General features: G+C 53.6%; 47 protein-coding genes and 2 pseudogenes (2 of these 49 running past the window's edge). 28 read left to right on the forward strand and 21 right to left on the reverse strand.

All coding sequences use genetic code 11. The annotated features are described in order from the left end of the window. From AAEY27_RS11230 to AAEY27_RS11240, 3 genes are all read right to left on the reverse strand, one after another. A protein-coding gene (locus AAEY27_RS11230; RefSeq protein WP_342320585.1) for a lysozyme inhibitor LprI family protein crosses the window boundary here: on the reverse strand, positions 1-218 show its 5' portion. The gene continues 202 nt to the left of window position 1, outside the view; 218 of the gene's 420 nt are visible here — the first part of the coding sequence; its start codon is at positions 216-218; its stop codon lies beyond the left edge, outside the window. 35 nt (positions 219-253) lie between these two features. Continuing rightward, a complete protein-coding gene (locus AAEY27_RS11235) occupies positions 254-1177 on the reverse strand; it encodes a peptidoglycan-binding protein (protein ID WP_342320586.1) in 924 nt (307 codons plus the stop codon). Positions 1178-1341: 164 nt separating this feature from the next. Continuing rightward, entirely contained in the window at positions 1342-2523 is a 1182-nt protein-coding gene (locus AAEY27_RS11240) for a benzoate/H(+) symporter BenE family transporter (protein ID WP_342320587.1), read from the reverse strand. A gap of 216 nt (positions 2524-2739) precedes the next feature. On the opposite strand from AAEY27_RS11240, the gene AAEY27_RS11245 reads away from it, so the two are divergent. The 5 genes from AAEY27_RS11245 (at position 2740) to AAEY27_RS11265 (ending at position 9786) form a co-directional block, all read left to right on the forward strand. Further along, on the forward strand, positions 2740-4779 hold the full coding sequence (locus tag AAEY27_RS11245; RefSeq protein WP_342320588.1) for a beta-galactosidase: 2040 nt from the start codon (positions 2740-2742) through the stop codon (positions 4777-4779). Next, complete coding sequence (locus AAEY27_RS11250; RefSeq protein WP_342320589.1) at positions 4776-6155, forward strand: MFS transporter; 1380 nt, start codon at positions 4776-4778, stop codon at positions 6153-6155. The genes AAEY27_RS11245 and AAEY27_RS11250 overlap by 4 nt, the downstream gene beginning before the upstream one ends. A 65-nt stretch (positions 6156-6220) precedes the next feature. Further along, positions 6221-7117, forward strand: a complete 897-nt coding sequence (gene araC / locus AAEY27_RS11255; RefSeq protein WP_342320590.1) for an arabinose operon transcriptional regulator AraC — start codon at positions 6221-6223, stop codon at positions 7115-7117. Between the two features lie 80 nt (positions 7118-7197). Continuing rightward, complete coding sequence (locus AAEY27_RS11260) at positions 7198-7776, forward strand: helix-turn-helix domain-containing protein (RefSeq protein ID WP_342320591.1); 579 nt, start codon at positions 7198-7200, stop codon at positions 7774-7776. A gap of 45 nt (positions 7777-7821) precedes the next feature. Beyond that, on the forward strand, positions 7822-9786 hold the full coding sequence (locus AAEY27_RS11265; protein WP_342320592.1) for a peptidase U32 family protein: 1965 nt from the start codon (positions 7822-7824) through the stop codon (positions 9784-9786). 32 nt (positions 9787-9818) lie between these two features. Here the strand turns inward: AAEY27_RS11265 and AAEY27_RS11270 are convergent, their stop codons facing one another. Together AAEY27_RS11270 and AAEY27_RS11275 are read right to left on the reverse strand one after the other, a co-directional pair. Further along, on the reverse strand, positions 9819-10031 hold the full coding sequence (locus tag AAEY27_RS11270) for a hypothetical protein (RefSeq protein WP_342320594.1): 213 nt from the start codon (positions 10029-10031) through the stop codon (positions 9819-9821). Between the two features lie 83 nt (positions 10032-10114). Beyond that, the gene (locus tag AAEY27_RS11275; RefSeq protein ID WP_342320595.1) at positions 10115-11143 is read right to left on the reverse strand and encodes a LysR family transcriptional regulator; all 1029 of its coding nucleotides are present in this window, start codon (positions 11141-11143) and stop codon (positions 10115-10117) included. A gap of 18 nt (positions 11144-11161) precedes the next feature. Between AAEY27_RS11275 and AAEY27_RS11280 the strand changes: the two genes are divergently transcribed. Further along, positions 11162-11842: a nitroreductase gene (locus tag AAEY27_RS11280; RefSeq protein WP_342320596.1), complete on the forward strand. Its 681-nt coding sequence runs from the start codon at positions 11162-11164 to the stop codon at positions 11840-11842. 104 nt (positions 11843-11946) lie between these two features. On the opposite strand, the gene AAEY27_RS11285 is transcribed toward AAEY27_RS11280, so the two are convergent. The 3 genes from AAEY27_RS11285 to AAEY27_RS11295 form a co-directional block, all read right to left on the reverse strand. Beyond that, positions 11947-13512: a methyl-accepting chemotaxis protein gene (locus tag AAEY27_RS11285; RefSeq protein ID WP_342320597.1), complete on the reverse strand. Its 1566-nt coding sequence runs from the start codon at positions 13510-13512 to the stop codon at positions 11947-11949. A 254-nt stretch (positions 13513-13766) separates the two neighbouring features. Continuing rightward, positions 13767-14924, reverse strand: coding sequence for an EAL and HDOD domain-containing protein (locus tag AAEY27_RS11290; protein ID WP_342320598.1), 1158 nt, complete (start codon positions 14922-14924; stop codon positions 13767-13769). A gap of 345 nt (positions 14925-15269) precedes the next feature. Continuing rightward, complete coding sequence (locus AAEY27_RS11295) at positions 15270-16001, reverse strand: metallophosphoesterase (protein ID WP_342320599.1); 732 nt, start codon at positions 15999-16001, stop codon at positions 15270-15272. A gap of 135 nt (positions 16002-16136) precedes the next feature. Between AAEY27_RS11295 and AAEY27_RS11300 the strand changes: the two genes are divergently transcribed. From AAEY27_RS11300 to AAEY27_RS11310, 3 genes are read left to right on the forward strand one after another with little or no spacing between them, the layout of a single operon-like run. Beyond that, entirely contained in the window at positions 16137-18254 is a 2118-nt protein-coding gene (locus AAEY27_RS11300; RefSeq protein WP_342320601.1) for a hypothetical protein, read from the forward strand. Then, positions 18223-20100, forward strand: coding sequence for a hypothetical protein (locus tag AAEY27_RS11305; protein ID WP_342320603.1), 1878 nt, complete (start codon positions 18223-18225; stop codon positions 20098-20100). The genes AAEY27_RS11300 and AAEY27_RS11305 overlap by 32 nt, the downstream gene beginning before the upstream one ends. Then, a complete protein-coding gene (locus AAEY27_RS11310) occupies positions 20097-20564 on the forward strand; it encodes a hypothetical protein (RefSeq protein ID WP_342320604.1) in 468 nt (155 codons plus the stop codon). Before AAEY27_RS11305 ends, AAEY27_RS11310 begins: the two co-directional genes overlap by 4 nt. On the opposite strand, the gene AAEY27_RS11315 is transcribed toward AAEY27_RS11310, so the two are convergent. Beyond that, a complete protein-coding gene (locus tag AAEY27_RS11315; protein WP_342320605.1) occupies positions 20536-21426 on the reverse strand; it encodes a LysR family transcriptional regulator in 891 nt (296 codons plus the stop codon). The genes AAEY27_RS11310 and AAEY27_RS11315 overlap by 29 nt on opposite strands. 102 nt (positions 21427-21528) lie before the next feature. Here AAEY27_RS11315 and AAEY27_RS11320 point away from each other — a divergent pair, with 102 nt between their 5' ends. After that, positions 21529-22353, forward strand: a complete 825-nt coding sequence (locus AAEY27_RS11320; protein ID WP_342325548.1) for an SDR family oxidoreductase — start codon at positions 21529-21531, stop codon at positions 22351-22353. On the opposite strand, the gene AAEY27_RS11325 is transcribed toward AAEY27_RS11320, so the two are convergent. Further along, positions 22350-23294, reverse strand: coding sequence for a zinc-dependent alcohol dehydrogenase family protein (locus AAEY27_RS11325; protein WP_342320607.1), 945 nt, complete (start codon positions 23292-23294; stop codon positions 22350-22352). The two genes, AAEY27_RS11320 and AAEY27_RS11325, sit on opposite strands and share 4 nt — an antisense overlap. Positions 23295-23340: 46 nt before the next feature. Here AAEY27_RS11325 and bla point away from each other — a divergent pair, with 46 nt between their 5' ends. The 6 genes from bla to AAEY27_RS11355 all read left to right on the forward strand — a co-directional run bounded on the left by bla (position 23341) and on the right by AAEY27_RS11355 (position 31835). Next, the gene (gene bla, locus AAEY27_RS11330; protein WP_342320608.1) at positions 23341-24210 is read left to right on the forward strand and encodes a class A beta-lactamase; all 870 of its coding nucleotides are present in this window, start codon (positions 23341-23343) and stop codon (positions 24208-24210) included. 84 nt (positions 24211-24294) lie between these two features. Beyond that, entirely contained in the window at positions 24295-26082 is a 1788-nt protein-coding gene (gene treZ, locus AAEY27_RS11335; RefSeq protein ID WP_342320609.1) for a malto-oligosyltrehalose trehalohydrolase, read from the forward strand. A 41-nt stretch (positions 26083-26123) separates the two neighbouring features. Then, positions 26124-28589, forward strand: coding sequence for a malto-oligosyltrehalose synthase (gene treY / locus AAEY27_RS11340; protein WP_342325550.1), 2466 nt, complete (start codon positions 26124-26126; stop codon positions 28587-28589). Positions 28590-28657: 68 nt separating this feature from the next. Next, positions 28658-30733, forward strand: coding sequence for a glycogen debranching protein GlgX (gene glgX / locus AAEY27_RS11345; protein ID WP_342320610.1), 2076 nt, complete (start codon positions 28658-28660; stop codon positions 30731-30733). A 129-nt stretch (positions 30734-30862) separates the two neighbouring features. Further along, positions 30863-31297: a hypothetical protein gene (locus AAEY27_RS11350; protein WP_342320611.1), complete on the forward strand. Its 435-nt coding sequence runs from the start codon at positions 30863-30865 to the stop codon at positions 31295-31297. Next, on the forward strand, positions 31275-31835 hold the full coding sequence (locus AAEY27_RS11355; protein ID WP_342320613.1) for an RNA polymerase sigma factor: 561 nt from the start codon (positions 31275-31277) through the stop codon (positions 31833-31835). Before AAEY27_RS11350 ends, AAEY27_RS11355 begins: the two co-directional genes overlap by 23 nt. A gap of 5 nt (positions 31836-31840) precedes the next feature. Here the strand turns inward: AAEY27_RS11355 and AAEY27_RS11360 are convergent, their stop codons facing one another. The 6 genes and pseudogenes from AAEY27_RS11360 to AAEY27_RS11385 all read right to left on the reverse strand — a co-directional run bounded on the left by AAEY27_RS11360 (position 31841) and on the right by AAEY27_RS11385 (position 38572). Next, positions 31841-33172: a glycoside hydrolase family 10 protein gene (locus AAEY27_RS11360; RefSeq protein ID WP_342320614.1), complete on the reverse strand. Its 1332-nt coding sequence runs from the start codon at positions 33170-33172 to the stop codon at positions 31841-31843. A 165-nt stretch (positions 33173-33337) separates the two neighbouring features. Further along, positions 33338-33754, reverse strand: a complete 417-nt coding sequence (locus AAEY27_RS11365; protein WP_342325552.1) for a DUF943 family protein — start codon at positions 33752-33754, stop codon at positions 33338-33340. Positions 33755-33812: 58 nt separating this feature from the next. Then, the gene (locus AAEY27_RS11370) at positions 33813-34724 is read right to left on the reverse strand and encodes a LysR family transcriptional regulator (RefSeq protein WP_342320615.1); all 912 of its coding nucleotides are present in this window, start codon (positions 34722-34724) and stop codon (positions 33813-33815) included. Between the two features lie 12 nt (positions 34725-34736). Then, positions 34737-35723 (reverse strand): MBL fold metallo-hydrolase, encoded by a 987-nt coding sequence (locus AAEY27_RS11375; RefSeq protein ID WP_342320616.1) that lies wholly within the window; start codon positions 35721-35723, stop codon positions 34737-34739. A gap of 306 nt (positions 35724-36029) precedes the next feature. Further along, positions 36030-36372, reverse strand: a pseudogene (locus tag AAEY27_RS11380) (helix-turn-helix domain-containing protein); the annotation flags it as partial. A 262-nt stretch (positions 36373-36634) separates the two neighbouring features. Next, complete coding sequence (locus AAEY27_RS11385) at positions 36635-38572, reverse strand: sigma 54-interacting transcriptional regulator (protein WP_342320618.1); 1938 nt, start codon at positions 38570-38572, stop codon at positions 36635-36637. Positions 38573-38810: 238 nt separating this feature from the next. On the opposite strand from AAEY27_RS11385, the gene AAEY27_RS11390 reads away from it, so the two are divergent. The 3 genes from AAEY27_RS11390 to AAEY27_RS11400 are packed head-to-tail and all read left to right on the forward strand — an operon-like array spanning position 38811 to position 42304. After that, positions 38811-40007: a CaiB/BaiF CoA transferase family protein gene (locus AAEY27_RS11390; protein ID WP_342320620.1), complete on the forward strand. Its 1197-nt coding sequence runs from the start codon at positions 38811-38813 to the stop codon at positions 40005-40007. An 11-nt stretch (positions 40008-40018) separates the two neighbouring features. Beyond that, a complete protein-coding gene (locus tag AAEY27_RS11395; RefSeq protein WP_342320621.1) occupies positions 40019-40936 on the forward strand; it encodes a hydroxymethylglutaryl-CoA lyase in 918 nt (305 codons plus the stop codon). Between the two features lie 21 nt (positions 40937-40957). Next, the gene (locus AAEY27_RS11400; RefSeq protein ID WP_342320622.1) at positions 40958-42304 is read left to right on the forward strand and encodes an MFS transporter; all 1347 of its coding nucleotides are present in this window, start codon (positions 40958-40960) and stop codon (positions 42302-42304) included. Positions 42305-42376: 72 nt separating this feature from the next. Here the strand turns inward: AAEY27_RS11400 and AAEY27_RS11405 are convergent, their stop codons facing one another. Together AAEY27_RS11405 and AAEY27_RS11410 are read right to left on the reverse strand one after the other, a co-directional pair. Continuing rightward, complete coding sequence (locus tag AAEY27_RS11405) at positions 42377-42922, reverse strand: NUDIX hydrolase (RefSeq protein WP_342320623.1); 546 nt, start codon at positions 42920-42922, stop codon at positions 42377-42379. A gap of 1 nt (position 42923) precedes the next feature. After that, positions 42924-43406, reverse strand: coding sequence for a GNAT family N-acetyltransferase (locus AAEY27_RS11410; protein WP_342320625.1), 483 nt, complete (start codon positions 43404-43406; stop codon positions 42924-42926). Between the two features lie 268 nt (positions 43407-43674). Here AAEY27_RS11410 and AAEY27_RS11415 point away from each other — a divergent pair, with 268 nt between their 5' ends. The 3 genes and pseudogenes from AAEY27_RS11415 to AAEY27_RS11425 all read left to right on the forward strand — a co-directional run bounded on the left by AAEY27_RS11415 (position 43675) and on the right by AAEY27_RS11425 (position 47083). Then, on the forward strand, positions 43675-45549 hold the full coding sequence (locus AAEY27_RS11415) for an amidohydrolase (RefSeq protein ID WP_342320627.1): 1875 nt from the start codon (positions 43675-43677) through the stop codon (positions 45547-45549). Positions 45550-45611: 62 nt separating this feature from the next. Further along, positions 45612-46175 (forward strand): annotated as a pseudogene (locus AAEY27_RS11420) (MFS transporter); the annotation flags it as partial. A gap of 86 nt (positions 46176-46261) precedes the next feature. Beyond that, positions 46262-47083 (forward strand): alpha/beta fold hydrolase, encoded by an 822-nt coding sequence (locus tag AAEY27_RS11425; RefSeq protein WP_342320628.1) that lies wholly within the window; start codon positions 46262-46264, stop codon positions 47081-47083. Positions 47084-47175: 92 nt separating this feature from the next. Here the strand turns inward: AAEY27_RS11425 and AAEY27_RS11430 are convergent, their stop codons facing one another. From AAEY27_RS11430 to AAEY27_RS11440, 3 genes are all read right to left on the reverse strand, one after another. Then, positions 47176-48729 (reverse strand): sensor domain-containing diguanylate cyclase, encoded by a 1554-nt coding sequence (locus AAEY27_RS11430; protein WP_342320629.1) that lies wholly within the window; start codon positions 48727-48729, stop codon positions 47176-47178. A gap of 159 nt (positions 48730-48888) precedes the next feature. Next, a complete protein-coding gene (locus tag AAEY27_RS11435; protein WP_342320630.1) occupies positions 48889-50109 on the reverse strand; it encodes a diguanylate phosphodiesterase in 1221 nt (406 codons plus the stop codon). Between the two features lie 104 nt (positions 50110-50213). Next, positions 50214-50861, reverse strand: a complete 648-nt coding sequence (locus tag AAEY27_RS11440; RefSeq protein WP_342320631.1) for a GntR family transcriptional regulator — start codon at positions 50859-50861, stop codon at positions 50214-50216. A 252-nt stretch (positions 50862-51113) separates the two neighbouring features. Here AAEY27_RS11440 and AAEY27_RS11445 point away from each other — a divergent pair, with 252 nt between their 5' ends. The 6 genes from AAEY27_RS11445 to AAEY27_RS11470 form a co-directional block, all read left to right on the forward strand. Next, a complete protein-coding gene (locus AAEY27_RS11445; RefSeq protein ID WP_342320632.1) occupies positions 51114-52472 on the forward strand; it encodes an MmgE/PrpD family protein in 1359 nt (452 codons plus the stop codon). 34 nt (positions 52473-52506) lie between these two features. Continuing rightward, entirely contained in the window at positions 52507-53832 is a 1326-nt protein-coding gene (locus tag AAEY27_RS11450; RefSeq protein WP_342320633.1) for an MmgE/PrpD family protein, read from the forward strand. A gap of 6 nt (positions 53833-53838) precedes the next feature. Then, entirely contained in the window at positions 53839-54600 is a 762-nt protein-coding gene (locus tag AAEY27_RS11455; RefSeq protein WP_342320635.1) for a sulfite exporter TauE/SafE family protein, read from the forward strand. 139 nt (positions 54601-54739) lie between these two features. After that, positions 54740-55789, forward strand: coding sequence for an amino acid ABC transporter substrate-binding protein (locus AAEY27_RS11460; RefSeq protein ID WP_342320636.1), 1050 nt, complete (start codon positions 54740-54742; stop codon positions 55787-55789). Between the two features lie 117 nt (positions 55790-55906). Beyond that, a complete protein-coding gene (locus tag AAEY27_RS11465; RefSeq protein ID WP_342320638.1) occupies positions 55907-57097 on the forward strand; it encodes an amino acid ABC transporter permease in 1191 nt (396 codons plus the stop codon). A gap of 9 nt (positions 57098-57106) precedes the next feature. Next, a protein-coding gene (locus AAEY27_RS11470) for an amino acid ABC transporter permease (protein ID WP_342320639.1) crosses the window boundary here: on the forward strand, positions 57107-57671 show its 5' portion. It continues 503 nt past the right edge of the window; 565 of the gene's 1068 nt are visible here — the first part of the coding sequence; the start codon lies at positions 57107-57109; the stop codon falls past the right edge of the window.

Consider the following 57671-nt stretch of genomic DNA (forward strand, 5'->3'; position numbering starts at 1 on the left):
GCCTTTTCTCCCATCCACCACTGGCTGAAATCGTAATTGGAAATCTCTTTTAGCTTATCCTGATAGATGGCATTTAATTCATGCTCTGTTCGCTTATTTACTGAACTCAAGCACTCGCTATTGTTGTCACCGTTTTTTTCTATACAGGCATTGATGTCCCTATTTTTAACGATGGATGAATTGGGTACGGCATAAGAATTCATAGCGGAAGCGGACATCACTACACCGATGACATATAGGAAAAAGCATCTAATCATTTACTCAGGCTCCTCACTCTTATTTCATTTCTACGTCTATCACCGCTTAAAATCGGATCGTTTTTAAGATATTGAATTATCTCAGTCCGAGTGCCACTGCTCGCCATTATTTTTACCATTTCAGGTGCGGTCTGGTTCCCCTGATAAATCGTATCAACAAAGACATCTCGTATTACTTTATCCACGTTGAACCACGGTAATGGATTAGGAACATGGCGAGAATTTCTTGAATATACGCCTTTGGCATAATTAAGCTTCTCTCTGTATACGATTTCAAAAAGCCTTATTTGCTGGCTATGAGATATTTCTCCGACAAGAGGACCGTAAACTTTAACAAACTGACCGGCTTGACGGCCTTTAAGGTGCGATGCCTTAGAGCAAATAACCGCTTTGTATTCTTCTAAACCCGCCTGCCTGAGCGTTGAGTAAATCTCGCCAGTGCTTCGACTTCCCATATCGTAGCCTCGCCCGAGAGTTACTCCTGATGAAAATTTGGGAGGCCAATGTAATATGCGAGAAAAATTCGGGTAACTTCGCTGCCTGAAAGGTTCCACAGCCGTGATGTAATCGACACCTTCTGAATCAAATGTGACCTGTCCCTCATTTACCGAAAGGGAACCTGATGTATTCCGGGGCCGCCATCCGGGGGAGTGCGCATTTACCAGAGCCTTCATAAATGAACTGTCTGCTGGATGAACAAGCCCCGTTGGTGCGAGAGTGAGCAAGCGCTGATACCAGATGATTGCCTGTTCGGTCTCGGGATCACATATACCGTTTAGTCCAACTGTTCTCCCGGTAGCAAGTCGGTACCCGGCGTTATTTATCATTTTCTGTATGGCTCTTACGTCCTCAGGATAATTCGCTCCACAACTGCCAACCGTTCCTTTGAGTTGGTGTATCCGGGCATGATGATGTGACATCTTTGACTCCTTTCTGTCCGTGTTTTTAATTCCATTTTCGTCTGTTTATGCACGCACTATTTCTTTCCTAATGAATAACGTTCTGATGCTCCCATCCATAACGCATGGTGCCCATAGCATTATGCTGGACACAATACATTACCTTCACGCCTGTTAGGGCATGGTTAAGTCTTAAAAATCGTTAATGCGGCGTAGCACACGCCGCCGACCACTAATCCCCAAAACGCCGAACCGACTCCAAGCAGCGTAACACCGCTGGCAGTGACCAAAAAAGTGACGATTGCTGCGTCGCGATCGATTTCGTTCACCAGCGCCTGGTGCAAACTGCCGCTGATGGTGCCCAATAGCGCCAGCCCTGCCAGAGTCTGGATCCAGCTTACCGGTAACGCCGCCAGCAACGCGGTGATTGAGCCGCCAAACAGACCCGCCAACAGATAAAAAACACCGGCCGCCGCCGCTGCCAACCAGCGTTTGTTGGCGTCCGGATGCGCATCCGGGCTTTGGCAAATGGCCGCCGTGATCGCCGCAATACAAATGGAATACACACCAAACGGTGAGAGCAGCAACGCCAACGCCCCGGTGAAGATCATCAGCGGCGAAACAGAAACGTGGTAACCCGCCGCCTGCATGGTGGCGAAACCCGGCGCGTTTTGCGACGCCATCGTGACCAGAAAGAAGGGAATACCGATGCTGATAAGGGACGTCCAGTGAAATTCCGGCGCGGTATAAACTGGCACGGCCAGCGCAAAACTGACGGTCTGCGTGGCAACCTCACCACTCAAAAAGGCGACAACGGCACCAACAATCAATGTCGCGACAATCGCATAGCGCGGTGCGGCCGCTTTGCTAATAAGCCAGGCCAACAACATGCTGCCGCAGAGGGCAAAATGCCCCTCGATATTGCTGAATGCCTGCAAACCAAAGCGCAATAAAATCCCTGCCAGCATCGCCGCCGCCAGCGTATGCGGAATAATCTTCATCAATCGCGCGAACCAACCGGTGACGCCGCACAGCACGATTAACGCATTGGCGAAGATAAAAATCCCCACCACTTCGTTAAGCGACACACCCTGCAAACTGGTCGCCAACAGCGCCGCGCCGGGTGTTGACCAGGCGGTGAGCACTGGCATGCGGTACCACACACTTAATGCCAGCGTGCTGATGCCCATGCCAAAACCGAGCGCGCTCATCCAGCCAGCAATTTGCGCGGCGCTGGCACCTGCCGCTGATGCGGCCTGCCAGATAATGGCGGCGGAACTGGCGTAACCGACCAGCACGGCAACAAACCCCGCGAGTACGCTGGTGAAAGGAAGCGGGGACGAAGTAGAGAGGGTGGCGAGGCGCATGAGCACTCCTTGTGCGTTATAGCATCCTGTCAAGTTAGCACTGTGCGCTATAGCGTACAAGATTACACCGCGCGATTTGTCTATGTTGTACCTGTAAAAATGTGACCGATACCCGCTCCTGAAAGCGATAGCAGATTTCTCAATGTTGGTAGCAGCTAATTTCATCCGGCGCGCTATTTTCTGCGTTATGTTTCCGGTAACAAACAGGAGAGCGTAATGAATAAATTATTTTTCGGTGCGGCCTATTATCGTGAATATTTGCCGGTTGAACGCCTGCAAGAAGATATCCAGTTAATGAAAGAGGCTGGAATTAATTATGTGCGGATCGCCGAAAGCACCTGGAGTACGTTCGAACCTCAAGAAGGAGAATTTGATTTCAGCTCGGTCACCACAGTGCTTGATGAAATGCACAAAAACGGTATCGCCGTGATTATCGGCACGCCAACCTATGCTTTACCGGCCTGGCTGGCAAAAAAATACCCGGATGTCATGGCAACCACCAGCAGCGGGAAAAATATTTACGGCCACCGGCAAAAAATGGACATCACCCACCCGGCGTTTTTATGGTATGCACAACGGATTATTCGCCAGTTATTACAGGCCACGGCAACGCATCCGGCCGTTATTGGTTTTCAAATTGACAATGAAACGAAATATTACGACACCTGCTCAGTCGGGGCGCAAATTGAGTTCGTCAAATACCTGAAAAAACAATTCAACAACGATACCGATGCAATGAATAACGCTTTCGGTCTGGATTACTGGAGTAACCGTATTGATGCCTGGGAAGATTTCCCGCCGATAGAAGGCACCATTAATGCCAGCCTCGGTTGTGCTTTTAAAGTATTTCAGCGTTCACTGGTTTCCCGTTTTCTTGGTTGGCAGGCTGACATCGTTAAAGAATATAAAAACGATGATCAGTTTATTACCCATAATTTTGATTTCGACTGGCGCAACTGGTCATACGGCATTCGCGCAGAAGTCGATCATTTTAAAACCTCACAGGTACTTGATATCACCGGCGTCGATGTTTATCACCCCGGCCAGTTTCACTTAACCGGCGCGGAAATCGCCTTTGCCGGTGATATTGCGCGGGTGACAAAAGACCAACCCTATTTTGTGCTGGAAACCCAAGCGCAGGCTTTTAAAGACTGGACGCCATTTCCGGGGCAACTGCGTTTGCAGGCCTGGAGCCACGTCGCCAGCGGCGCGGTGCTGATCGGTTACTGGCACTGGCACTCAATTCACAACTCGTATGAAACCTACTGGAAAGGCTTGCTCAGCCATGATCTGCAACCAAACCCGGTCTATTACGAAGCCTGTACGATTGGCGCGGAGTTCAACGAGCTCGCCGCTACTGTTACGCGCTTTTCGCGCCGCAGCCGGGTGGCTTTGGTGGTCAGTAATGAGTGCCTGACAGCAATTGATTGGCATCCGTGGAAAGGCCATCAATTTAATCGCGATACATTGCATCAATATAACGACGTGTTCCGCGAATATTATGACGCGCTATATAAGATGAATATTGAAGTGGATATTATCGCTATCGACGACGACCGATTATTCCGTTACGAAATGCTGATATTTCCGCTGTTATATACCGTTTCTGATGAACGACTTCAGCAAATCAATCACTATGTAGAAGAGGGCGGTCACGCGCTATTTTCATTTAAATCCGCTTTTGCTGATGAAAATATGAAAGTGCGCACCTGCGTACAACCGGGAATTATCAGCAAAGCCGTTGGTGCGCACTATCAATTATTCGTCGAACCGGATCAGACCCTTCTGCACTCGGATGTGCTCACGCTTTCGCCAGAAGAAAGCGAAGTCAGTGACTGGATGGAATTAATCACACCAGATGAGAACACCGACGTGCTGGCGCGCTATGCGCATCCTTATTGGCAGCAATACGCCGCAATTACTCATAATCATTATGGTCAAGGCACCGCAACCTATATTGGTTGTCATATTTCGACAGCAGCACTGGGGGAAGTTTATCGCCATGTTCTAAGTAACACGCTCTACCAGCACGAACCTTTACCGACTGAAAAATCCCCGGTTATTATCAAGCGAGGATTCGATGAGCATAACAACATAATTCTCTATTACTTTAATTACAGCAGTGAACCGCAATCCGTATTGTTTAATGCGCCAACAGGGCGACTGCTTTTTAGCGGCAATACCATTACGCAAAACGAGGCTATTACGCTGAAGGATTGGGATGTGCAGATTATTATCGTGGAGACGGCAAAATGAGTGCTTTAACGATTGAACAGCAGCAACAGGAGAGCAGCACGCCTGGGTTTCGTGAACGCTTTGCTTTTGGCCTGGGCGATTACGGAACCAATTTAACCTACACCATGATGGTGACGTTTCTTGCCTATTTTTATACCGATGTCGTGGGTATTTCTGCGGTGCTGGTTGGCTCGCTGATGTTTTTTGCCCGCGTTATTGACGGCGTAATTTGCGTGTTTGTCGGGATCCGCATTGATAAAACGGACTCTCGCCTCGGTAAAGCGCGCCCGTGGGTATTATGGACTGCGGTACCTTTTGGCCTGTCAGCCTTTTTAATGGCGACGGTGCCGGGCATTAGTGACACTGGCAAGATTATCTATGTTTGCGTGACCTATTTGCTGGCCAACATTTTTTTCACCGCCAACAATATTGCCTATGGATCGCTGCTGGCATTGATCACCCGCGATGCTTATCAGCGCGGTATTTTGAGCGTATTCCGTAAAGGCTTATCCACTTGCGGTTCGCTTACTGTTGGCGTATTTACCTTGCCGCTGGTGGCGACTTTCGGGAATACGCACACCTCGTGGGTTATCGTCTTTGGCATATTTGGCTTTTTCACCGCGCTGTGCCTGCTGTTGACCGGATCGTGGACGCGCGAGCGCATCAAACCGGTGAATAAGGATAATCGCAACAATATTCATGCTCGCGTGGTGGCATCATCGATGGTGAAAAACCGTTACTGGCTGATGATCTTCTTTTATCTGCTGGTTACCTTCACCAGTCTAACCGCGTTGTCGACGACCAGCGTGTATTATTCCCGCTATATTCTGCAAGACGTCTCGATGATGTCCTGGATAAGCGTGGCGCAATATACACCGGGTCTTATCACGCTATTAGTTATTCCTTATCTGATTAAACATCTCGGTAAGCGAAACTTGGCTCTGCTTGGCCTGACCATTTGCAGTATTGCCTATTTGATTCCATTGCTTGATAAAACCAACTCGCTGTATGTGATTCTGGCGACCGTGGTACGCAGTGTTGGTTTTTGCGGTATCGGCGCGACCATGTTCGCCTTTCTTGCGGACACCATTGATTACGGCGAATGGAAAACCGGGCTACGCATCGAAGGGATCCTATTCAGCGCAGGAACGCTTGGTCAGACGCTCGGTATGGGTCTTGGCACGGCCAGTGTAGGTTGGGTGCTGGGTGCTGCGGGGTTTGTTAGCGGCGGCAAAGTGGAGCAGCCGCAACATGTTATTGATATGATTGAGTTTATGTTCATTGTTTTCCCGTTTATCCTCGCGTTGCTGAACATGGTGATTATGTATTTTTATAAGCTGGACAAGTTTTACGACCGCGTGGCGGACGATCTTTCCAGCGGAAAATTCGCCAAATGAATAGGTTGCCGCAGCGCGCTGCGGCTTTTTGTTTTTCGCTGTGCTAGCGTGAAGGACGCTCAACAATGTGGCCGCAGACCCTCCCCATGAACGACGTCGACGATGAACTCCTGATTTATTCACCTTTAATGCGCAGCTTTACGTTTAACGCCTACCTGGTTGCGGGCTACACGCCAATTGTGAAAGGCAATAAGCTGGATTTTTTCATTAATCGCCAGCAGGGGATGAAAGGCTACATTCTGAATATCACCCTGCGCGGCGCAGGCGTTGTCTACCTGAATAATGAAAAGTTGATTTGCCGGGAAAACGATATTTTGCTCTTTCCGCCGGGCTGCCCGCATCACTATGGGCGGGAACCGCAAAATACCTGGTGGGATCATCTGTGGATCTATTTTATTCCCCGGCCTTACTGGATTGACTGGCTGAAATGGGATCGCAACTGGCATCAGATTGGCCTTACGCAATCTACCGATATGGTGTTTCTCACCGATCTTAAAAATAGTATCAAAGAGGTGATTCGCCTTAATTCTTCAGCGGACCGGCTGGACTCTATCCTCGCGATGAATAGCCTGGAAAAAGCGTTGCTCTACTGTTTTAAACAGCAACCGGTCAGCAACCGAACCTCTGTCGACCCGCGCATTAACGCGATTTGCCAATATCTGGACGAGAACCTGGCAGCCAAAATAACCATTAATGAATTAGCCGCAAAAGCGTTTCTTTCCGCTTCCAGGCTGGCGCATCTCTTTCGCCAGGAAACCGGTATGACCATTTGGGGCTGGCGGGAGAAACAGCGCATGAGCCGCGCGTCGATGCTATTACAGCACACGCAACTAACCATCTCGCAAATAGCGCAAATCGTCGGCTACGACGACGCGCTCTATTTTTCACGTTTATTCCACCAACAAAACCACGTGGGGCCACGCGAATACCGTAAGCGGTTTGAACAACTGCATTCGCTGTAGTTACGCTGTCTAAGTAGTTTCGCTCTCGAAAATAGAAGCGCTGCGGTATACTTCTCCGGTTTTATATTCCCGGAGGCGACATGAATATCGCAGATTATCTGGCAAAAACATTAAAACTTCTGCGTCAGGCGCGAGGCTGGAGCCTGTCGCGGCTGGCGGAGGAAACGGGCGTATCGAAAGCGATGCTCGGGCAGATAGAGCGCAACGAGTCCAGCCCGACGGTAGCGACGTTATGGAAAATCGCCACTGGCCTGAACGTACCGTTCTCTACTTTTATTGCTCCGCCGGAGAACGAAACCCCGCATGCCTACGATCCCGATAAGCAGGCAATGGTCATCACCCCGATTTTCCCGTGGGATGAAAAACTGCACTTCGATCTCTTCTCGATTACCCTGGCGCCGGGCGCGCTGAGCGAATCCACGCCGCATGAAAAAGGGGTGATTGAGCATGTAATAGTGATTAGCGGAGTGCTGGACATGTGCATTCAGGGGCAGTGGAAGACGTTAACCTCCGGGCAAGGCGTGCGCTTTGCGGGCGATGAGGCCCATGCGTATCGCAACAGTTCCGCGCAGACGGCGCTTTTCCATTCGCTCATCCATTACTCAACAGAAAAAGCCGCCAGCGCGCCTGCGGCAGGTGGTGAAAAACCCCCGTTGTGACTACAATAGCCGCCATTTTGCACATAAATGGATAACGACGATTGTATGCGCCTGCACCCCCATCATCTTGAACTGTTAAGCCCGGCTCGCGACACCGCCATCGCCCGTGAGGCAATCCTTCACGGCGCGGACGCGGTCTATATTGGTGGGCCTGGCTTTGGCGCACGCCATAACGCGGGTAACAGCCTGCGTGATATCGCCGAGCTGGTGCCGTTTGCCCATCGTTACGGCGCCAAAATATTTATCACCTTAAATACCATTCTTCATGATGATGAGTTGGAACCAGCGCAACGCCTGATTGGCGATCTTTATCAGGCTGGCGTTGATGCGCTGATTGTCCAGGACATGGGCGTGCTCGAGCTGGATATCCCGCCGATCGAGCTGCACGCCAGCACCCAGTGCGACATCCGCACCGTCGAAAAAGCCAAATTCCTTTCTGATGTCGGTTTCAGCCAAATCGTGCTGGCGCGCGAGCTGAATCTTGACCAGATCCGCGCTATTCATGGCGCAACCGACGCCACTATCGAGTTCTTTATTCACGGCGCGCTGTGCGTGGCGTATTCCGGGCAGTGCAACATTTCCCATGCGCAAACCGGGCGTAGCGCCAACCGTGGCGACTGCTCACAGGCGTGCCGTTTGCCGTACACCTTAAAAGATGATCAGGGCCGCGTAGTGGCCTATGAAAAACACCTGCTGTCGATGAAAGATAACGATCAGACTGCCAACCTGGCGGCATTGATTGACGCGGGTGTGCGCTCCTTCAAAATTGAAGGGCGCTACAAAGATATGAGTTACGTGAAGAACATCACCGCCCATTATCGCCAAATGCTCGACGCGATTATCGAGGATCGCCCGGAACTGGCGCGCGCTTCGGCAGGGCGTACCGAACACTTCTTTATTCCGTCGACGGACAAAACCTTCCATCGCGGCAGCACCGATTACTTCGTTAACGCGCGCAAAATCGATATCGGTGCTTTCGATTCCCCGAAATTTATCGGTTTGCCGGTTGGCGAAGTGTTGAAAGTTGCCAAAGATCATCTGGATGTTGAAGTGACCGAACCGCTGGCGAACGGCGATGGCCTTAACGTGTTGGTGAAGCGCGAAGTGGTCGGTTTTCGCGTTAACATTGCGGAAAAAATGGGTGAAAACCGTTATCGCGTCTTCCCGAATGAGATGCCGAAAGCGCTGAAAACCCTGCGCCCGCACCACGCGCTGAACCGTAATCTCGATCACAACTGGCAACAGGCGCTGCTGAAAACATCCAGCGAACGTCGTATTGGCGTGGATATCGAACTGGGCGGCTGGCAGGAACAACTGGTATTGACGCTGACCAGCGAAGACGGCGTAAGCGTCACGCACACGCTGGATGGTCAGTTTGATGAAGCCAATAACGCCGAAAAAGCGCTGGAAAACCTGAAGGATGGCCTCGCGAAACTGGGGCAAACCCGTTATTACGCACAAAAGGTCGATGTGAATTTGCCTGGCGCGTTATTCGTGCCGAACAGCCTACTTAACCAGTTGCGCCGTGAAACAGTAGACATGCTGGAAGAAGCGCGGTTAGCCAATTATCAACGCGGCAGCCGTAAACCGGTGGCGACACCCGCGCCAGTCTACCCGGAAACGCATTTGTCATTCCTCGCCAACGTGTATAACCATAAAGCGCGTGAATTCTATCAGCGCTACGGCGTGCAGTTGATCGACGCAGCGTTTGAAGCGCACGAAGAGAAGGGCGATGTGCCGGTGATGATCACCAAACATTGCCTGCGCTTCGCCTTTAATCTCTGTCCGAAACAGGCGAAAGGCAATATCAAAAGCTGGCGCGCCACGCCAATGCAGTTGGTTCACGGCGACGAAGTACTGACGCTGCGCTTTGACTGCCGCCCGTGCGAGATGCATGTGGTAGGGAAAATTAAGCATCACATCCTGAAAATGCCGCTGCCGGGAAGCGGTGTAGTGGCGTCAATCAGCCCGGATGATTTGCTGAAAACTTTACCGAAAAACAAACAGTAAAAAGGGGTGGCATCGTGCCACCCCTTTTTTGTTTAACGATGATCGTCCGGCAACGGCGGTTTTTTATCATCATGCTTATGGTGTTTGTGTTTCGGCGGCGGCACATCGCGCGGCGGCTTTTTATCTTTCTTGTGATGCTGGCTGGTGGGGTATTTTTCCGCTGGGACTGGCGGATGATCGTCAGCAAACACCATGGAAGAGAAGCTCACCGCCAAAATAGCAAACATCAGTGCACTCTTTTTCATATCACGTCCTTCCTCGCTCTATTGCGTGGCGACGATTTGACGATAAAAAAGTGGAGATAATATGGAGCGCTCGGCGTTCGGGATTAATCCTGGCGGACAGGGCGAATATAGCGCCAATAGGGCGGTGAGCCGAAACTCTCCAGCAGGAAATCAATGACCGTTCGCGTGTTCAGCGATGGGTATTTTCCGCCAGGATAAAGCAAATAAAGCGATTGCTCAGCCGGAGCGTAACTCGCTGAGAAATCCGGCATCAACTCGACCAACTCGCCGCGATTGAGCATTTCGCCCACTTGCCAGTCCGGAAATAGCAAAATGCCCGCGTCGTTACGCGCCGCCTGCAATAGCAAATCTGCATTATCAGAGAGAATTTTGGCCTGCGGCGAGAACTGAAAAGCGTTCTCGCTTCGCTGAAAACGCCAGCGTTGTAACCCTGTTTTTCCCCGATAGGCCAGCAATTTGTGAGCCTGCAAATCTTCCGGCGTCAATGGCCTTCCGTAACGGTGAACGTAAGCAGGTGTCGCCACCAAATGGCACGTTTGCCGGGCAATCAACCGCCCGTGAAGTTCGGAATCTTTCAGCGAGGCAATACGTAACAGCAGATCCGTGCCATCAGCAAAGGGATCGATGTAATCGTCATTCAGGTTGAGTTCAATATACAAAGCCGGGTAACGCTCGCTCAGTTCGCTGATGCGCGGTCCAATATGGCGCAGCCCGAAAGAGGTTGGGGCGTTAATGCGAATGCGACCACCGGGTTCGCCTCGTCTTTCACCGACGAGTGATTGTGCATCGCTAAGTTGCTGGAGCATGGTGCGAAATGTTTCTGCATAGACATGGCCAGCGTCGGTAGCAATCACCGCGCGGGTATTGCGGTACAACAACTGCGTTTCCAGCGCCTGTTCCAGTTGTTGCACAACGCGGGATAACGACGACGCGGCCAACCCTTCATTACGGGCAACTTCGGAAAGATTGCCTTCACGCACGATCGCAAGAAAGAGGTGCATCGAGCGGGTGCTTATCTGGTTGAGGTTTTTCATCTGTGCATAATCCGCAATGGTCCATGCCGGATTGTAGTGTTTTTGCGAACGAAGTACATCGTTAAGATACGCGAACATTCAACACTGGAGAGCATTATGAGCACACCTGTTTTGGCATTCGATGAAACCGTTCGTCAGCGTTCTTCCGTTCGCGCCTTTTTGCCGACGCCGTTAACAGACGCGCAGATCCAGGCGGTTTTGCAGGATGCGCAATATTCTCCGTCCAACTGCAACACGCAGCCATGGCACGTTCACATCGTATCGGGGGAAACGAAAACCCGTCTGTCACAACTGATGACCGATAACGATCTGGCGGGCAAACAAAAACCGGATTTTACCTTCTCTTATGATGATTTTTATGGCGACTATTTTGATCGCAGCCAGGAACAAGCCCGCCTGTACTACCAGGCGCTGGGCGTTGCCCGCGAGGATAAAAACAGCCGTAGAGATCACTACGTGCGCAATTATCACTTCTTCGATGCGCCGCATGCGGCCTTTTTATTTATGCCGTCGTTCGGGGATAACATCCGCGTGGCTTCCGACATGGGCATGTACGGGCAAAGCTTTTTGCTGTCGCTGACGGCGCGCGGTTTTGCGGGGATCCCGCAGACATTACTCGGTTTTCATGCAGATTTGGTGCGTGAAGCGCTGGGTGTGCCTGAGGAGTATCGCCTGTTATTCGGCATCTCCTTTGGTTATGCCGATACGTCGAAAGTGGCCGCCAATGTCCGTATGCCGCGCATTCCTGTGGAAAGCAGCGTGGTGATGCACGATTAGGTGATTTTGAATCGCCGGATGGCGGCCTACGTTTTAAGGTTGTATGTAGGCCGAATAAGCGCAAGCGCCATCCGGCAATAACGCAAGATGGCGGGTGAAGCGGATTAATGCGCCAACTGGAAGAAACGTACGGAATCGCGCAGCATTTCGCTTTGTTCGGTCATCGACTGCGCGGCAACCGCAGCTTGTTCCACCAACGTCGCATTCTGCTGGGTGACCTGGTCCATTTGATCGATTGCGACACTAATCTCTTTAATGCCCTGGTGCTGCTCAGTCGAGGCGGCGGAGATTTCGGCAACAATATCGGTCACTTTGTTTACCGACGTCACAATCTCTTCCATTGCGCGGCTGGCGGTGTCCGCATAACGCGAACCATCGGTGATCTTATTGACCGTGCCTTCAATCAGTTGCTTGATCTCTTTCGCCGCATCGGCGCTTTTCTGCGCCAGGTTACGCACTTCACCGGCTACAACGGCAAAACCTTTCCCTTGTTCGCCGGCACGCGCGGCTTCAACAGCGGCGTTGAGCGCCAGGATATTGGTCTGGAAGGCAATCCCTTCGATAACTGAAATGATGTCGACAATTTTCTGCGAGCTGTCGGAGATTTCATGCATTCGCTTCAGCATGTCATGCACCTCTTTACCGCCTTTCACCGCCGTTTGCGACGTCTGGCGCGCCAGGTCGCTCGCTTTACGGGCGTTCTCGGCGTTGCTCTTCACGTTCTCAGTAATTTGCTGCATGTTCGACGACGTTTGCACCAGCGAAGCCGCTTGTTCTTCGGTGCGCTGCGACAGATCGTTATTACCTTCCGAGATTTCGCTGGCGGCATGAGAGATGGATTCACTGCCATCGATAATGCCTTTGATGATTTCCGCCAGTTGGCTGTTCATAAACTTAATGGTGGCCAACAAGCTCTGGCTGTCACCGTCGCGTAAATCAACCGCGGTGCCCAACTTACCGGACGCGACCGCTTGCATGATCGACACAGCATAAGCCGGTTCACCACCCAGTTGACGCGCCAGGTTGCGCGAAATGAAGAGGGCGATAACGCCGGTCGCGATCAGCGCCAGCAGCAATAAACCGCTCAACATATACAGCGCCTGACGATAGCCTGCCTGCGTTTCTTCACCGGTTTTATCACCAATGGCCACTTCCATATCCACCAGTGTCGCCAGATCTTTCATCAACTGTGTGCGGTATTTTGCCGACACCGCGCCACTGATTTTCGACGCTTCGTCCGCGTCACCGCGATTCATCGCCTCAATCACTTTGGCGTTCACATCAATAAAGTTTTTGAAGTTATCGACCACTGTCGCAAACAGCGCCTGCATCTCTTGTGGTTCATTGGCAGAGATCTTCGCGTATTGCTGTTGAGCGTTCAGGAACGTTTGCTGGTTTTGCAGTAATTCACCGCGATGTTGATCCAAAGAGGCCGCGGTGGTGGAAGAAATATACTGCACCTGTTGTAAACGCATTTCGGCTAATACGCCGCGCATTTCAAGGGTGTAGCGAATACCGGGCATGCGGTTTTCACGGAGTTTATCAATATGCTGATTGCTGGCGTTAAGTTGATAGATAGAGACAATGCCAAGCAGCAACATCATGACTATCAAAATGGAAAAGCCGACGAGCAGTTTGGTCAATACGGTGGCGTGCGCTATTTTTTTCATAATCCTGAAGCTGTCATAAGAACGGTAATAGTAATAACGGCAATCGCTGGGGAAGATTGAGTTTAAAATATGATCTCAATCACATATCGCACTGATTTTTGTGCAGAAGCACTAAACCGATAATGAATTTCGATTAAGTGAACGAGTGGCCTTAAGGCATGTTAATTAATTGCGTTTTTATTATTGAAATAATGTTTCAATAACAAGGTGGCTTCTATTATTTATTCTCCGTGCACTTATCGGTACACAGAAAATTAATGCGGCACACTCAGCGGCAATTCATCCGCCCATTTCGTGGCCTGATTCATCAATTCCGCAACGGAAGAATTCGGCAGCCCAATTTCATGAGCCACATCGCTGGCTTCTTCCCACATCCGCCGCTCATACAGACGGGCAAGATGCACATAGGGATAAAGCTCGCCACTGTCTTTCTCCAGCGCAGTTGCTACCGCTGGCGACACGGAGATCTGCGCCATCAGTTCTTCCAGCGGCAACTCAAGAATCACATCAAGCAGGGAGAACAAACCAACCATAAAGGCGTCGTTAGTGGCATGTTTCCCCGCCGTGCGCTCCGCGACCAGCTCGCAGAACTTGGCACGGATCAGGCTCAAATAATAGATTTCGGTATTGGTGACATGCTCAAACGAGGTCAGACAGGCGACCAGCACAAAACGGCGCATTTCATTAATGCCGAGGTAAACAACAATGTCCCGTAACGATTGATTGCGAAAACCACTGACGCCGCGCGTGTTATATAAAATGTTCTGCGCATAACGCATGATTTTAAAAGAGAGCGTCACATCGCGTTTTAACAGCTCTTCAATTTTGTTTAAATTCGGTGATTCAACGTTCACTTCCTGCATTAGTTTCAGGGCAAATGCGCGGTTTTGTACCAGCTTATTGCGTTTGGTGACCACCGGTTTGTTGAAAAAATACCCCTGGAACAGATGGAAACCTAATTTTTTAAATGACTCGAATTCATCGTAGGTTTCAACTTTCTCGGCCAAAAAAACTGTGTGGCGTAATGCGTCACGGTTGGCACGAATATAGTGTTCAATCTCTTCACGCGGGCTTTTTCTGATGTCGAATTTGATCACATCGATATAAGGCATAAACGCATCCCACTCGCTGCCGGGAGAAAAATCATCCAGCGCGATACGAAATCCTTGCGTATGCATGCGTTTGACCGTTTCCAGCAATTGACGGTCTGGCTGCGCATCTTCAAGAATTTCGATCACCACGCGGTTTTTCGGCAGGGTTTCCGCCAGGCCTTCGACCAGCAACTGGTAAGGAAAGTTGACATACACGGTGCTATGGTCATTTTTGCGACCGACAGGCGCGCTGAGAAACTGCTCTTCGATTAATTGGGTGGTGGCAAGCTCCGCAGAGACATCCGGAAAGCGGTTATCCATGCTGTTCCGAAAAAGAAGTTCGTAACCGACGGTGTTCAATTGATTATCAAAAATTGCCTGTCTGGCCACAAAAGAATACATTCGCCACCTCGCGCACCGAGTACTTTTGTATAAGTTTTCCAAATATATAAGCTAACGTGACACGCTGGCTAGCGTAAGCGTGTGACTGTCGTTAAAAAATTCGCTTTTATTGTTAAAAATATAGGACAGCAAAGCGGGAGATGTACAAGTAGCGAAGCCGTGGCCGGCGCAGAGTTTCGCCGGATGGCGGCTGAATGGCTACGGGTCTGTCGGCCAGATAAGGCGCCGCCGCCATCAGGCGTTTTGCTGGTTGGCGCTGTGACATCAACACACGCTAATAAAATGGCTGACCCGTTCTGTGGGGCGGATTTCATGCACCATCAACGACAGCGGATCGGTCACTGGCGGAACGTGTGTTTCATTGAGCATTAACGGGTTTGCCGGGCAAATGGAGCCACAAATGTAGGCCGGGATCCCGGCGAATGTTGCGGACATGGCGCGATGCACGTGGCCGCAACTCAGCACCAGCGGCGGGTGCGGCAACCGGGTAAGAAGCTGCGCAAAATCCTGGCCGCCGTCGCACATCGCGTTATCCAGCGGGACGATTCCGCTCGGGAAAAGATGCTGGTGCAAAAACACCATCGCCGGGCGCGGGGTCGCCAGCAACGCGGTTTCCAGCCAGGCCAGATGGGGCGCAATATCCCCCCGGCTTTCACCGGCCACCGTGACATCCACGCCAATCACCGGCAGGCCATCAATCAGCTCATAAAAATGGAGCGCTTCTTTCGCCGAACGGTGCGCCAGCGTCGGCAGGCTTTCGCACATTATCGCTTTATCATCCGCATTGCCTGGCAACAACAATGAGCGGCAAGGCAAACGTTGAAGTTGCGCCGCCATCGCCAGGTAACCTTCGCGCCAGCCATCGTCGGTTAAATCACCTGTTACCACCAGCAGATCGGGATGCAGGGCTATCAGCCAGTCGATAGCCTTTTGCAAGCGCGTCAGGTTGTCATTATCCGGCGCGGCGTGAATATCACTCAGTTGGGCAATCAGCATGGTTTCCCCGTCAGGTTGGTTGAGCCTCCTGAATTATGGCAGCCGCAGGCAAGAGTGACACCAGATGTCACTGCGTTGCAGTATTCTTGTGAACAGATCCGTTTAAGAGACGAATAAAATAAGGAACACCTCTGTATGTCCGTCAATATTCAGACATTAACCGCGCTCAGAAGCGCCTTGCAGGCCGCGCTGGAAATTTGCATTAAAGGCGAGAGTGACAGCGAATCGATTGAAAACACCAACAAAATCGTTAACACCTTGCGCCAGGTCGAACTCACCATTCTGCTTAATAACACCGCGACGTACGCCATTGCCGGTACGCAGGGCGCCGGGAAAACCACGCTGGCAAAAGAGATCCTCGGTATCCACGATCGCTGGTTAAAACCAAACCCCGGTCGCGGTGAACAAATTCCGCTGTTTATTGAACAACGCCGCGACATTGCGCCGGGCGAGCAGCAGGGCGTTTTTGTCTGTCTGAATGGCGAAACCGGCGAGCTGGCACCGGACAAACGCGTCAGCGAAAGCGAGTTTACCGAACTGCTCCAGGACTGGACCGGTTTGGTCAACACCAAAACAGAAGAGGGCTACCGGATCCTCTATCCAAAGTTACTCATCAGCGCGCACGACACGTTTATCGATGAAGACGCGCACTGGGTGCTGCTGCCGGGGTATGAGATTGCCAACAGCCGCAACCACCGTTGGCAGGAGATGATGCGCCATGTGTTGCTCAATGCGCGCGGCGTGATTGTGGTGACCGATCAGACATTGCTGGCGAATGCCAGCCAGAATGCGGTGCAAAAAGATTTGCGCGGCAACTTTGCCGAGCGCCCGCCCGTGGTGGTTATCTCGCGCACCGAATCGCTCAGCGCGGCAGAACGCGACGAAGTACGGGCCAGCGCGGCGAAAATATTCAACCCATCCACGACGGACAATATTATCAACATCGTGACCACCGGCGTCGGTAACCGTGACCAGTGGATTGACGCGCTTTATGACGCGTTCAGAGGCCATTTACTGAACAGCGCCGCCTCCGAAAGCGCCGCGCTGGAACGCACCATGGATCTTATCCGTAATGACGTGGGCGAAATTATTAACAGCCTGAAAGCGCTACATAACGCCATCACCAGCGACGACGACGCCGTTGAGGAGATCCTCAGCGCCTTTGACACCAGCGTTGATCGCTACGAGCGCGAGTTGCGCCGGCATCTGGAGCGGGAATTAACAGAACATAAAAACGCCGCGTTTGCTGCCTGCGAAGCGCGTTATAAAGAGGAAGAAGAAGGGCTGTGGAACAACGCCAAAATTCTCGGGCGACGGTTTATGGCGCAGGGCGTAGAGATTGACCGGATTCGAAAACAGCGGGTGCTGGATGCCTGGGCGAGCAGCTACAACAATGTCGATCTCCATGACCGCTACTTCAGGGTGTTCGATATCAGTAACCGCAAAACGCTGGCCGCGCAGGGGTTGTTGCCGGAAAAACCGCGCGACAGTGCCTTGCTGGCGATCGCCGACAGCGCGGCAAGCAAGATGGGTTACCTGTGCGATGACACACAGCCGCAGCACAATGCGCCTGCGCAGTCCGATCCAGGCATTGAGCAGACGCTCAGAACACTACTGTATAAACCGACGCCATCGGCAAACGAACGGCGTTTACCGGCACTCGAAAAAACGCTGGCTGTCTTTCCGGCGCTGGCGATGGAACTGCCGCGCGCCACGCTCGTGCTGCAAAATCTCGCCGCCGATGCAGCACAACTGGGAGCGGAAGTGTTGCCGAACCAAATCTTCGACGCCTTGTTCGGGCGCGGGGAAAACTACTATCCGATTCGCACCGCGCTGGGGGCGTTGATTGGCATTGATGCCGCCGATGGCAATGTTGACGGGGAATACAACCCGGATGCGCCCGACGGTGTGGCGGCCATCGCCTTATTGGGCAAAGCGGCGGTTGTTGCCTCGGTCGCTTATGGCGCGTACCAGTTGGCGGGCGTCATTCGCGATAGCGATCGGGCGCAGATCCACGCCATGAAACGTTTGCTGGAGGAACTGGCGTTCAGCAATACCGAATCGATTGTCGGCCAATACCGGGACGTCATGGCCGATATGCGCAATCTGCTTGAACATAATCTCAAGCAACATTTTGGTTCCAAAGACGTGCTGACTGAGCGTAGTGAAATTATCCTCGCCATTAAAAAGCTCGCGGCGGTGCAAAAAGAAGCCAGACGTTATGAAACCCATGTCCAACAAATTCTGGCGTGAGTTAAACGGCGAACGGTATCGCTGGGCAGAGCAGTGCTATGTGGATTTTCTGCGCCTGTGCGATGCCGACCGCCTGATCCAGTCTGCGGATAACGTCGCAAGCCAGGTCTCGATCATTGTGTATGGGCCTTCGCAGGTTGGAAAAACGTCGCTGATATTGACGCTTCTGGGCGTCAAAACATCGTGTTTTGAAAACGTCAGCCATATTCTGCGCGGCGGCCAACCGCTGGGAAATAGCGCCACGGCCTGCACGTATCGCTACCGGGTGTCGGAAGACGATGGCTGGTATTTCAGCCATCTTGAGCATGGCCAACGGCGCTTTTCCGATAAAGAGGCGAAAACCGTGTTTGCGGCGATCCGCAAAAAGATGGAGCACGCCCGCGGGCGGATGGACAGCATTGATGTGTTTATTCCGGCCGGTTTTTTCTCCTCGCAGCGCGATCACGCCACGCGTTATGTCATCCGCGATTTACCGGGCATTCAGGCCGCGAAAGCGGTTGAGCGCGATTATGTCACCACCTTGATGGGCCAGTATCTCAGCGCCGCCGATGTTGTCTTATTGACCGGAAAAGTAGATTACCTCGGCTTCCTTAAACCCGAAGAACTGGAAAACACGCTGCTCAGAGACTGGCTCTGGCAGAGCCATCGTTACAAAATCATTCTCACGCGCTGTTATTCCGACGCAACACTGCAAATGCGACTCCAGCAGGGCGAGTTCACCGACGCAGAAGCGCTCCGCAATTATTTGCTCAAGCAAATCAATACGCTGGATTTGATGCTGCCGGAGGAGATGAAAGGCCAGTTGTTTCCCATCGAATGCGGAAATTCGTGGTTGCATCTGCAAAATAAGCAGGATGCCTATGCGCACCAGTGCGCAACGCTACGCCGCGTTTATTTCGACGAATTGCACAACCAACTGGATGCGGCGACCAACCCACTTTCGCGCTTACGATCCGGATTCGCACTCCCGCAGTTTCTCAGCAAACAGATCGCACGCCTGGCAGAATGCGTGGCCGCTGATAAACAACAACGCATTGAGGCCGTTAATCGTCACATCAAGCAACTCAAGGCTTGCGCAGCCCGGCTGGCGAAAACCAACGCCAGGCTTGAGGGGTTACATGCTGACAAAGCGGCCATCGATCAGCGCGATACCGCATTTCATTTTATGCCGCCACTCTTCAGTGGCTGGGCGAGCGCGTTATCCGCACCGCAAACCGTCAGCCAGCTAAAAACGCACCTCGACGACGCGCGGCAGGCTTTACGCCAAGCGTGGCGAACATGGTGTCTGGGAAACGCCGTGCTGCCAGATATTTCCCGCCAACTGTTACGCAGTGAAAAAATAGACCGGCTGTATGACGAACTGAGTGGTTATCACCTGGATAAATACTGGCGCACCGGGAATTTCGCCAAAGATCAGCAGCGGGTACAGTCGGCGATTGCCGGCGATGTGCACACGCTGGTGAACTCCGCGGCAAAACTCTCAGACGTTTTGCGCGAGCAACAGCAAACCGCCATTGTGCGGCGCATCAGAAGCCTGCAACGGGGTACCCGGCGGTTTGAACACGCGATGGCATTTCGACGTGAAGAAATCAACCGTTTACTGGCGAGCATCAACCAGCTCACCAGGGATTTTGCCGCGCAACAGGCGGTATTAGTAAGCCAGCTTGACGCCAGCCGCCGCTTTAAAGAGGTGATCGAGGGGGCGAAAAAGTCACGGGCACACGCCATTAACGCGCAATTTTTTGCCGCACATGCCTCTCGCGAGCAGCGGGTTGCTTTGGTACTCGCGTCCAAAACGCTGGAAAAAGATTATCGCTATATCAATATGCTAGGAGAAAGCGCATGAATTCGCCTTCGGATGAGGAACAGCTTGTCGATGAATTAGTGCAGGATCTGTTTTTGCAGATGCTGGCGCGCGAGTTGAAAGAACAGACAAACGCTATCAGTGAAAACGTCAACGAAAGCCTGGCGTTTGCGGTGTGCGATCCGCTAAAACGCATGGCGGCGGCGCAAGCGAATGGGCTGAGCGAGCAGGAAGAGAAAAACGCCGAACGCCAGGACGAAGTGATGGGCGAGATCCAACGGTTGCCGGGCAGTTTACGTCCTCTTTTTACCGAACTAGCAGACGCACAGCGCGAAACCCTTGCCGCACTCAACGAAAATGCAGCGCAACTGGCGCAGAGTAACGTGCAAGTCGCCGCGTTACAGCGCGCGGCAAACACAAATCGCTGGTGCCTCTGTGCCTGTATTGCGCTGAACATTGTGCTCGCCATTGCGGTTTTCACTGCTTCTCACGGATGGCCGCAATAAACGCTTTCAGGGCTGCCGGCACCTGGCGGTGGCTGGAATAGTACAAACAGAGCCTGGCGTTCGGCGGGCTCCACGCTTCAAGAACCTGCACCACTTGCCCGTCGGCAAGGGCGCTTTGGGCGTAAGGTTCCGGCACAAACGCAATGCCTAATCCCTTTACCACCGCTTCAACCATCAACGCGCTGTTATTCAGGCACAAATTGCCGGGCACATTCAGCGTCAGCGGCTTGCCGTTTTGCATAAACTCCCAGCGGTAACGTTTGCCGCTCGGCAGACGCTGCGCGATACAGCGGTGATGCTGCAAATCATTCGGGTGCCGTGGTTCGCCAGCTTCGGCGAGATAGTGCGGGGAAGCGATAGCGATAAAACGGATCATTTCGCCAAACGGCACGGCAATCATATCGCGCGGCACGGATTCCACCAGACGCACCCCGGCGTCAAACCCTTCGGCAACGATATCCACCAGGCGGCCTTCTGTGACCAGATCCAGCACCACCTGCGGGTGCGCTTGCAAAAAATCGTCCACCACATGTTGTAACAGCCAGCAGGCTCCGCCTTCATTGGCATTGATGCGCAGCGTCCCGTGTAACTCCTGCGGGCGAAAGCGAGTGGCATCCAGCGCATCGTCCAGTGCGTTCAGCAATGGCACGATCCGCTCCAGCAACGCGGTACCGTCTTCGCTCAGGGAAACACTGCGCGTAGTGCGGTGCAACAACCGCACGCCGAGCTGTGACTCTAGCCCGCGCATGGCATGGCTCAGCGAAGATCGCGAGACACCCAGTTCATTCGCAGCCTGTTGAAAACTGCGCTGCTGCGCAACCTGGAGAAAGGCTTTTAAGTCCGTAAGGCTGATGTTTTTCATTGTTGAAATTTTTTCACCGCTTCATGCCGATTGGTGAGTCTTATCATAGCAGCGCACTCTGCTTAAGCTATGGGTTCACTTGAAGCAAGAGGAGAGAACATGATGATGACCTGGCTGATTACCGGAGCCTCTTCCGGGCTTGGACGGTTAATGACCGAAAAATTACTGGCGCGCGGCGACCGTGTTGTCGCCTGTATGCGCCGCCCTGATGCGCTCAACGCGTTGCAGGAGCAATATGCCGAACGGCTGTTGATTTGCTGTTTTGATATGACCGACACGCAGGCGATGCGCCGCGAACTGGACAATGCATTTCAGGCCTGCGGCAAAATCGATCGCGTGGTGAGCAATGCCGGTTACGGTTTGTTTGGCGCGGCGGAAGAGGTCAGCGACGCGCAGATCGACCGGCAAATCGCCACCAACCTTACTGGTTCGATTCAACTGATACGCGCGGTGCTGCCGTGGCTGCGCAAGCAAGGCAGCGGGCGCATTGTGCAAATTTCGTCCGAAGGCGGGCAAGTGGCGTACCCGAATTTTAGCCTTTATCACGCCAGTAAATGGGGGATTGAAGGCTTTCTCGAAGCCGTTGACCAGGAAGTGAAACCGTTTGGCATCGAGGTGGTGATTGCCGAACCCGGCCCGACGCAAACGGGCTTTGGCGCGGGTCTTGATCACGCGCAACCGATGGCCGTTTACGACGAAACACCAGCGGGAAAAATGCGTCAGGGAATCACCGACGGTAGCTTTGCCATTAAAGGCGATGCCGGGCGCACGGTGGAAGCAATTATCACTGCGGCGGATACGCCAACGCCGCCATTCAGAGTGCCGCTCGGCAGCACGGCGTGGGAGCATCTGGTCGCCTCCCTCGGCGGGCGGCTTGAAGAGATCAAAAACCAGCGGGAGATTGCCTGGTCGGCGGATGCGCCTTAAGCCATCGACAAAACCGGCTTAACGATCCGCCCCGGCGTGTGATAAAGCGCCAACGCCTCTGCCCAGTGCGCCAGCCCGAACAGCGCGACCTCGCTACAGCGGCTGCGGCGTAATTGTTCCCAAATGTCTAAAAATGCCTGCTGCCACGCGGCGGCGGGCATGGCATCCAGGTAGTTACGGATATGGAACCAATGCACGCGGGGAAGACGCTGTTGGATATCAAACGGCTGCCCGGAGAGCAGGCCATAACTGATAAACAACCCGCTGCGCGGCAGGGTTTGCAACAGCAATTGCGCCAGCGCGCCGCCGGTGGCGTCGTACACGATATCCGCTTTCGCGGTTGCCTTTTCAATGGCGGCGGTGTCGGTTTGCGCGAGGGGAATGACGCCCATCTCTGCCAGCCGTTGGGCATGGATCCCTGATCGATAAATTCCCGTCACGCTTTTCGCACCGTTCAACCGCGCCCACTGGGCAAGATACCCGGCGCAATCGGAACCTGCCGCGGTGACCAGCACATGTTTGCCGCGCGCCGGATAGAGTTGCAGCATCAGATGCGCAGCCAGCGGGTTGATATACGCTCTTGCCGCCAGCGCATCGTCAATATCGTCCGGGACGCGGATCGCCAGTTCTGCCGGGCAATCAACATACTGTTGCCAGGTGCCCTGGCCGCGCAGAGGAAGCACGCGCTGGCCGAGTAAATGCGCCGCGTCCGGCGTGGTTTCACTCACGATCCCCATGCCTTCATAACCGGCGACGGCGGGCAGGGTGATTCGGTGGCTGTACGCCCCGGAAACCGGGATTACATCGGAAGCATTCATCGGCGCGAGGCGCATTTTGACACGGATGTTTCCCGGTGCCAGCGCCGTCAATTCGCGGGTTTCAAGTTGCAGGGTTTCCTGGGGTTCACCAAAACTTCTGAAGACAACCGCTGTGTTATACATTATCCGCACTCCGTTAGATCATTCAGCCTGTTAAAGGATTATACCCATGCATTTCCCCGGCAAATCAATTTGTTCTCTGCTGCTGATCAGTGCGTTTACCGCCAACGCAGCAACCATCGATAGCGCCAGCCTGACGGCGATTGCCCGGTTACAGGAAGCCCGGCTTGATGCCCGCATCGGTATTGCGGTGATCGATACCGCCACGGGCAAGTCGGTAAGTTATCGCGGGGATGAGCGTTTTCCGCTGAACAGTACGCATAAAGCGCTGTTGTGCGGCGCGTTGCTGAGCAAAGTCGACAAAGGTGAACTGTCGCTGGCAGAGAAAACACAGTTCACCCGCGATGCGCTGGTGGAGTACTCGCCGGTGACCAGCCAGTTTGTTGCACCGAAAAGCATGAACTGGCAACAGTTGTGCAGCGCGGCGGTGAGCCACAGTGATAACACCGCCGCAAACCTGGTGGCGAATAAGCTGGGTGGGCCGAAGGCGGTCACGCGTTTTTGGATGGATTTGGGTGACAGTGTCACTAGAGTCGACCGCAGTGAACCACAGTTGAATAGTGCAATTCCCGCCGATCTGCGCGATACCACCTCGCCGCTTGCCGTCAGCCAGACATTACAAAAACTCGCGCTCGGTAATGTGCTGAAACCGCAATCCCGCGCATTGTTGGTGCAGTGGCTGCGCGAGGATAAGGTTGCGGATGCGCTGCTGCGCTCCGTGCTGCCTGCCGGTTGGTCGATGGGTGATAAAACCGGGGCGGGCGCGTACGGTTCGCGCTCCATTATCAGCGTTGTCTGGCCGAAAACGGGTAAGCCGATCATCGTCTCAATCTATATCACGCAAACCCAGGCGACACTTTCGCAAAGCAACGAGGCGATTGCCCGGATGGGAAAAGCCATTTTTGAGGCGACGCACTAACTCACACTGCCCCCACTGTACGCCCCATGGGTTTGCCGATTATCGACTATGATCAACTTCGTGGCATCGTGGAGAGGAAGTTGCATGACGTCGAAAGCGTTTACAAAAACATGGGGTGCGGAGTTTATTGCCGACGGCACGGTGCGTTTTCGGCTGTGGGCGACGGGTCAGGAAAATGTTTCGCTGCGGCTTGCCGGGCAGACGGTCAACATGGACCCGATCGGCGATGGCTGGTTTGATGTCACCGTAACAGGTGTCGCGCCGGGGGCGGAGTATCAGTTTGTTCTCGCGGATGGCAGAGCGGTTGCCGATCCCGCGTCGCGCGGGCAATTATCGGATGTTAACGGCCCGTCGTTAGTTGTCGACCCTGCGCGTTATGTCTGGCAAAACACGGGCTGGAAAGGCCGCCGCTGGGAAGAAGCGGTGGTGTATGAACTGCATATCGGCACGTTTACCCCGCAAGGGACGTTCCAGGCGGCGATGGAGAAGCTGCCTTATCTCGCAGAACTCGGTATCACGATGATTGAGGTGATGCCGGTGTCGCAATTTGGCGGCAATCGCGGCTGGGGCTATGACGGTGTGCTGTTGTATGCGCCACATTCCGCTTACGGTTCGCCGGATGATTTCAAAGCGTTTATCGATACCGCGCACGGCTTTGGCCTGTCGGTGGTGCTTGATATTGTGCTTAACCACTTCGGCCCGGAAGGCAATTATCTGCCGCTGCTGTCGCCGGATTTCTTCCATAAAGCGCGCATGACGCCGTGGGGCGCGGGCATCGCCTATGATGTCGACGCGGTTCGCCAGTATATTGCGCAAGCACCGCTCTACTGGCTGCGGGAGTTTAACCTCGATGGCCTGCGTTTCGATGCCATCGACCAGATTGAAGATGATAGTGACCCGCATATCCTCGTTGAGATTGCACAGCGGATTCGCGCGGAAATCACCGATCGGCCAATTCACCTGACGACGGAAGATTGTCGCAATATCACGTCGCTGCATCCGCGTAATGCGGATGGAACAGCACCGCTGTTTACCGGTGAATGGAATGATGATTTCCATAACGCCGTGCATGTCTTCGCCACTGGCGAAACTCACGCTTACTATCAGGATTTTGCCGGGGAACCGGAAAAATGGTTGGCCCGCGTATTGGCGGAAGGTTTTGCGTACCAGGGCGAGATTTCGGCGCAATCGGGCGAGCCGCGCGGTGTAGATAGTACCCAACAGCCGCCGGTGGCGTTTGTCGATTTTATCCAGAACCACGATCAGGTGGGGAACCGCGCACAAGGCGAAAGGCTGATTGCGCTGGCGGGCGCGGATCGCACGCGCGTGCTGCTCGCCACGCTGTTACTGTCGCCGCATATTCCGTTGCTGTTTATGGGCGAAGAGTATGGTGAAACCCATCCTTTCCTGTTTTTTACCGATTTTCATGGCGAGTTAGCCAACGCCGTTCGTGAAGGTCGCACCCGCGAATTTGCTGGTCACGCCGGGCATGAGGGTGAAAATGTGCCCGATCCGAACGATCTGGAGACGTTTCGTCGCTCGCAACTGGACTGGAACACCGCGCAGAGCGAAGAGGGTCAACGCTGGCTGGCGTTTAGCCGCGAACTGCTGGCGTTGCGCCAAACGCACATTGTGCCGCTGCTGGCTAATGCGAAAACCCATACCGGCGAGGTGGTGAAAACCGCACCCGGTTTGATTGCTGTGCGTTGGGCTTTCCCGAACGGCACGCTGTCGATGGCGCTGAACATCAGCGAGGTGCGCCAGCCGCTGCCTGACTTGCCGGGCGAAACGCTTTTTGCCTGGCCTGCTGTGACAAACGAATTGCCGCAGAATGCCATTCTTGTGCGCCTTTCCCTGGGAGAAGCTCCGTGACAACGCCAACTGCAACGTACCGTATTCAGTTTCGTAACGGCATGACTTTTGCGCGTGCCGCCAAACGGGTGCCTTATTTAAAGAAGCTCGGCATCAGCCACCTGTACGCGTCACCGATCTTTACCGCCACGGCCGGTTCGACCCACGGTTATGACGTGACTGACGCCAATGAAATTGATCCCGCGCTCGGTGGCCGCGAAGGGTTTGATTTGCTGGTACAAGCGCTGAAAAAAGCCGGCTTGGGTTTGATTCTCGATATTGTGCCGAACCATATGGCCGCGTCGCTGGAAAACCGCTGGTGGCGCGATGTGATCGCGCAAGGTGAAAACAGCCCGTATGCCCGCCATTTCGATATCGACTGGTCACGCCGCCTGACATTGCCTTTCCTGGGCGAGGATTTTGACATCGTGGTCGGAAAGGGCGAGCTGACGGTAAAGCCGGATCCTGAAACCGGCAAACCAGCGTTTGCCTACTATGAAAATGTGTATCCGCTGGTGGCGGAAAGCTGGCAGGGCCGCGAGCAGGACGTGTTAAGTCTGACCGATCCCGCGCGCATCGCCGAGTTGCATGCGCAACAACCCTGGCGGCTGATGTGCTGGCGCGATGCGGCGAACGAACTCTCTTATCGCCGCTTTTTCGAGATAACCGGCCTTGTGGGTATGCGCGTTGAAGACGAGCAGGTGTTTGATGATACCCACCGGCTTATCCTCGAATTGGTGCAGAGCGGTGCGGTCGACGGATTGCGCGTCGATCATGTGGATGGGCTTGCCGACCCGCAGGGTTACCTCACGCGGTTGCGGCAAAAAGCCGGGACGGATTGCTACATCACCGTCGAGAAGATCCTCGGCAAAGGCGAACATCTGCCAGAAGCGTGGCCGGTTTCCGGCACCACAGGGTATGAATTTATTGCGGCGCTGTCGGATGTGCTGGTGGATGACGAGAAAATCGACCGCCTGCGCGAGGCGTACCATCATGTGGTCGGCAGAACAGTGGATATGAAAGCCGAACTGCGGGCGGCGAAACTATTGATGGTTGACCGCAATTTCGCAGGCGAATTCAGCACGCTGTTGCGCCTCGCGATGGACATCAGCAACACCGAAACCCCGTCGCCGCGAGAAGAAGCGGTGCGGCAGGCGCTGCGCGAGTTGCTGATTGCATTCCCGGTTTACCGCACCTATGGCACGGCGCAGGGCTTGCCGCCTGCGGATCGCGCGCTGCTGCAAAAAATCGTTGAGAAGGTTAATGCCAGCCGCTATGCGCCCGATCCCGCTGCGCTGGGGTTTATCACCCGCGTGTTGACCGGCGAGGTTGCGAAAAATGCGCGTGATGAGGCGGCGCATTTCCGCACCCGTTTCCAGCAACTGACCGGGCCGCTGATGGCGAAATCGGTGGAAGATACGCTGTTTTTCCGCCAGAACATGGACCTTGCGCTCAATGAAGTCGGGGCAGAACCGTTACAACGTAACTTTTCATTAAGCCGCTTTCACGCTGAAATGCAGACGCGCCTTGAACGGCAGCCGAATGCGCTTTCCGCCACATCGACCCATGATACAAAACGCGGGGAAGATGCCCGCGCCAGGCTGTACGCACTGACCGAAGCGCCCGAACGCTGGGCGGAATGCGTTGAGCGCTGGCGGGAAATGAACAAGGCGAAAGTGAGCCCGCTTGATGACGGCCCTGCACCGCGGCCTGCGGTGGCATGGATGATTTATCAGGCGCTGGCGGGCGTTTGGCCCGTCACGCTGCAACCGGATGACGCGGAAGGATTAAAAGCACTGGAAGCGCGTTTTGTTGAATTTGTCGAGAAAGCGCTGCGCGAAGCCAAACAGCGCACCGACTGGGTGGATGGCAATGACGCCTATGAAAGTGCGGTACTGGATTATGCTCGCCATCTGCTTTCACCGGGTAACCAACTGTTTTTGCAGGATTTCACTACTGCACTGTTGCCATTTATTCGCGCCGGGCTGGTCAATAGCCTGACCCAGACGTTGATCAAACTGGCCGCACCCGGGGTGCCGGATATTTACCAGGGCAGCGAAGCGCTGAATTTTAGCCTTGTCGACCCGGATAACCGGCTGGCGCCGGATTATGGCGAACTGGAACGCTTGCTGGCGGCACAGGAACATGCCGATCCGCGTTTGCAGGAAGGGTGGTCGAGCGGGCAACTGAAACAATCGTTTATCGCAAGACTGCTGCATTTGCGCCAACAGAAGCCCTCGCTGTTTCGCCAGGGTGAGTACATTGTGCTCAACGCCACCGGCGAACAGGCTGACAATGTTATCTCCTTTGCGCGCGTGGAAAACGATGACGCGCTGATTGTGCTGGCGCCGCGCCTGCTATTTGGCGCGCTGGAGGGCAGCCTCAATGGCGCAGTAATTCCGTTACCTGCGCGGCTGGCGCACCGTCATTATCGAGACATACTCAGCGGGGAGGATATTTTACTTAACGATCGGGTGAACCTGCGAACCATCGGCGGTTTTACCTTTGCGGTACTGGTAAGCGCATGAAGATGAAGGACGATGCGCTTGATTGCGGTTATAGCGAGTGACACGCTATTTGAGGCAGAGAGGGAAAGATGTCTAACGATAAACCTTTTCACATCACGGCGGGGCACGGCCAACAACTCGGTGCGAATTTCGACGGCGAGGGCGTTAACTTTGCGCTTTTCTCCGCCCACGCGGAGCGCGTGGAACTCTGTCTTTATGATCCCAGCGGCCAACAGGAAATCGCCCGCCTTGAACTTCCCGAAAACACGCATGAAATCTGGCACGGCTATGTACCGGGTCTGCAACCTGGCGCGTTGTATGGTTACCGCGTTCACGGGCCTTTCGACCCGGAAAACGGCCATCGCTTTAACCCAAACAAACTCCTCGTTGATCCGTATGCCCGCGAGCTGGTTGGCGATATCGCATGGAATGAAGCGCACTTTGCCTATGACCTGCTGCATGAAGATAAAGACCTGACGTTTGACGCGCGCGACAGTGCGCCGTTTACGCCAAAATGCCGGGTTATCGATACCAATGCGTTCGACTGGCAGGATCAAAACCGCCCGGACATCGCGTGGCCGAAAGCGGTGATTTATGAAACCCACGTGAAAGGTTTTACCCAGCTTAACCCAGCAATCCCGCAGGATTTGCGTGGCACATTTGAAGGGATGGGGCACAAGGCGACCGTCGATTACATCAAAAGTCTGGGCATCACGTCCGTCGAGCTGTTGCCAGTGCACTGGTTCCCGGACGATCAACATTTGCTGGATAAAGGCCTGCATAATTTTTGGGGTTACAACACGCTCGGTTTCTTTGCCCCGGCCTCGCGTTATTACGGTCCGCGCGGGATTCAGGGCTTCCGCGATATGGTACGTGCCTTTCATGACGCCGGTATCGAAGTGATCCTCGATGTGGTTTATAACCACACGGCAGAAGGCAACGAGCTGGGGCCGACGCTCTCGTTTAAAGGCATCGACAACTTTTCCTACTACCGCACGTTGCCAGATCAACACCGTTATTACATCAATGACACCGGCACAGGGAACACCGTCAATACGTCGCACCCGCGGGTGTTGCAGATGATCATGGATTCCCTGCGTTACTGGGCGGAATCGATGCATATCGACGGTTTTCGCTTCGATTTGGGCACCATCCTTGGACGCGAACCGCAAGGGTTTGATCAGCGCGGCGGTTTCTTTGATGCGATGACGCAGGACCCGGTGCTGTCGAAACTGAAGCTGATTGGCGAGCCGTGGGATATCGGCCCCGGCGGTTACCAGGTCGGCGGCTTCCCGCCGGGTTGGGCGGAATGGAATGACAAATACCGCGATACGCTGCGCGAATACTGGAAGGGCGACAATGTGTCGACGGATTTCGCCGCGCGGTTGCTCGGTTCCGGCGACCTCTACGACCAGCGTGGGCGTCGCCCGTGGGCCAGCGTCAACTTCATCACCGCACATGACGGTTTCACGCTCAACGATCTGGTTTCGTACAACGACAAGCATAACGACGCCAACGGCGAAGATAACAATGACGGCCATAACGACAACCGCTCCTATAACTACGGCGCGGAAGGGCCAACCGAGGATGAAGGGATTAATGCCGTGCGCGATCGCCAGAAGCGCAACTTCCTCGCGACGCTGTTGTTCTCCCACGGCACGCCCATGTTGCTGGCGGGCGACGAGTTTGGGCGCAGCCAGATGGGCAACAATAATGGCTATTGTCAGGACAGCGAGATTTCGTGGATCCACTGGGACGCATTGCAGGGCGACGGCGAAGTGCTGCGGGAATTCACGCGTCAGGTGATTCAGCTTCGGGCGGAGCAGCCACTGTTACGCCGCGAGAACTGGCGCGACGGTATGGAGATCAAATGGTACAACGCCGGCGGTGGCGAGCAGCTTCCTGAACAGTGGGAAGAAGGGACGACGCTCGGCGTCTACATTGGACGTGCGGATCTGCAAGATGAACCGGGGATTTGGCATGACGTGTTGATGCTGTTCAACCCGTTCGAAGGCAATGTGCCGTTCCAGATCCCGCAATTTGGCGAGGGCGGATGGGTACTGGAACTGACAACCTCCGATACGGTGAAACGCGGCATTGTCATCACCAAAGAGAAAGATTTTGAATTAGAAGGCCGCAGTATCGCGCTGTTCCGCCGCCCCTGAATTCACCGCCGGGCAGACTCAGGCGCACAGGTTGCGCCTGATTTTTTCTTTTTTTAGCAATATTTCTCTCGCTGATTCGTCTACTTCATCACAGGCAATTATTCATTAAGCTGATGGAGTATAAAAAAGATGAGAGATTTCGATATGCGTGAACATCGTCATGGGTTCGGCCGCCACCGCATGGCTAAGCCGCTTATCATCGGCGTTGTGGTGTTTGTGGCGCTCGGCCTGGTGGTCATGTCGCTGTGGAATGCGCTGTTGCCCGCCATTCTGGGCGTGAAAAGCATTGGGTTCTGGCAGGCGCTGGGGATTTTAGTGCTGTCGCGCATTCTGTTTGGCGGGCTTGGTTTTCGGCCGGGAATGTTCAGCGGCGCGCACCGGCGCATGCATGAACGCTGGATGCAGATGACGCCAGAACAGCGTGAAGCTTTTGTCCAGCAGCGCCGTGACGGGTTCCGCCATCACGGACATTGCGGCTGGCATGGGCGTCGGGATCCGCGTCAACAACCCGACGATAACGGCACGACTTCAGGTGAAGCAGATGAAAATCGCCATGGCGGCTGAGTCGCGGCTGATATCTGCAATCAGCGCTTGTCGATCCCGGCTGAGCGCGTTTATCCGCGGTCGTTCAGCGCCCAGCGATGACGCCGAAGACATCTTGCAGGAAGTGACGTATCAGTTGATGAAAGTGGAACAGCCGGTGGAGAACGTCGCCGCCTGGCTGTTTCGCGCCGCGCGGAATGAGATGACCGACCGGGCGCGAAAAAAGCGCGAAGTGCCTTTTTCCGGACTGTTTGAAAATGATGACCACGAAACCTTCGCCGAAGATGAACTGGCAGAAACCCTGTTTGGCGTGGCGCAAACGCCCGAAGATGAGTATCTGAAAGCGTTGTTATGGGAAGAGTTTGGCAATGCGCTGTCCGGGTTACCGGCGGCGCAGCGCGAGGTGTTCGAAAAAACCGAACTGCAAGGCTACAGTTTCAAAGCGTTGGCAGAAGAGCAGGGCGTGAGCGTGCAGGCGCTGCTCTCGCGCAAACACAAAGCCGTGCTCTATCTGCGTACGCGCATGCGAAATCTTTATGATGAACTGATGGAAGATTAACCCCGTCATTCGCCCCAGCGTGTTCTTAAATAATCAACGGCTTGCCGGGTTTGCGGCTGTTCCAGATAGCTTTCCCGGAACAAGATCGTGCCGGAAATTTGCGGCATCGATTCGTTCAAATCGAGCTGTTTTTTCAGTTCTGGTACGCCGCCATTGATGGTCCAGTCCGGTTCCGTTTTTGAAAATTCACCCACTTTATAGAAGGCAACGCCGATATAGAGGCGTGTATGTGTGGGTTTCACAACATCGGCCCACCATTTTGCCAGCACATCGTAGCGCGCGGCGTCACGAGAAAACGGCCAGTAGATTTGCGGCGCAATGTAATCCAACAAACCTTGCTGCACCCAGCGACGGGTATCGGCGAACGATTCATCGTACGCCGCCGCGCCGCGTGTTTCCGATCCTGCCGGGTCGAATGAGCGGTTGCGCCACACGCCCGCAGGGCTGACGCCGAATTCAACATTGGGGTTTAACTGCTTGATGGTGCGGGAAACTTGCTCAATCAACAGTTGCGTATTGTGCCGCCGCCAGTCGGCTTTGGACGCGAAACCCTGGCCATATTGCTGGAATGTCTGACGGTCATTGAGCGTAGAACCGGAAGTTTCCGTATAGAAATAGTCGTCAAATTGCACGCCATCAACGGGATAACGCGCGACAACTTCCGCCACGATGCTGGTTATCCAGTCCCGCACATCGGGAATGCCTGGGTCGAGAACAAAACGATCGCCAGCGGTGCGGATCCAGTCGCGGTGCAGGACAAAGATGCTGGCAGGATGCAGCGATAATGTGCGGTTAAGTTCGTTAACTGTCGATGTTTTGGTGTTAGTCGACACGCGATAAGGGTTAAACCAGGCGTGAACTTTCATGCCGCGTTTGTGGGCTTCGTCGAGAATAAATTGCAGCGGATCGTAACCGGGATCCTGACCAATAGTGCCGGTAAGCGTGTCGGACCACGGCAAGATTTTTGACGGCCACAGCGCGGTGGCGTCGGGTTTCACCTGGAAAAAAACGGTATTAATACCGAGCTGTTTCAGCTTATCGAGCTTGTTTGTTAATGCATCTTGCTGCTGTTGGATGCGCGCGGCGCTGCTGGCATTTACCGATTCCATTGGTGGCCAGTCCAGACGGGAAACCGTCGCCAGCCAGATGCCACGCACGGTTCCCTGATTTTTAATCGATTGTGTGGGAAGCGGTTGTTTAGCGACGGGGGGAATGGGCGTGACGAGAGATTTCGGGGGTTTAGACGCACAGCTAGCCAGAAAAAGCGCCGCAGCAACAAGCGCGGCCGAGTGTTTTAGTTGGGCTATCCGGTAAAAGGAACGCAGACTGATGGTCATATGCTTTTGTTTTTTCTCGTAGTCGCTGGGCAACCCACATTCTCGTACGAAACGGGGGTAAGTCAAATGATAAGGGCGGATAAGTAAGAAGAAGAGGATCGATGTTCGAAATAAGGGCAACTCCCCCCTGAGTTCATTCTTATTGCGGGGGGATTAAAAACCGGGCTAGTTCTTGAGTAAATTTATTTTCCCGTCGGGTGTTTCATCAAAGATTTTATCGTCGAGACGATAGAAAACCTTGTTGGTGAGATTCCCGCTGACAATCATAGCGATGTCGTTATAGATGCAGTTTTCCTTATCCTTAATATCATCAAAACAGTGATAATCATCGATGCTTCCGTCTCGGGTCCCTGCTGGCAGGCGTTCATAACCTTTGAAATGCATGATGATGACAGTGAAGTCTTTTGGATCGTTGATGATGTTGTATTTCTCCTGGAGCAACTCTTTATTCTTTTTCCACCAGTCGATTTTGCCTTCATTCGTTAAAGGCAGATTTTTCACATATACAGTGTCATTATCGACGCGGACGATAGTCGGCGAGCGAAGAAATAACCAGGATAGGCATAGGATGATTATCAACATCAAAAAAGTGACGAGCTTCTTAAGCATTAATTATTATCTCAGTTGTTAAAGCTAAACATCACGGCTGAACCCCTGCGGCATTAAGTAGTTGTGCGCGTAGCCAGGCGTTAGCGGGATCGTGGTTGTTTTTGGGGTGCCAGAACATGCTGATGGCAATCGGCTGAAGCGCGAGCGGCGGGGTGAAAATGTCGAGCGTCTGGGCAAAACGTTGCAGCATCCGTCGCGGTAATGTGCAAAGCAGATCCGTACCCGCAACGATGGGCGGTGCCATCGCATAGCTTTGCGTGGACATCACCACACTGCGCTGATGTCCCAGCCCGGCCAGCGTTTGATCGACAAAGCCGGTAAACGGATCCCCCTGCGCAGAGACGACCAGATGGGGAAGGGCGCAATAACTTTCCAGATCAAGGGGGTTGGAGCCCCGCGGATGATCTTTGCGCTGCGCTGTCGCGAACTCATCATCAAAAAGTTTGCGTCTGATCCAGGCATCATGCGCACCAGCATTTACGCCAATGTAGATATCAACATCATCGTTTTCCAGTTGCCCGGGCAGACGAGACATTTCCGGCAGGGCGAAGCGTAACCGAATCCCTGGCGCGACAGCCGCAAGCTGATTAAACAGATCCGCGCCCAGCATCAGCGCCGGGTTTTCATGCAGCGCAATCACAAACGTCCGGCTGCTGCTTTGTGCATCGAAATTCATCGGTTCGAGCATTGTCGATATACCCTGCAAAACGCTCGCGACCTGCGGGCGCAGCGACTCGGCTCTCGGCGTTGGCAAAACCCCACGTCCATGTGGGGATGGAATAAACAGTGGCTCGCCAAAGATCGTCCGCAGACGCGCCAGCCGTGCCGACATCGCCGGTTGGCTAATACCGAGCCGTGTAGCGGCGTGCGTGATGTTCTGATCTTTAAGCAGTGCATCTAACGTCAGCATCAGGTCCATATCAATGTCTGCAAATGGCGTCATTCTGTTTTCCGTTTACTTTGCGCCAGCGGCGTTTCGGTTGGTATAGGTGACAGGTACCCATGCATAGCCGCCATGTTCGTTGCTGGCGACATGGCCAATGCCGGGGAACGGCAAGTGAGGAATCGCGATAAGCTCTCTATTTTTCACAAAGCTTTCAAATGCTTGTGTGCGAACACGAGTGGCACCGTCCTGATCTTCATCGTAGGCGATAGTAACATTGGGCTGCGGGAACTGCACCGCGGCGACGTGAATGATATCGCCGACGAAGGTGATTTTCTCGCCGTCACTGACCAGCGTGTAGAACGCCGATCCCGGTGTGTGGCCGGGGTGAACCGTACCGGTTATGCCGGGCATAAGTTCAACAGAGCCTGAAAATGGCACAATTTTGCCGGCATCCAGATAGGGTTTTAAGGTTTTTTGCGCAATATCGAAGTAACTCTGGTCATAGCCGGTTTTCTGCTGATTCGCGTTATTAAAGAAGAAATCAATGTCCGGTTTACCCACAAATACGCGCGCATTGGTGAACACACGTTGGCCATCTTTGACCATGCCGCCTGAATGATCGGAATGCGCGTGGGTCAGTAAAATATCCGTAATGTCTTGAGGATGAATCCCTTGCGTCGCCAGGCTTTCAACCAGCCGACCACCATTCCCAGGACCAAACAATTGTCCTGAACCGGTATCGACCAAGATTTTGTGCCCGGGCAGGATGATCAGAAATGCATTAATGGAGGCTTCAACCGGATTGGCCTGGAAGTTTTTAGCCAGTAACGCGTCGGTATTTTGCGGTGTCGTGCGGCGCAACAGGCTATGAAGATCTTGCGCGACGCTGCCGTCGGTAAAGGAGGTAACAAGGATTTTACCGACCTGTACGTGATATCCGCCAGCCTGTTGCTCGACGACATGTTGAGATACGTCGGCCAAAGATTGAAGAGCAGGGTAGAACAATAACGAACCGGCTAAGAGCGTTGATGTAACGAGGCTTTTTGCATTAAACATGATGAGCTCCTGACGAAAACCTCATGTTATTCCACTCACATTTTATGAGAACCCGTACCATGCTGATACGACCTATCCATGTCGTGGATAGGTCCGATTATGTTGATAACCTTTGGTTATAAATCTGTCATGAGATAACGCCAGTCCTTCATCAAAAAGAATGACCCAACATAGTGAATGGCTTTATTAGTGTTTGCACAAAAAGCTAAACGTCATACTTAAATGAATCACCATAAAAACAGATCACAGGCATGCGGACTAATTTACATTTTGGCCGCTCGTAATTGCATGAAAAATAGGGTGGCAAAATATGTTCGAGGTCCCAGAAATCGCGGTGTCGATATTCTCTTGGCGAACACCCGAACAGCTTTTTGAACTCGCGGCTGAATGACTGTTGTGAATCAAACGGCAAAGACAGAGCAATATCGAGCATGGGTTTTGTTGTGAGTCTGACCAGAATGGCTGCCCGGCAAAGTTTTCGTTTGCGGATGTACATACCCAAAGGCATGTGCACAAACTGATTGAACAATAGCTGGATGTTGCGTCGGCTATAGCCAGATTTTCGGGCGACATCTTCTACAGAGATAGGGTGTTCGAGATTGTCCTCAATCCACTCCAGTAGCTGCTGTATGATCTTCTGTCTTACCATCGTGATCTCCCTTGTCCCATATTTCGTCAGTTCCGTTAGACAAAATGTACTCTGTAACTAGAGCAAGAAACGAGAGGGATGCCTGAAACCCTGGACTCTCAACGCCTTGATTTCCGTAAAACCACAGCGGGGTATGGCGTTGATTAGTAGCAGAGCGATCCTAATACCACATTTAACATAATATACATTATGCGCATCAACATAGAATCAGACAGAATCCGGGGTTTTGCAGTCATCCTTATATCCTTTCTGGTCACTGATGTCATCCAAATGCGCTTTCTCTAGTAGTGACTTCATCCACCTTCAACTTGCGCCACAAACTCATTTTGCTGATGCCGAGTTGCATCGCGACTTTGTCCTGGTTCTGTTCGTAGCGCTCCAGATAAAACACAATCACCTGGCGCTCAACATCTTTTATCACGTTCTTTAACTGGCCTTTACTCAGATCTACGCGCACCGGCTCGTTGTTCGGATGTAAAGAGACCGCATCAGGAAATCTAAATCCGGTGAGCGTCAACATTTCACGCAGCGAATACTGTGGAAAACCGACGGACAGCAATGCCAACCGCTCAATGATAAAACGCATTTCGCGGACATTACCAGGCCAGCGATAAGAACAAAACAGATCCAGAAATTGTTCAAGTAAATGCTCGGCGGCGGTTTCGCACAGAAACTTTGTGGCCAGATATCGAAAATCACCGGCGCGTTCCCGCAAAGGTGGCACGGTCAATGGCAAAACATTTAATCGGTAAAACAGATCGCTGCGAAATGTACCGTCTTCGGCCATGCTTGCTAGCGCGCGGTTTGTCGCGCCGATAATCCGCACATCAACCGGAATCACATCTTTACCGCCAATGTGCATGATTTCGTATTCCTGCAAAACTCGCAGCAGCCGGCTTTGAATCGGCAACGGCATCTCGCCGATTTCATCCAGAAACAGTGTGCCCTGATGCGCCAGCTCGATCAAACCCTCCTTCCCTTCCCGCCTGGCGCCGGTAAACGATCCGCCTTCATAACCAAACAGTTCGCTTTCCAGCAAATTTTCAGGAATGGCGGCGCAATTTATCGCGACAAACGGCCCATGCCTTCGGTTGCTATGGTTGTGAATACTCTGCGCAAACAACTCTTTTCCGGTACCGGATTCCCCATAAATCATCACCGGCGAATCCGTTCTGGCATAAACTTGCGCCAGCTTTTTAATCGCCTGCATTTCACTGTCGGCTGAAAGGATATGATCGAAGGTATAACGGGCGTCAAAGCCTTTCTTCTTAAGTTTTCCGCGGATAATCCGTTCAACTTTTTGAATCTGCGGCGTATCGGTAAAAGAACAAACCACGCCAATACACTCTCTACCCATAAACATCGGTACACGGCTGGTAATGATCGACGTATTGTCTAACTCCTGTAATTCACGTATTTCAGGGGATTTGGATAACAGCACCTGATTTATTCGCGTGTTTTTGATGATGCTATCAATCTGTTTTCCCAACACTTGCAGCCCAGTCAAACCAAAAATTGTCTCAGCGGCTTTATTGAATATTTGGATGTCATTATTTTCGTTGGTCACAATAATGCCTTCAGTGATTGACGAAAGAATGATCTCAAGCCGAGTCATATCCAACATTTTGCGCCTGGTTGTCTCAACAATGGCCAACGCTTCTCGTAGCGCGCTGGTCACGGACTCGACGCCGTTCTCAATTAATATGCCTTGCATCGCATATTGTTTGGCCGTTTCTGCAACAGGACAGCCTCCCGTCACAGTTTCGTAATGATTTGCGCGGCAGAGTTTGAGTTTTTCTGTCATATCAAATTGTGAATCGAAGACAAATTCATCAATAACAATATTCAATGCCGTCGCGGCTAATACGACATCCGGTAAATATTTCTGATAATTAAAAAAAGCGATTTTATGAGAATGGTTTTTTAAAGGAATTAATGATTTCAATAAATCAGACATTGAAGTATGAATGCGTACAACAGGAATGACCGTTGCATTTTCAATATATTCAGCTGTTCCACCCCGGCTCAATATAACATCGTAATAATCGCTATCCAAATTACGCGCAATACTAATGGCCTTTTCCAGACTTCCGTGATAGACGTGGCAATTAAATATTCCTGCGCACTGCATTATTACAATATCCCCTAAATGCGGATACGGCGTAATTAATGCAAGATTGGGTAAGTTTTTTGTCGTCATGATATAAATCCGGAATGTTGTTATTTTATTAACTGAATATCATAACTGATATTTTTAACGCAATTGATATTTAGATGTTGCAATAAGCGCTAAAAACACATTTAGCTTAACTTCATTTAATTCAGTGAGTTAAGCAACCTTCTCGCATTAAATCAATTTTGGCACGCATCTTGATTAATATGCCATGGGTGGGTAATCCCCCTTCCCTAATTACATTTGAAATTTATAAGGAATGGATATGAGTAATCAGTCTGGTGTATTAAATGGCGTGCGCGTTTTGGACCTAACGCGTGTATTGGCGGGCCCTTACTGCGGAATGATGTTGGCAGATTTTGGCGCAGATGTAATAAAAATTGAATTACCCGGTAAAGGTGATGATTCTCGTGCCAATGCACCACAAATAAACGGTGAAAGTGCTTATTTTATGAATTTGAATAGGAATAAGCGTGGTATCACACTTAATCTGAAATCCGAAGAAGGCCGAAATATATTCCTCGACATGGTTCGCAATAGCGATATTGTGCTGGAAAATTATCGTCCGGGCGTGATGGAAAAACTCGGTCTGGGTTATGAAGATTTGCGCAAAGTGAACCCGGCGATTATTTATGGTGCCGTTTCCGGGTTCGGCCACACTGGTCCTTATTCTAAACGCGCGGGCTACGACATTATCGGCCAAGCCATGAGCGGCCTGATGAGCACCACCGGCTGGCCAGATGCTCCGCCGACCCGTACCGGTACTGCAATCGCGGATGTGGTCGGCGGCATGAGTTGCACTATTGGCGTACTGGCCGCGTATTCAAACCGGCTGAAAACCGGCGTCGGCGAGAAAGTGGATATCGCGCTGGTCGACTCTATGGTTTCCTCGCTGGAAATTATTAACATCATCTATCTGAATACCGGGCGTATTCCGACACGTATTGGCAACCGTTACGAAGCCATTTACCCCTACGACTCCTTCCAGGCGAGAGATGGCTACGTCATCATCGCCTGCGGTAACGACAAACTGTTTGGCTTACTTAAGCAAACGCTAAATATCGACGCACTGGATAATGAAATATTCCGCACCAATATCGACCGCGTCACTCACCATGCAGAATTAAAATCAATCCTCGAGTGTTGGACGCGTGGTCATGATATCGATCACATTGTGGAATTATTGCTTGCCGCCGGTATCCCTGCCGCGCCGATTAATACTATCGATCGTGTAACAAAAGATCCGCATATTGCTGTGGCCCGCGAAATGTTCGTCGATATTGAACATCCCGTCGCCGGAAAAATCACCATGACCGGTAATCAGGTCAAATTCACCAATAAAAAGGCGACAATCCGCTTCCCGGCGCCGACGTTGGGTCAACATAACCACGAAGTTTTAAAAGAGTTGTTGGATTATTCTGACGAAAAAATTGAGCAGTTAGTTAATGCAGGCATCCTGTAAGGTCATCGTTTATGTCGACATTCATTAAAATTACCGAAGTGGGCCCGAGAGATGGCTTTCAGAATATTAAGCTGCCAATTCCTACAGAATTAAAAACCAGCATTATTGATAATCTTGTCGAGGCTGGATTAAAAGACATTGAAATAACCTCGTTAGTCAGCCCAAAAGCGATCCCGCAAATGGCAGATGCGCAAGATGTTATTCGCCATGTTCTCGATAAGCATCATGATATTACGCCCTATGTTTTAATACCCAATAGCAAAGGCGCGCAAATCGCCAGTCATAATCAGGTGAAAAATATTAATTATGTAATTTCTGTTAGCCCAGCGCATAACAAAGCCAACATTAACAGAACACATCAGGAATCACTGGACGATCTTTATAAAATCCGTCATGAATTTCCTGATCTGAATATTACGCTTTCCCTTGCTACCGTATTCGGCTGCCCCTTTATAGGGGCAACGGATATCAACGACATGCTTGATATTATTAAATTCGCGCAAGACCTCAGCATTGACCGCGTGACGTTATGCGACACCATCGGTGTCGCGAATCCCCGCCAGACCGCGCAGATCCTGCAAATTGTCCAGATCAAATTCCCGAATATCGATTTCGGTTTACATATGCACAACACCCATGGCATGGCGCTCGCCAATATGCTGGCGGGTTTTGAAAATGGGATAACACGCTTTGAAACCGCCGTGGGCGGACTTGGAGGATGCCCTTTTGCACCGGGCGCAGCAGGTAATTCAGCGACTGAAGATGCTGTAAATATGTTTAACCGAATGGGATTAAATACCGGTATTTCACTGCCCGCGTTGTTGAAAGTCGCAGCGGGGATCCGTGAAACCATCGAACCGAATCTATTAAGTAGTCTTTCTCGTGCCAGACCCTACAGCGAATTTGATTTTTGCGTTAACACCCAATAAATAATAATTCGGAAAATAATTATGAATAATAAAGCAGTAAAGCCAAAGATGACCCATTACAGATGGTGGGTAATGAGTTTTATTTTTGTCATCTACACAGTCGCCAACGCCGACCGCGCGAATATTGGGTTTGCCATCCCCTTTATTCAAGAAGAGTTTAAAATGTCCAACACCATGGCCGGGGTGTTAATAAGTTTATTCTTCGCTGGTTACGCTTTCTTTCAAATCCCTGCCGGGTATCTAATTAAAAAATATGGTATGCGCAATATTTTTGCGCTGGGCATGCTGTTAACATCGATATTTACCGGCTTGATGGGCGTGGTGAATAACGTCATTGCGTTAAAGTTTCTTCGTTGTCTGGTCGGCATCAGTGAAGCGCCGGTGGTTATTGGTTCCACTGCGACCATCAACCAATGGTTCCCGAGCAAAGAAAAAGGCACGGCAACAGGCCTTTTTCTGGCGGGTTCGAAATTTGGCCCGCTGATTGTGCCTGCGCTTTGCGCGTGGATCATCATGACGTGGGGTTGGCGCTACATTTTTGTTTTCTTTGCCGTTCCTGGGCTTTTGTTGTCGCTGTTCTGGTACGTCATGGTGCGGAACAAACCCGAAGAGAGCCGCTTTGTGAATGAACAGGAAGTCGCTTACATTCGTGAAGAAGCGCTCTCGACAACACAAGATACCGCGGCACCTGCAAAGCAGGATGAGCTGAAATATTGCTGGCTGGATAAGCTCATTCGTACCAAACAGGTCGATGTGCTCACCTCTTCGAAGCAAGTTTTTCGCTGCTGGGATATTTATGGTGTGGCGCTGGGTTATTTTTCGATGGTAGGAATTGTCAGCGTGCTGATGTCCTGGCTGCCGAAGTACCTTATTACCGAGCGCGGTTTCGACTTGACCAGTTCGGCAGCGCTGGCAGCCGCTCCGTTCCTTGGAACCGTATTAGGTAATTTCTTAGGCGGTGTACTTTCTGATCGTGTACTGAATAAAAGACGTAAGCCACTGATGTTGCTCAGCGCTGGAGCGACAATATTCACCATGTATTCGCTGGTCTACGCACCGGAAAGCAAAATCATCCTGTCATTAATGCTGTTCCTGCTCGGCCTGATGTTATCCCTTGGCTATTCCGCTTATTCGGTCTATGCCATGGGCCGCGCCAACAAAGATATATATCCGGTCGCTTATAGCGTTATCAATATGGGCGGACAATTAGGTGGCATGTGTATGCCTCTGATTGTTGGCGTGATCCTTGATACCTGGAGCTGGGATGCGGTGTTTATCACCATGACTGGTTTCTGCGTGCTCTGCTTTATTGTGGTATCAACGGTGATTGAGCCGTTATCCAAAAATGTAAAAGTGGTTTATCAGTAAAGATAATACGGGGGCAGCAATGCCCCTTTCAATCCATCTATTTCATAGCTACATTTTTGGCCGCGTTTTCGCTCATACCACCAGCATCCCTTTCAATTTCGCCAGCAGAAAAGCGGTGACCGACGTCGCGTCGCTGATCGTGCCATTGCAAATTAACGCCTCAAATTCACTGATCGCGATCTTGCGCGCGGTTAGCCCGAATTCTTCCGGGTCCAGCGACTGCTGATGATGCGTAAGATCCTCGGCAAGAAAAATATGGTAACCCTGGCTGGAATATCCCTGCGCCAGTTTCTGGTAGCCGACCCAGCGCATGCTTGCGGCCACCAGCCCAGTTTCCTCTTGCAGTTCGCCTGCGGCAACGCGTAGCGGATCTTCATCAGGCGCGCATTCCCATGAACCTTGCGGCAACTCAATGGTGTGTTGACCAATGGGATAACGAAACTGTTCAACCACATACAGGCTGTCATCCTGGCGGGCGATGATCACCACGAAATCCGGCTTTTCCACCACCGAATAGATCCCTTCATTGCCGTCCGCCCGCAGAATGCGGTCTTCGCGCAGCCGCATCCACTTATTGCTGTACACCTCAGTGGTGGCAAGGGTTTTGATACCGGACATCTTATTCTCCCTGGGTCAATTCACAGACCATATCCACACAGCGCAATTTGGCGCGTGCGAGCTTTGAAGGATAGAAACTTTCGCGAACGATGGTAAACCCCTGTTTCTGGTAGAAACCGCACGCATTGGGTGTTGACGCCAGTGTCAACTGTGTGAAGCCGCGAGCGATCGCTTCCTGTTTCAACACGCGGATGATTCGCGCCGCCAGTCCCTGGCCGCCCCACTCCGGCAAGGTGAAAATCGCCTCGATACTGCCGGATTCCAGATCGAGAAAACCGGTCGCAACGGGTTGCCCTTCGGGCGTCACCGCGACATAAAAAGGGTTGTCTTCAATCATTTTTCGGTGGCCTTCCGGCATGGCATCAGGTGTCCATGCGTCAATAATTTCCGCGGCGTAAACCCCTTTGCAACCGTGGCGGATGGCTGCATTACGCACATGCCACAGCGCTTCGGCTTCATCGGGTGTTGCCAGTCTGATCTCCATAAAGCCTCCTTGGTTACTGTTCTCGTTTTTATCATCAACACGGCGCGAGACAACCTGCAATTGTTCTGATTTTTTAGTGATGATGCAGTCAGGCAATCAATTGTCCGGCTGTTAGAATCCGAAGGTTCCCCTTCTGTCGATTTCCCTTCAGCACCCACTATCCTTACGTATACCTATACGTTTGTATAACTGTTATTGCTGCAATAGTGGTTTGCATAACCCGGACAGATGATTATCTGGCCCGGTGGCCCGCACGTCTGGAGGAATTATGGATTCATTGATACACGCCGAACTGATCTTACTTAACGGTCAGTTCCACACGGTCGATCGGCAAAACCCGCTGGCCGACGCGGTTGCCATTCGCGATGGTAAATTCGTTAAAGTCGGCACCGCCGCCGAAGTCTCTGCGTATCAGGGACCACGTACCAAAGTGATCGACCTGAAAGGCCATACCGCTATTCCTGGCCTGAACGATTCGCACCTGCACCTGATCCGTGGCGGCCTGAATTACAACCTTGAACTGCGCTGGGAAGGCGTGCCTTCGCTGGCTGATGCGTTGCGTATGTTGAAAGAACAGGCGCTGCGCACCCCGTCGCCGCAGTGGGTGCGCGTAGTGGGCGGCTGGACGGAGTTCCAGTTTGCCGAACGGCGTATGCCCACGCTGGATGAGATCAACGACGTCGCGCCGGATACGCCCGTCTTCATTCTGCATTTGTATGACCGCGCCCTGCTCAACCGCGCAGCGTTAAAAGTGGTGGGTTATACCCGTGACACGCCCAATCCGCCGGGCGGCGAAATTCAGCACGACAGCAACGGTAACCCGACCGGCATGCTGATTGCCCGCCCGAACGCGATGATCCTCTACGCCACGCTGGCAAAAGGCCCGACACTGCCGCTCGACCAGCAGGTGAACTCCACCCGCCAGTTTATGCGCGAGCTGAATCGCCTTGGCCTTACCAGCGCCATCGACGCGGGCGGCGGTTTCCAGAACTACCCGGAAGATTACGAAGTGATTGCCGAACTGCACCAGAAAAAACAGATGACGGTGCGGATCGCTTATAACTTGTTTACCCAGCGCCCCGGCCATGAGCTTGAGGATTTCGAAAAATGGACCGATATGCTGACCCCAGGCCAGGGCAGCGACTTCTTCCGCCACAACGGCGCGGGGGAAATGCTGGTCTTCTCGGCGGCGGATTTTGAAGATTTTCTCGAACCGCGCCCCGACCTCGCGCCGGGCATGGAAGAGGAACTTGAACGTGTGGTGCGCCATCTTGTCGAGCATCGTTGGCCGTTCCGCCTGCACGCCACCTATAACGAATCCATCAGCCGCATGCTGGACGTGTTCGAGAAAGTGAACCGCGATATTCCCTTCAACGGCCTGCACTGGTTCTTTGATCACGCCGAAACCATTACCGAAGCCAATATTGAGCGCGTGAAAGCCCTCGGCGGCGGCATTGCCGTGCAGCATCGCATGGCATTCCAGGGCGAATACTTCGCCGAGCGGTACGGGCAGCAGGCCACCAAACAGACGCCGCCGGTGGCGAAAATGCTGGAAAACGGCTTGCCGGTTGGTCTGGGAACGGATGCCACCCGCGTGGCCAGCTACAATCCGTGGACGGCGCTCTATTGGCTGGTTTCCGGGCGCACCGTGGGCGGCATGCAGATGTATGACCACAGCGCGCGTCTCGATCGCGATACCGCCCTTTTATTGTGGACGCAAGGTAGCGCCTGGTTTTCCAGCGAACAGGGTAAAAAAGGCCAGATCAAAGCCGGGCAACTGGCCGATCTCGCCATTCTGAGCAAGGACTACTTCCGCGTACCGGAAGATGAGATCAAAGGGATTGAATCGGTGCTGACGGTGGTCGGTGGGGAAATTGTCTATGCCGCAGGCGCGTTTGGCCCGCTGTCGCCGCCCGCCATTCCGGTGTTGCCGGACTGGTCGCCGGTGGTGAATGTTTCGGGTCATTATCGCAGCGCACCGCCGCAGGCGGCTCGTGTTGGCCAGTCGACGGGTATTCACCACTGCTCCGGCCCATGTGGCGTTCACCTTCACCAGCATGATTTCGCCCGCAGTTCGGCCATGCCGGTCGCCGATGACAACGCCTTCTGGGGCGCGCTGGGCTGTAGCTGCTTCGCCTTCTGATTGCCGCAAGGAGTTTTGCATGACGCAACAAAACGAGTTGCACGCAGCGGTGACAGTGTCACCGCCGGATCGCTTTTTTTGTCTTCGGCAGTGCCGGATGGGCGATGTTGCCGCTGGTCGCGCGCCGCGAACTCGGCCTCAGGCCAGGCGGTTACGGCATTATGCTCGCCTGCATCGGCCTTGGCGCCATTTGCGGCGCGGTAGTGCTTCCGAAATTGCGCAAGCGGTTAAATGCCGATCGGATGATGGTGGCCGCCAGCGTGATGTTTGCCATCACCATGCTGGCACTGGCGGTTTACCTGACGGTGTTCTTCGGCTCCATGACGGTTGGCAGCGCTATCTGGGGGAAACTGGCGTCGGAATTTGGCATTTCGTGGGCTCTTAGCGTAGCGACGGTGGGCATGTTATTGGGGACTGCTACAGTTTTACGTTGGCGGCTCGAAAAAGATGCCGCGCTGGATTTGGACATTATCGCCCCCACGGGAAGCGCGAGGGATGCCGCCATTGCCCATGAACGCGGCCCGGTGATGGTCAGTTGCGAATACCGCATTGCGCCAGAGGATGCGCACGATTTTATGCTCGCCGTGCAGGAGATGCGCCGCGTGCGGCGAAGAACCGGGGCGATGAAGCGCCCGTTGTGCGACATCTGGTCGCACCCGATCAACGAAAAATTTATCGCAATAATGCCACTACTCAACAATGAGGTAAGCAAATGAGCACAATCAAAACGCAGGATGGTACGCAGATCTATTACAAAGACTGGGGTGCAGGCAAACCGGTTCTTTTCAGCCACGGCTGGCCGCTGGACGGTGATATGTGGGACAGCCAGCTCAATTTTCTTGCGGAGCGCGGTTATCGCGTCATTGCGTTTGACCGCCGTGGTTTTGGTCGTTCCGATCAGCCGTGGAACGGTTATGACTACGATACATTTGCATCAGACATTAACGACTTGATTACCGCGCTGGATCTCAACGATGTCACGCTGGTGGGCTTCTCCATGGGCGGCGGCGACGTGGCGCGCTACATTGGTCGCTACGGCAGCGCGCGGGTCGCGGGCCTGGTACTATTGGGCGCGGTGACGCCGATTTTCGGCAAAACCGCCGATCATCCCGAAGGCGTGGATAAGAGCGTGTTCGATGGCATCAAAGAGGGGCTGCGTAAAGATCGCGCGCAGTTTATCAGCGATTTTGCCACGCCGTTTTATGGCCTGAACGCCGGGCAGAAAGTGTCCGATGGCGTGCTGGCGCAAACCTTGAATATCGCCCTGCTGGCTTCCCTGAAAGGGACGCTGGATTGCGTGACCGCATTCTCCGAAACGGATTTCCGCGCCGATGTGGCGAAAGTGGATGTGCCGACGCTGGTGATCCACGGCAGCAACGACCAGGTGGTGCCGTTTGAAGCCACCGGCAAGTTGTCAGCGGAAATGATTAACGGTGCCGAGTTGAAAGTGTATGACAACGGCCCGCACGGTTTCGCGGTGACGCATCAGGATCAGTTGAACAACGATCTGTTGGCGTTTTTGCAGAAACTGTAAACGGCTTGTCGGGTGGCGCTGGCGCTTACCCGACAAATGCCTGATGGCGGCTGCGCCTTATCGGGCCGACTCCGGGCAGGCATGCAGGGGTTTTACGCGGTCGCGGCAATTGCGCGATCGCGGCCCTGGACTTTTGCCTGGTAAAGCGCTTTATCGGCGCCCTCTTTCAGGCGTAAAGCGTCGTCGAAGTCCGGATCGGCGATCAGGCTGTAACACCCGGCGCTGATGGTGACGATGGGGTATCGCCCGCTGGATTTGATGTGGGGAATTTGCGCGCTACGTACCGCCGTCACCGCCTGACGCGCGACAAACAGCGCCGCTTCCGGGCCGGTATCCGGCAGGATAATCGCGAACTCTTCCCCGCCGTAACGGGCAATCAAATCGTTATGGCACAGTTTCAACTTTTGGATGATTTCGCCAACCATGCGCAGGCAGTTGTCCCCGGCGACGTGGCCGTAAAAATCGTTGTAACGTTTGAACTCGTCGATATCGATCATGATCAGCGCCACCGGTTTTTGCGTCACCGCCGAGGCTTTTAAACTTTTCGCCAGGAACAGATCAAACTGCCTGCGGTTCGCCAGCCCGGTCAGACCATCGGCGAGCGCCATCAGTTGCAGCGTGTGGTTAATGCTGGTCAGTTCATCACGCAACACGGCCAGTTCGGTCTGATTGCGCACGTTTAAGCGCACCTGACGGAAAATAATCGACCCCATCAGCAGCGTGCCGAGCAACAACATCGCGTTAAGCACCAGATCCGGCAAGCTGTCATTTAGCCAACTGTTCCACAGCGCCGGTTTGTCATAGCCCGCCGCGACCACCAGCGGGTAACGCTCAAGACGCGCGAAGCCATAAATGCGCTCAACATGATCCAGCGCGGAGACCCAGGTGCCATTGCCACGATCTTTTCTCGCCAGTTCGCGGGTGAATAACGGGCTCGCCGAGAGATTACGGTTGGCCATCTCATCGCCGTACGGACGCACATACAGTGCGGTGCCATCGGTATTGATCAGCGCCAGCAAGTCGCGGTTTTGTAATTCGAAATAGCCATAAAAATGGCGGAAATAGTCGATTTTCACTGTTGCCAGCAGCACCCCGGCAAAACCACCGGAACTGTCGCTGATGCGCAGGGAAACCGGGATCACCAGGTCGCCCGTCGAACGGCTGCGGATCACATGCCCGATATGAATGCTGCCGTGACCGTTGCGGCGGTGATAAACAAAATATTCGCGATCGCTGTTATTCGACATCAAGGGGACTTTGCCAAACGAGGTGGCACGCATATCACCCTGCGTGTCGTAAACCATCAGCCCATGCAACTGCGGCAGGCGGGCTTTTAGCTCGGTGAGATAGCCATCAAACTGTTTCACATCCACGCCAAGTAGACCGTCGGCTGGCAGGCTGCGGCGAATGTCGCGCAGCACCAGTTCCGCTTGTAAAAAGGTATCTTCCGCCTGACGCGCCTGCGAAACGGATAAGTTAATCGCGTCGCGTTCGGTGTCGGCCACCGCCCGCTCCCACGAACGCGACAGCGTCCAGGTGCTGGTTGCCACACCCGCTATCAGCAAACCCGCCATAAAAAACGTGATACTACGACCCAACGAGGAATCGAGCGCCAGTGCCCGTGCTACCTGCTTTTTGAATTTCATTGACGCCCCTTTCATCACATCCTCTGTTGGTCAGTTAAGCATAGAAGCGTGATGATTTATAAGCCAAATAAGCACTGAGATTTGGGTAATTCGGCGGATGGTAACCAACAGAAAATGCCTGTCGCACGCGGTGCGCGACAGGCAGAAATCAAAGTAGGTTTACGGGCGGGAGATGCGTTGCGGCCAGTTGATCGCAGAAACGCCGCCAAGCACCGGGCGGGCAAACAAAAAGCCCTGGAAACGCTGAATGCCAACCGCTTCGAGCCAGCACCACTCTTCCACTTTTTCAACACCTTCCGCGACCACAGTGATTTGCAGTTCGGCGCAGCAATCGATAATGGCTTTCACAATCGCCTGTTTCGGGCCGTGCAGGTGAATGTCGGTCACAATAGTGCGGTCGATTTTCAGTTTATCCGGCTGGAATTTCGCCAGCAGCGACAAACCGGCAAAACCGGAGCCGAAATCGTCAATCGCCAGACCAATGCCGGCGGCGCGAAGCTGGCGAATCGCCCAGGTGAACTCTTCGTAACCGGAAATCACCTCATCCTCGGTCACCTCAACAATAATCTGCCCAGGGTTAAGCTGATTGCGGGTGATGTGATCGAGCAGAATGTCCACCGCACCGGGGATTTTAACCAGCGACATTGGCAGCAAGTTAATCGCGACTTTGTGGTTACCAATCCCCAGACGACGCGCCATTGCCAGCGCCCAGCCTTTGGAGGCGAGATCCGCTTCGTGCAGCTTATTCGGGGCGATGGTCGCGAAATATTCCTGCGGGCTTCCGCCGTTTGGCCCACGGATCAGGGCTTCCAGCGAGGAGATATTCCCGCGCTGCGGCTCAATAATCGGCTGGAAGGCGAACTGACACGGCTGGTCTTCGGAAACGGGCAACGTTTCGCTGGCGAACGGCGCGGTTTTAATGGCGAAGCGCCAGTTTTCAGGCACCGAATTGCGAACGCCGCCGTTGGTTTTTGGCGACGCGATGAAATTACGGATAAATTTGTAGACCCGGTCATTGCTCGCCTGGTTGTATTTCAGCGTACCGAATCGGAGGATAGCGCGTAATGTGGCGGGCGGTGTCACCACCTGCAGATCAAACAGAACCATGCCGCGATCAACAAAACGGCGACGTGGGGCAAAATCACGCATCAGCTCAACCACGTTGCCGTGTCGGGGATCCTGATTAATACGTTCAAAAACGCTATTGACCGACGCCAGCGGTCCCTCTAGTACTTGTAAAAAGTGCTCGCCGTCGAACAGTAAGATACCCGTTACCTGCAACTGTGCGTTGCGCAGGCTTGCGCGTTCGACAAGGCCAGCCAGTTGAGAGGGATCTAATGTTCGATTCAGTCGGCTACGGTAAATCAAAGTCGCTAACACGAAATGCTACCCTCAGAATGCCCACAAAAAATCCGATTAGATGATGCCATTCGGAATTCTAGCAATTTTGCAATATTCTCGTCAGTCAATTAAGGGGCATTCTGTTAGCGTTCTCGCTGGCTTAAAATGGCCAGTCGTGCGCGATAACCGTTACGAATGTGTTGACAAGCCGCTTCCTGCGCGGCCTGGCGATCGCGACGCGCCAATGCGTCGACAATCGCCTGATGTTCGCGTTTCGCCTCCTCGGTACGCTCTTTTAACTCGTACGTCGTGCTGCGCAACAGCGAAAGATGGATGCGTAAATTATCCAGCATCTCATTCAGATAGGGGTTATGGGTGGCGCGGTAAATCTGGCGGTGAAACATGCGGTTATGATCGTGCAGCGCTTTGCTGTCGGTCAGCGACGCTTCGGTGTGCACCATCTCTTGCAGCAGCGCGATTTCGGCGTCCGACGCGGCGCTTATCGCCAGATCCATCGCCAGACGTTCCAGCCCTTCACGCACATCAAACAACTGGCGCAGGCGTTCATAACTCATATGCGCGATGATAAGCCCACGCTGCGGGCCAGGTTCGGCAAGGCCGAGGGTTTCGAGCCGGTGAAGCGCTTCGCGAATCGGCGTGCGGCTAAGACCAAACTGCTCTGCCAGCCGCGTCTCCTGCAAACGCTCTCCCGGCAGCAACTCCCCCGCTTCAATGGCGGAAAGCAAAACGTCAAAGGGCGTTAAGCCCGTATCACGGCCCGTCGATTTCACCTGTTAACTCCGTTCATATGTACTTAGAGGGTCCTGTAAAGAGTGTGGATCATGCCGTGGCACATCTTGCCACAGGAAAGATAACGCTTTTGCTTTTTTTGTTCTTAGCTTATCTAAAAAACATCTTTTGACGTTTCTGTATGGGCTGCTATGTTTATTTTATATTCATTGTATACAAATGAATTCATAAAAAGACAAAGCGAATTTCTGGCTTGTTATTCATAGCCAACACCAGGGAAATCTTGTTTAAAGATGACAAATAAAACTGACGTTGTACCAACTCGTGGAGAACAGCTCAGCCAGTTTATCAGCCAGGCTAACCAACTTAACATCCCACCCGCCGTGCGCCATGAAGCCAAACGCGCATTAATTGACTTCCTGGGCGTGGCGCTCGGCGCGGTCAATGATGATGCCGTTAACGCGGTGCGCAACGTGGCCAAAATATGGAACGCCACCGGCGAGGCGCGTATTTTCCTTTCCGGCACCACCACGCCGGCCCTCGCGGCGCTGATCAATGCCACCATGGCGCATGCCGCCGATTACGACGACACCCATCCTGCTGGCGCAGGCCACCCCGGCGGCCCGTGCTGGTCCACGGCGCTGGCGATGGCGCAAGCCCATCCGGTTGAAGAGGAACAGGTTTTGCGTGCGTTTATCGCCGGGTTTGAAGTGATGGCGAAACTCGGCGGCGGCTGGGTGCCGGGCGTTGGGCGAAACCTGCAACGCCGTGGTTTCCACCCGACATCGGTCGTGGGGCGTGCCGGTGCGGCTGCCGTTGCCGCGGCGATTCTGCAACTTTCGGAAGAACAGGTGCGCAACGCGCTTGGCGCCGCAGCGACCATGATGGGCGGCTTGCAAAAATCCTCCGGTACGCATGGCAAACCGTTCCACGCCGGAAAAGCGGCCATGGACGGGATTCTTGCCGCGCAACTGGCGGCGGAAGATTTTGTCGGCGCCCACCATTTTTATGAAGCCGACGGCTGGGTGAAAAGCTTTATCCAGGACGGCAGCGCCGAAATACCCCCACTCGATTTCGGCGAAACCTGGGAGCTATTGACCAACGGCTACAAGCTGTATGCCAGCTGCCGTGGAACACATGCTTCCATTGAAACCGCGCGGAAAATCTACCCACAATTAGCGGGACGTAACATCACCCGCATCGCGGCGAAAGTTCACCCGATGGGCATGGTGAACGCTGGGATCATGAACCCGCGCACCCCGCTGGAAAGCAAATTCAGCATTCCCCACTGCATCACCCTCGCGTTAAGCGGCTATGCGCTAACCGATACGGATTTCACCCAGGCGACGGTGGACGATCCGCGCCCGCGCGCCCTGCTACCGCTGCTGGACGTCGAAGCCGTTGACGGGCAATCAGCCAGTTCTGCCTTTATTGATGTGTGGTTGGATGACGGCAGCGTGCTGCACGCGCACACTGACGTTTATCGTGGCCATGCGCAAAACCCGCTGAGCGACGAGGAGCTGCGTGCCAAGTTCGACGCGCTGACGATTCCGGTGCTTGGCGAACAGCGCAGCACAGAACTCTATGACGCGGCCCTGAACTTTGAATGTCCAGGCTCCCTGGCGCGCATTACCGGGCTTCTTGCCGGCTAACACTGATTAAAACCTGGCACAGGAAATTCGTTACATGACCATTGCCCGACAACTCGCCGGTAATTTGCTGGCGTTCTCCCGGCAGGCTTTTTCGCAGGCGGCCTGCGCGCAAGCGCGCACCGCGATGATTGATACGTTAGGCGTCACTCTTGCGGGCGGCGTGCAATCTGGCGCCGCGAAACTGCGTGCCGTCATTGTCCCCTCTGCCGCTACCGGCAACAGCCGCGTGTTCGGCACCGATCTCAAACTGAATGCGCTGGATGCCGCCTTGCTGAACGGTGTTTCATCCCATTTGCTGGATTTTGATGACTCCAACTCATGGCTGCACGGCCATATTTCCGTCGCCGTGTTACCGGCATTGCTGGCGCTGGCGGATGAACAAAATGTGAATGGCGAGGCGCTGCTGCGGGCATATATCACCGGGTATGAAACCGCGGTGCGCATGGGCAAAGCGGTGAGTCCATTCCAGTATCGCCACGGCTGGCACCCGACCACCACTGTGGGCGTTTTCGCCGGTGTGGCGGCCTGCGCAGTGATTTTGCAGCTCAATGAAGAACAAACCGCGACGGCGCTGGCGATGACCGCATCGCTGGCGTCGGGCATCAAATCCAACTTTGGCAGCGAAACCAAAGCGCTGGCGGTCGGCCAGGCGGCGCGCAGCGCGGTAATGGCCTGCAAGTTGGCGAAAGAGGGTTTCAGCGCAGGCGCCACCGCGTTTGAACATCACCAGGGCTACTTCCATGTTTATAACGGAGAAGCCAATGTCGACCCGCTGCCGCTGACCGAAAGCTGGGATGCGGTGCCGTTTATTCTCGATACCGTAAAGAGCAACAACTACAAGTATTTCCCCTGCTGCTACGCGATCTTATCGCCGCTCGACGGCGTGCTGGCGCTGCGCGAGGAAACCGGTTTGCAGCCTGAAGCGATCGCCCGCATTGACGTCAAAGTGCACCCGATTCGCTTTCCGCACATCAATATTCCCGCACCGGAAAACCCACTGGCCGGTAAGTTCAGCCTGCATTACTGCGTGGCGCGCGCGTTCGTTACCGGAACGCTGACGCTGGACGATTTTATCAACGAGGAACGTTTCTTCGACCCGGCAACGCAGACCTTAATGCACAAAGTGACGCTGGAAAAACATGACGAAGAGGTAACGCACAGCGCGTTTGTCACCCTGACGACGACTGACGGACGGCAGTTTAGCCTGCGCGTGGCCGGGGCGCGCGGCTCCAGCCCGGCCATTCCGCTGCCAGATAACCTGATCGAACAGAAGTTTCTCGATTGCGCCAGCCGTGTGCTGCCCGCCGACGACGCGCGGGCGTTGTATCAGCGTCTGCTGCGTGATGATTTTGGCGGCTAAACGGAAATGAGCATGAGCTGGATCCCACCGGAGATCTCCCCGCTGTTTGCCGGGGTGATGATTTTTTGCAGTTTTTTGACCTCTGCGCTGACGGCGGCAATGGGGCTCGGCGGCGGTACCGCCCTGCTGGCGATTATGGGCCTGGGCATGCCGGTCAGCAGCCTGATGCCAGTACATGGTCTTGTGCAGCTTGGGTCAAACATGAGCCGCACGCTGATCCAGCGCATGCACGTTGTCTGGCCGCTGGCGCTGTGGTTTTTGCTCGGTAGCGCGGTCGGTATTGCCGTCGGCGCGCCGGTTGCGGCGGCGATCCCGGACAGCATCGCGCGTGTCGCGCTGGGGCTGTTTATTCTCTGGTCGGTGGTGCGTAAACGCGGTGAACAAAAACCGCTCAGCCGCCCGCTGTTTGTCTTAGGCGGTGTGATCAGCAGTATCGGCACAATGATTGTTGGCGCGACCGGGCCGATGGTCGCCGGGCTTATCAGCTCGCAGGGGTTAAAACGCCAGCCGCTGATTGCCACTCACGCCACCTGCATGGTGTTACAGCATGGGCTGAAGATCCTCGCCTTCGGGCTGATGGGGTTTGCCTGGGTCAACTGGTTACCGGTGCTGGCGGCGATGATTATCAGCGGCGCGCTGGGCACCTGGCTTGGCACGCGAGTGCTGGACAATGTGCCGGAGCGGCTGTTTCGCGTGCTGTTTCGCCTCACCATGATCCTGCTGAGCGCGCAGCTACTGTGGCAAGGCGTTCGCGGCTGGCTGCAATAATTTATGCATATGCTTAACTGAATTCGTTCTTTGCCAAAAACGCCACGGATGGCGAACATACGTATACAAACGGACTCAATCGTAAAACCGTAATAAATACAGTGGATTAATTGATAGCAACTTTTAGAAAGGATCGGCCATGCTAAAAAGAACTCACCTTGCCGCGTCAGTCCTGCTGTTGGCGCTCAGCAGCCTGATGATGCCCGCCCAGGCGGAAAACGCCCCTGCCACCAATGGCGACACGCTGAAAAAGATCAAAGCCCGCGGTGAAGTGGTTTGCGGCGTTCACCCTGCCCGCCACGGTTTTGCCGCCATCGACAGCAAAGGCAAATGGGAAGGACTGGATGTCGATTTCTGTCACGCGCTGGCGGCGGCAGTCTTTGGCGATGCCTCTAAAGTGCGCTTTACCCCGCTTTCCACTGCGCAGCGTTTCCCGGCGATCCAGTCCGGTGAAGTCGACGTGCTGTCGCGCAATATCACCGCGTCGTTAACCCGCGATGTCGCGCTGGGGCTGAACTTTGCGCCACCAAATTTCTACACCGGAACCGGTTTTATGGTGCGCGCCAATAGCGGCGTGAAAAAAGTCGACGATCTCGACGGCGCAACCGTGTGCATCACGCCGGGCAGCAGTACCGAACAAAACGTGGCGCAGATTTTCGCCTCGCGCAATATGCATTACACGCCGGTGGTGATTGAAAACAATAAAGAGTATGTCGCGGCCTATCTTGCCGGGCGTTGCGATGTGATCGCCCGTGACAAAGTGGCGCTGCCGGGCATCAAGACCTTTGATGCGGAAAAACCGGAAGACCATATCATTCTGCCCGGCATTTATTCCAAAGAGCCGCTGGCAATGGCGGTGCGCAAAGGCGATGACCAGTGGTATGACATTGTGAAATGGGTGGTTTACGCCACGTTCAACGCCGAAGAGATGAACGTCAGCCAGAGCAATGTTGACCAACAACTCAAATCCGCCGATCCGGATGTACAAGGCCTGCTCGGTGTCACGGGCGGTTTCGGGCAGAAGCTCGGTCTGGATGACAAATGGGTTTACAACATTGTGAAGCAGGTGGGCAATTACGGTGATATCTACAACCGCCACTTCGGCCCGCAAAGCGCTGAACCGCTGGATCGTGATTTGAACAACCAGTGGAACAAAGGCGGTTTGCTTTACGGCCTGCCGATCCGTTGATCATTGCATCCCTTTGCTATGCCCGGTGACGCTTTGCTTACCGGGCCTACAAACCCCGTAGGCCGGATAAGGCGCAGCCGCCATCCGGCGAAATTACTGCAACAATCGTAATAATTAATGATGAAACAGTCTGACAACCCCGGTGCCAGCACCGCGTTTCGCCTTTTCACCTTTTTAGGCAGCAAAACCGTGCGTAGCTGGTGTTACCAGTTTCTGCTGGCGGCGCTTCTGATCGGTTTTAGTTACTGGCTCTACAGCAACGTGGTAGACAATTTGCGCGCCCAGCGCATTGCCACCGGCTTTGGTTTTTTACCGCAAAGCGCGCAGTTCGCCATTGGCGAAACGCTGATCGATTACACCCCGCAGGATAGTTACGCGCGCGCGGTGCTGGTCGGCCTGCTTAACACGTTGTATGTCACGGTGTGTGGCATTGTGCTGGCTACGGTACTCGGTTTTATGGTCGGTATTGGCCGGGTGTCGAAAAACTGGCTGCTGGCGAAAGTCTGCGTCACTTACGTGGAGTTGCTGCGCAATGTGCCGGTGATTTTGCAGGTGATCTTCTGGTCGGTGGTGATCCGCAACCTGCCTTCGCCACGCGGTGCCATTGAACTGCCGGGGGGGTTCTTAACCAATCGCGGGCTGACGTTTACTGTTCCGGCTGCCGATAACGGCTGGCTGTGGACGCTGGTTGCCCTGTTCGCGGCGCTGGTGTTGAGCGCGCTGGTTTCCGGGTTAGCGCGTCGCTTGCGCGAACAGCACGGCAAACTGCTGCCGGTGGGCCGCATTCGCCTGGCGCTCGTCATCGCGCTCCCCCTGCTGGCCTGGTTGATGTGCGGTGCGCCGCATGAACTGAATCGCCCGGAACTGCGCGGCTTTAACTTCAAGGGTGGTTTTACTATCAGCCCGGAATTCACCGCGCTGCTGCTGGGAATCGCGCTCTACTCGTCGTCGTTTATCGCCGAAATCGTTCGCGCGGGCATTCAGTCCGTGCCGAAAGGCCAGCTTGAAGCGGCGCGGGCGCTGTCGTTTTCCCCGTGGCATTTGATGCGCCATGTGATCATTCCACAGGCGATGCGCGTGATGGTGCCGCCGCTGGCGAGCCAGTATGTCAGCCTTGCCAAAAACAGCTCTATTGCTGTGGTCGTTGGTTACCCGGAACTGGCGAATATCAGCAATACCTTGATGAACCAGACCGGCCAGGCGCTGGAAGCTATTGCCATCATGATGGTGGTCTATCTGATTATCAGCGGCACCACCTCGCTGCTGATGAACCTGTTTAACCGCTACGTCGCCATTAAAGAGCGCTAAGGAATCCTGATGCAAAACGGCGTGCTTTACTGGTTACACCGTCACTTATTTAGCAGCGTTTTTCAGACGCTGTTGACCCTGCTGCTATTAACCGTGCTGGTGCTGGTTGGAGCCGCACTGCTACGCTGGGGCGTGATTGACGCCGTGGGGTTTAGCGGCACCGTCGAACAGTGCCGCGCTGCGACAGGCGCATGCTGGGCGGTGATTGGTGAGAAATATCGCCCGATCCTGTTTGGTCTTTATCCGTACAATGAGCAGTGGCGACCCGCGCTGGCAATGCTGGTGTGGTTTGTCACCCTTGTGTTAACGCTTTCGCCCGTTTGCTGGCATTCCCGCGTACTTTGGCCGCTGTGGATCGTGTCGCTCGCCGCGATGTCGGTACTGATGAGTGGCGGTGTGTTTGGCCTGCCCTCGGTGGCCTCTTCCGACTGGGGCGGCCTGCCGCTGACGCTGCTGCTGTTTTCCGGCACGGTGATTATTGGCATGCCCGTTTCGGTGGTGCTGGCGCTGGGACGCCGTTCGCCGCTGCCGTTTTTACGCGGCCTGTCTGTGACGTTTATTGAAGGCCTGCGCG

Origin of the sequence: Kosakonia sp. BYX6 (assembly GCF_038449125.1) — a bacterium.
Lineage (GTDB): Bacteria > Pseudomonadota > Gammaproteobacteria > Enterobacterales > Enterobacteriaceae > Kosakonia > Kosakonia calanthes.

What these genes read in the sequence shown, in the direction of transcription:
- AAEY27_RS11235 (WP_342320586.1), bottom strand. Translation starts at nt 1,177, where the DNA reads ATGTCACATCATCATGCCCGGATACACCAACTCAAAGGAACGGTTGGC.
- AAEY27_RS11240 (WP_342320587.1), bottom strand. Translation starts at nt 2,523, where the DNA reads ATGCGCCTCGCCACCCTCTCTACTTCGTCCCCGCTTCCTTTCACCAGC.
- AAEY27_RS11245 (WP_342320588.1), top strand. Translation starts at nt 2,740, where the DNA reads ATGAATAAATTATTTTTCGGTGCGGCCTATTATCGTGAATATTTGCCG.
- AAEY27_RS11250 (WP_342320589.1), top strand. Translation starts at nt 4,776, where the DNA reads ATGAGTGCTTTAACGATTGAACAGCAGCAACAGGAGAGCAGCACGCCT.
- araC (WP_342320590.1), top strand. Translation starts at nt 6,221, where the DNA reads ATGTGGCCGCAGACCCTCCCCATGAACGACGTCGACGATGAACTCCTG.
- AAEY27_RS11260 (WP_342320591.1), top strand. Translation starts at nt 7,198, where the DNA reads ATGAATATCGCAGATTATCTGGCAAAAACATTAAAACTTCTGCGTCAG.
- AAEY27_RS11265 (WP_342320592.1), top strand. Translation starts at nt 7,822, where the DNA reads ATGCGCCTGCACCCCCATCATCTTGAACTGTTAAGCCCGGCTCGCGAC.
- AAEY27_RS11270 (WP_342320594.1), bottom strand. Translation starts at nt 10,031, where the DNA reads ATGAAAAAGAGTGCACTGATGTTTGCTATTTTGGCGGTGAGCTTCTCT.
- AAEY27_RS11275 (WP_342320595.1), bottom strand. Translation starts at nt 11,143, where the DNA reads ATGTTCGCGTATCTTAACGATGTACTTCGTTCGCAAAAACACTACAAT.
- AAEY27_RS11280 (WP_342320596.1), top strand. Translation starts at nt 11,162, where the DNA reads ATGAGCACACCTGTTTTGGCATTCGATGAAACCGTTCGTCAGCGTTCT.
- AAEY27_RS11285 (WP_342320597.1), bottom strand. Translation starts at nt 13,512, where the DNA reads ATGAAAAAAATAGCGCACGCCACCGTATTGACCAAACTGCTCGTCGGC.
- AAEY27_RS11290 (WP_342320598.1), bottom strand. Translation starts at nt 14,924, where the DNA reads ATGGATAACCGCTTTCCGGATGTCTCTGCGGAGCTTGCCACCACCCAA.
- AAEY27_RS11295 (WP_342320599.1), bottom strand. Translation starts at nt 16,001, where the DNA reads ATGCTGATTGCCCAACTGAGTGATATTCACGCCGCGCCGGATAATGAC.
- AAEY27_RS11300 (WP_342320601.1), top strand. Translation starts at nt 16,137, where the DNA reads ATGTCCGTCAATATTCAGACATTAACCGCGCTCAGAAGCGCCTTGCAG.
- AAEY27_RS11305 (WP_342320603.1), top strand. Translation starts at nt 18,223, where the DNA reads ATGAAACCCATGTCCAACAAATTCTGGCGTGAGTTAAACGGCGAACGG.
- AAEY27_RS11310 (WP_342320604.1), top strand. Translation starts at nt 20,097, where the DNA reads ATGAATTCGCCTTCGGATGAGGAACAGCTTGTCGATGAATTAGTGCAG.
- AAEY27_RS11315 (WP_342320605.1), bottom strand. Translation starts at nt 21,426, where the DNA reads ATGAAAAACATCAGCCTTACGGACTTAAAAGCCTTTCTCCAGGTTGCG.
- AAEY27_RS11320 (WP_342325548.1), top strand. Translation starts at nt 21,529, where the DNA reads ATGATGACCTGGCTGATTACCGGAGCCTCTTCCGGGCTTGGACGGTTA.
- AAEY27_RS11325 (WP_342320607.1), bottom strand. Translation starts at nt 23,294, where the DNA reads ATGTATAACACAGCGGTTGTCTTCAGAAGTTTTGGTGAACCCCAGGAA.
- bla (WP_342320608.1), top strand. Translation starts at nt 23,341, where the DNA reads ATGCATTTCCCCGGCAAATCAATTTGTTCTCTGCTGCTGATCAGTGCG.
- treZ (WP_342320609.1), top strand. Translation starts at nt 24,295, where the DNA reads ATGACGTCGAAAGCGTTTACAAAAACATGGGGTGCGGAGTTTATTGCC.
- treY (WP_342325550.1), top strand. Translation starts at nt 26,124, where the DNA reads ATGACTTTTGCGCGTGCCGCCAAACGGGTGCCTTATTTAAAGAAGCTC.
- glgX (WP_342320610.1), top strand. Translation starts at nt 28,658, where the DNA reads ATGTCTAACGATAAACCTTTTCACATCACGGCGGGGCACGGCCAACAA.
- AAEY27_RS11350 (WP_342320611.1), top strand. Translation starts at nt 30,863, where the DNA reads ATGAGAGATTTCGATATGCGTGAACATCGTCATGGGTTCGGCCGCCAC.
- AAEY27_RS11355 (WP_342320613.1), top strand. Translation starts at nt 31,275, where the DNA reads ATGAAAATCGCCATGGCGGCTGAGTCGCGGCTGATATCTGCAATCAGC.
- AAEY27_RS11360 (WP_342320614.1), bottom strand. Translation starts at nt 33,172, where the DNA reads ATGACCATCAGTCTGCGTTCCTTTTACCGGATAGCCCAACTAAAACAC.
- AAEY27_RS11365 (WP_342325552.1), bottom strand. Translation starts at nt 33,754, where the DNA reads ATGTTGATAATCATCCTATGCCTATCCTGGTTATTTCTTCGCTCGCCG.
- AAEY27_RS11370 (WP_342320615.1), bottom strand. Translation starts at nt 34,724, where the DNA reads ATGACGCCATTTGCAGACATTGATATGGACCTGATGCTGACGTTAGAT.
- AAEY27_RS11375 (WP_342320616.1), bottom strand. Translation starts at nt 35,723, where the DNA reads ATGTTTAATGCAAAAAGCCTCGTTACATCAACGCTCTTAGCCGGTTCG.
- AAEY27_RS11385 (WP_342320618.1), bottom strand. Translation starts at nt 38,572, where the DNA reads ATGACGACAAAAAACTTACCCAATCTTGCATTAATTACGCCGTATCCG.
- AAEY27_RS11390 (WP_342320620.1), top strand. Translation starts at nt 38,811, where the DNA reads ATGAGTAATCAGTCTGGTGTATTAAATGGCGTGCGCGTTTTGGACCTA.
- AAEY27_RS11395 (WP_342320621.1), top strand. Translation starts at nt 40,019, where the DNA reads ATGTCGACATTCATTAAAATTACCGAAGTGGGCCCGAGAGATGGCTTT.
- AAEY27_RS11400 (WP_342320622.1), top strand. Translation starts at nt 40,958, where the DNA reads ATGAATAATAAAGCAGTAAAGCCAAAGATGACCCATTACAGATGGTGG.
- AAEY27_RS11405 (WP_342320623.1), bottom strand. Translation starts at nt 42,922, where the DNA reads ATGTCCGGTATCAAAACCCTTGCCACCACTGAGGTGTACAGCAATAAG.
- AAEY27_RS11410 (WP_342320625.1), bottom strand. Translation starts at nt 43,406, where the DNA reads ATGGAGATCAGACTGGCAACACCCGATGAAGCCGAAGCGCTGTGGCAT.
- AAEY27_RS11415 (WP_342320627.1), top strand. Translation starts at nt 43,675, where the DNA reads ATGGATTCATTGATACACGCCGAACTGATCTTACTTAACGGTCAGTTC.
- AAEY27_RS11425 (WP_342320628.1), top strand. Translation starts at nt 46,262, where the DNA reads ATGAGCACAATCAAAACGCAGGATGGTACGCAGATCTATTACAAAGAC.
- AAEY27_RS11430 (WP_342320629.1), bottom strand. Translation starts at nt 48,729, where the DNA reads ATGAAATTCAAAAAGCAGGTAGCACGGGCACTGGCGCTCGATTCCTCG.
- AAEY27_RS11445 (WP_342320632.1), top strand. Translation starts at nt 51,114, where the DNA reads ATGACAAATAAAACTGACGTTGTACCAACTCGTGGAGAACAGCTCAGC.
- AAEY27_RS11450 (WP_342320633.1), top strand. Translation starts at nt 52,507, where the DNA reads ATGACCATTGCCCGACAACTCGCCGGTAATTTGCTGGCGTTCTCCCGG.
- AAEY27_RS11455 (WP_342320635.1), top strand. Translation starts at nt 53,839, where the DNA reads ATGAGCATGAGCTGGATCCCACCGGAGATCTCCCCGCTGTTTGCCGGG.
- AAEY27_RS11460 (WP_342320636.1), top strand. Translation starts at nt 54,740, where the DNA reads ATGCTAAAAAGAACTCACCTTGCCGCGTCAGTCCTGCTGTTGGCGCTC.
- AAEY27_RS11465 (WP_342320638.1), top strand. Translation starts at nt 55,907, where the DNA reads ATGATGAAACAGTCTGACAACCCCGGTGCCAGCACCGCGTTTCGCCTT.